At 36.6% G+C, this 57,671-nt stretch carries 47 protein-coding genes and 2 pseudogenes (2 of these 49 cut by a window edge); 28 read left to right on the top strand and 21 right to left on the bottom strand.

What is annotated here, in order from left to right; genetic code table 11:
• The 4 genes from RHP76_RS22575 to RHP76_RS22560 all read left to right on the top strand — a co-directional run.
• Positions 1 to 1,166: the 3' portion of a S8 family peptidase gene (locus tag RHP76_RS22575; protein ID WP_288442236.1), read on the top strand. 958 nt of this gene lie to the left of the window's left edge; the window shows 1,166 of its 2,124 coding nt (coding positions 959-2,124); the start codon falls outside the window, past its left edge; the stop codon is at positions 1,164 to 1,166.
• Positions 1,167 to 1,241: 75 nt separating this feature from the next.
• A complete protein-coding gene (locus tag RHP76_RS22570; protein ID WP_311229126.1) occupies positions 1,242 to 3,314 on the top strand; it encodes an alpha-ketoacid dehydrogenase subunit alpha/beta in 2,073 nt (690 codons plus the stop codon).
• Between the two features lie 207 nt (positions 3,315 to 3,521).
• A complete protein-coding gene (locus RHP76_RS22565) occupies positions 3,522 to 4,553 on the top strand; it encodes a bestrophin family protein (RefSeq protein ID WP_062671165.1) in 1,032 nt (343 codons plus the stop codon).
• Between the two features lie 200 nt (positions 4,554 to 4,753).
• Complete coding sequence (locus tag RHP76_RS22560; RefSeq protein WP_311229125.1) at positions 4,754 to 5,839, top strand: serine hydrolase domain-containing protein; 1,086 nt, start codon at positions 4,754 to 4,756, stop codon at positions 5,837 to 5,839.
• Positions 5,840 to 5,856: 17 nt separating this feature from the next.
• Here the strand turns inward: RHP76_RS22560 and RHP76_RS22555 are convergent, their stop codons facing one another.
• Entirely contained in the window at positions 5,857 to 6,315 is a 459-nt protein-coding gene (locus RHP76_RS22555) for an Lrp/AsnC family transcriptional regulator (protein ID WP_034695278.1), read from the bottom strand.
• Between the two features lie 157 nt (positions 6,316 to 6,472).
• On the opposite strand from RHP76_RS22555, the gene RHP76_RS22550 reads away from it, so the two are divergent.
• A complete protein-coding gene (locus tag RHP76_RS22550) occupies positions 6,473 to 7,702 on the top strand; it encodes an aminotransferase class I/II-fold pyridoxal phosphate-dependent enzyme (protein WP_062671169.1) in 1,230 nt (409 codons plus the stop codon).
• 192 nt (positions 7,703 to 7,894) lie between these two features.
• Here the strand turns inward: RHP76_RS22550 and RHP76_RS22545 are convergent, their stop codons facing one another.
• Positions 7,895 to 8,899 carry a glycosyltransferase family 2 protein gene (locus RHP76_RS22545; protein WP_311229124.1) on the bottom strand — a complete coding sequence of 335 codons (1,005 nt, stop codon included), beginning with the start codon at positions 8,897 to 8,899 and terminating at the stop codon, positions 7,895 to 7,897.
• Positions 8,900 to 9,107: 208 nt separating this feature from the next.
• Here RHP76_RS22545 and RHP76_RS22540 point away from each other — a divergent pair, with 208 nt between their 5' ends.
• Positions 9,108 to 10,121: an SDR family NAD(P)-dependent oxidoreductase gene (locus RHP76_RS22540; protein WP_288442229.1), complete on the top strand. Its 1,014-nt coding sequence runs from the start codon at positions 9,108 to 9,110 to the stop codon at positions 10,119 to 10,121.
• A gap of 39 nt (positions 10,122 to 10,160) precedes the next feature.
• Positions 10,161 to 10,967, top strand: a complete 807-nt coding sequence (locus tag RHP76_RS22535; protein WP_311229123.1) for a helix-turn-helix domain-containing protein — start codon at positions 10,161 to 10,163, stop codon at positions 10,965 to 10,967.
• 255 nt (positions 10,968 to 11,222) lie between these two features.
• Here the strand turns inward: RHP76_RS22535 and RHP76_RS22530 are convergent.
• The 6 genes and pseudogenes from RHP76_RS22530 to RHP76_RS22505 form a co-directional block, all read right to left on the bottom strand.
• Positions 11,223 to 11,375 (bottom strand): annotated as a pseudogene (locus RHP76_RS22530) (class I SAM-dependent RNA methyltransferase); the annotation flags it as partial.
• A gap of 44 nt (positions 11,376 to 11,419) precedes the next feature.
• Positions 11,420 to 11,884, bottom strand: coding sequence for a branched-chain amino acid ABC transporter substrate-binding protein (locus tag RHP76_RS22525; protein WP_311229122.1), 465 nt, complete (start codon positions 11,882 to 11,884; stop codon positions 11,420 to 11,422).
• Positions 11,885 to 11,935: 51 nt separating this feature from the next.
• Positions 11,936 to 12,241, bottom strand: coding sequence for a hypothetical protein (locus RHP76_RS22520; protein WP_311229121.1), 306 nt, complete (start codon positions 12,239 to 12,241; stop codon positions 11,936 to 11,938).
• Positions 12,242 to 12,256: 15 nt separating this feature from the next.
• Positions 12,257 to 14,131, bottom strand: coding sequence for a glycosyl hydrolase family 28-related protein (locus RHP76_RS22515; protein ID WP_311229120.1), 1,875 nt, complete (start codon positions 14,129 to 14,131; stop codon positions 12,257 to 12,259).
• A 25-nt stretch (positions 14,132 to 14,156) separates the two neighbouring features.
• Positions 14,157 to 16,391 carry a hypothetical protein gene (locus tag RHP76_RS22510; protein ID WP_311229119.1) on the bottom strand — a complete coding sequence of 745 codons (2,235 nt, stop codon included), beginning with the start codon at positions 16,389 to 16,391 and terminating at the stop codon, positions 14,157 to 14,159.
• A 1,288-nt stretch (positions 16,392 to 17,679) separates the two neighbouring features.
• Positions 17,680 to 17,952, bottom strand: coding sequence for a hypothetical protein (locus RHP76_RS22505; protein WP_311229118.1), 273 nt, complete (start codon positions 17,950 to 17,952; stop codon positions 17,680 to 17,682).
• A 118-nt stretch (positions 17,953 to 18,070) separates the two neighbouring features.
• Between RHP76_RS22505 and RHP76_RS22500 the strand changes: the two genes are divergently transcribed.
• Positions 18,071 to 18,895 carry a LexA family transcriptional regulator gene (locus RHP76_RS22500; protein ID WP_311229117.1) on the top strand — a complete coding sequence of 275 codons (825 nt, stop codon included), beginning with the start codon at positions 18,071 to 18,073 and terminating at the stop codon, positions 18,893 to 18,895.
• Between the two features lie 454 nt (positions 18,896 to 19,349).
• Here RHP76_RS22500 and RHP76_RS22495 read toward each other — a convergent pair whose 3' ends face one another.
• Positions 19,350 to 20,516: a THUMP domain-containing class I SAM-dependent RNA methyltransferase gene (locus tag RHP76_RS22495; RefSeq protein WP_062671180.1), complete on the bottom strand. Its 1,167-nt coding sequence runs from the start codon at positions 20,514 to 20,516 to the stop codon at positions 19,350 to 19,352.
• A 137-nt stretch (positions 20,517 to 20,653) separates the two neighbouring features.
• Between RHP76_RS22495 and RHP76_RS22490 the strand changes: the two genes are divergently transcribed.
• The 4 genes from RHP76_RS22490 to RHP76_RS22475 all read left to right on the top strand — a co-directional run bounded on the left by RHP76_RS22490 (position 20,654) and on the right by RHP76_RS22475 (position 26,789).
• On the top strand, positions 20,654 to 21,379 hold the full coding sequence (locus RHP76_RS22490) for a class I SAM-dependent DNA methyltransferase (protein WP_311229116.1): 726 nt from the start codon (positions 20,654 to 20,656) through the stop codon (positions 21,377 to 21,379).
• Positions 21,379 to 22,107, top strand: coding sequence for a ZIP family metal transporter (locus tag RHP76_RS22485; RefSeq protein ID WP_062671185.1), 729 nt, complete (start codon positions 21,379 to 21,381; stop codon positions 22,105 to 22,107). The genes RHP76_RS22490 and RHP76_RS22485 overlap by 1 nt, the downstream gene beginning before the upstream one ends.
• A 280-nt stretch (positions 22,108 to 22,387) precedes the next feature.
• Entirely contained in the window at positions 22,388 to 25,126 is a 2,739-nt protein-coding gene (locus RHP76_RS22480) for a SusC/RagA family TonB-linked outer membrane protein (RefSeq protein ID WP_311229115.1), read from the top strand.
• 10 nt (positions 25,127 to 25,136) lie between these two features.
• Positions 25,137 to 26,789 carry a RagB/SusD family nutrient uptake outer membrane protein gene (locus RHP76_RS22475; protein ID WP_311229114.1) on the top strand — a complete coding sequence of 551 codons (1,653 nt, stop codon included), beginning with the start codon at positions 25,137 to 25,139 and terminating at the stop codon, positions 26,787 to 26,789.
• Between the two features lie 101 nt (positions 26,790 to 26,890).
• Here the strand turns inward: RHP76_RS22475 and RHP76_RS22470 are convergent, their stop codons facing one another.
• The gene (locus tag RHP76_RS22470; RefSeq protein WP_238590577.1) at positions 26,891 to 28,276 is read right to left on the bottom strand and encodes an OmpP1/FadL family transporter; all 1,386 of its coding nucleotides are present in this window, start codon (positions 28,274 to 28,276) and stop codon (positions 26,891 to 26,893) included.
• Between the two features lie 54 nt (positions 28,277 to 28,330).
• The gene (locus RHP76_RS22465) at positions 28,331 to 29,428 is read right to left on the bottom strand and encodes a prolyl-tRNA synthetase (RefSeq protein WP_280212462.1); all 1,098 of its coding nucleotides are present in this window, start codon (positions 29,426 to 29,428) and stop codon (positions 28,331 to 28,333) included.
• Positions 29,429 to 29,572: 144 nt separating this feature from the next.
• On the opposite strand from RHP76_RS22465, the gene proS reads away from it, so the two are divergent.
• The 5 genes from proS (at position 29,573) to dnaJ (ending at position 36,027) form a co-directional block, all read left to right on the top strand.
• Positions 29,573 to 31,048 carry a proline--tRNA ligase gene (gene proS / locus RHP76_RS22460; RefSeq protein ID WP_062671604.1) on the top strand — a complete coding sequence of 492 codons (1,476 nt, stop codon included), beginning with the start codon at positions 29,573 to 29,575 and terminating at the stop codon, positions 31,046 to 31,048.
• Between the two features lie 118 nt (positions 31,049 to 31,166).
• Positions 31,167 to 32,492: a DUF937 domain-containing protein gene (locus RHP76_RS22455; protein WP_311229113.1), complete on the top strand. Its 1,326-nt coding sequence runs from the start codon at positions 31,167 to 31,169 to the stop codon at positions 32,490 to 32,492.
• A 113-nt stretch (positions 32,493 to 32,605) separates the two neighbouring features.
• On the top strand, positions 32,606 to 33,940 hold the full coding sequence (locus tag RHP76_RS22450) for an Nramp family divalent metal transporter (RefSeq protein WP_120233139.1): 1,335 nt from the start codon (positions 32,606 to 32,608) through the stop codon (positions 33,938 to 33,940).
• 327 nt (positions 33,941 to 34,267) lie between these two features.
• Complete coding sequence (locus tag RHP76_RS22445) at positions 34,268 to 34,807, top strand: nucleotide exchange factor GrpE (RefSeq protein WP_394360850.1); 540 nt, start codon at positions 34,268 to 34,270, stop codon at positions 34,805 to 34,807.
• A 101-nt stretch (positions 34,808 to 34,908) separates the two neighbouring features.
• A complete protein-coding gene (gene dnaJ, locus RHP76_RS22440) occupies positions 34,909 to 36,027 on the top strand; it encodes a molecular chaperone DnaJ (protein ID WP_062671200.1) in 1,119 nt (372 codons plus the stop codon).
• Between the two features lie 138 nt (positions 36,028 to 36,165).
• On the opposite strand, the gene RHP76_RS22435 is transcribed toward dnaJ, so the two are convergent.
• Positions 36,166 to 37,050 carry a DUF808 family protein gene (locus RHP76_RS22435; protein WP_062671202.1) on the bottom strand — a complete coding sequence of 295 codons (885 nt, stop codon included), beginning with the start codon at positions 37,048 to 37,050 and terminating at the stop codon, positions 36,166 to 36,168.
• A 95-nt stretch (positions 37,051 to 37,145) separates the two neighbouring features.
• Here RHP76_RS22435 and RHP76_RS22430 point away from each other — a divergent pair.
• The 4 genes and pseudogenes from RHP76_RS22430 to RHP76_RS22420 form a co-directional block, all read left to right on the top strand.
• Positions 37,146 to 37,511, top strand: a pseudogene (locus RHP76_RS22430) (tetratricopeptide repeat protein); the annotation flags it as partial.
• A gap of 109 nt (positions 37,512 to 37,620) precedes the next feature.
• The gene (locus tag RHP76_RS23510; protein ID WP_409193538.1) at positions 37,621 to 37,689 is read left to right on the top strand and encodes a hypothetical protein; all 69 of its coding nucleotides are present in this window, start codon (positions 37,621 to 37,623) and stop codon (positions 37,687 to 37,689) included.
• Positions 37,690 to 37,717: 28 nt separating this feature from the next.
• On the top strand, positions 37,718 to 39,109 hold the full coding sequence (locus RHP76_RS22425) for a serine hydrolase (RefSeq protein WP_311229111.1): 1,392 nt from the start codon (positions 37,718 to 37,720) through the stop codon (positions 39,107 to 39,109).
• A 50-nt stretch (positions 39,110 to 39,159) separates the two neighbouring features.
• Complete coding sequence (locus RHP76_RS22420) at positions 39,160 to 40,029, top strand: alpha/beta hydrolase (protein ID WP_311229110.1); 870 nt, start codon at positions 39,160 to 39,162, stop codon at positions 40,027 to 40,029.
• Between the two features lie 278 nt (positions 40,030 to 40,307).
• On the opposite strand, the gene RHP76_RS22415 is transcribed toward RHP76_RS22420, so the two are convergent.
• The 5 genes from RHP76_RS22415 to RHP76_RS22395 all read right to left on the bottom strand — a co-directional run bounded on the left by RHP76_RS22415 (position 40,308) and on the right by RHP76_RS22395 (position 45,365).
• Positions 40,308 to 41,006, bottom strand: a complete 699-nt coding sequence (locus RHP76_RS22415; protein WP_062671210.1) for a DedA family protein — start codon at positions 41,004 to 41,006, stop codon at positions 40,308 to 40,310.
• Between the two features lie 86 nt (positions 41,007 to 41,092).
• The gene (prfB, locus tag RHP76_RS22410) at positions 41,093 to 42,205 is read right to left on the bottom strand and encodes a peptide chain release factor 2 (protein ID WP_062671212.1); all 1,113 of its coding nucleotides are present in this window, start codon (positions 42,203 to 42,205) and stop codon (positions 41,093 to 41,095) included.
• 144 nt (positions 42,206 to 42,349) lie between these two features.
• A complete protein-coding gene (locus RHP76_RS22405; protein WP_147367630.1) occupies positions 42,350 to 42,841 on the bottom strand; it encodes a hypothetical protein in 492 nt (163 codons plus the stop codon).
• A 17-nt stretch (positions 42,842 to 42,858) separates the two neighbouring features.
• On the bottom strand, positions 42,859 to 43,962 hold the full coding sequence (locus tag RHP76_RS22400) for an NAD(P)/FAD-dependent oxidoreductase (RefSeq protein WP_120233135.1): 1,104 nt from the start codon (positions 43,960 to 43,962) through the stop codon (positions 42,859 to 42,861).
• 50 nt (positions 43,963 to 44,012) lie between these two features.
• A complete protein-coding gene (locus RHP76_RS22395; protein WP_120233134.1) occupies positions 44,013 to 45,365 on the bottom strand; it encodes an AAA family ATPase in 1,353 nt (450 codons plus the stop codon).
• A 116-nt stretch (positions 45,366 to 45,481) separates the two neighbouring features.
• On the opposite strand from RHP76_RS22395, the gene RHP76_RS22390 reads away from it, so the two are divergent.
• The 3 genes from RHP76_RS22390 (at position 45,482) to RHP76_RS22380 (ending at position 48,009) form a co-directional block, all read left to right on the top strand.
• Positions 45,482 to 46,384 carry an ABC transporter ATP-binding protein gene (locus tag RHP76_RS22390; protein WP_311229109.1) on the top strand — a complete coding sequence of 301 codons (903 nt, stop codon included), beginning with the start codon at positions 45,482 to 45,484 and terminating at the stop codon, positions 46,382 to 46,384.
• Positions 46,385 to 46,386: 2 nt separating this feature from the next.
• Positions 46,387 to 47,232: an ABC transporter permease gene (locus RHP76_RS22385; RefSeq protein ID WP_062671226.1), complete on the top strand. Its 846-nt coding sequence runs from the start codon at positions 46,387 to 46,389 to the stop codon at positions 47,230 to 47,232.
• A 126-nt stretch (positions 47,233 to 47,358) separates the two neighbouring features.
• On the top strand, positions 47,359 to 48,009 hold the full coding sequence (locus RHP76_RS22380) for a hypothetical protein (protein WP_311229108.1): 651 nt from the start codon (positions 47,359 to 47,361) through the stop codon (positions 48,007 to 48,009).
• A gap of 41 nt (positions 48,010 to 48,050) precedes the next feature.
• Here the strand turns inward: RHP76_RS22380 and msrB are convergent, their stop codons facing one another.
• From msrB to RHP76_RS22360, 4 genes are all read right to left on the bottom strand, one after another.
• Positions 48,051 to 49,148 carry a peptide-methionine (R)-S-oxide reductase MsrB gene (gene msrB / locus RHP76_RS22375; protein WP_277694361.1) on the bottom strand — a complete coding sequence of 366 codons (1,098 nt, stop codon included), beginning with the start codon at positions 49,146 to 49,148 and terminating at the stop codon, positions 48,051 to 48,053.
• A 17-nt stretch (positions 49,149 to 49,165) separates the two neighbouring features.
• Entirely contained in the window at positions 49,166 to 49,609 is a 444-nt protein-coding gene (locus RHP76_RS22370; RefSeq protein ID WP_062671229.1) for a DUF417 family protein, read from the bottom strand.
• 80 nt (positions 49,610 to 49,689) lie between these two features.
• A complete protein-coding gene (locus RHP76_RS22365) occupies positions 49,690 to 49,959 on the bottom strand; it encodes a hypothetical protein (protein ID WP_062671232.1) in 270 nt (89 codons plus the stop codon).
• Between the two features lie 6 nt (positions 49,960 to 49,965).
• On the bottom strand, positions 49,966 to 50,520 hold the full coding sequence (locus tag RHP76_RS22360; RefSeq protein ID WP_311229107.1) for a sigma-70 family RNA polymerase sigma factor: 555 nt from the start codon (positions 50,518 to 50,520) through the stop codon (positions 49,966 to 49,968).
• 254 nt (positions 50,521 to 50,774) lie between these two features.
• On the opposite strand from RHP76_RS22360, the gene alaS reads away from it, so the two are divergent.
• From alaS to RHP76_RS22340, 4 genes are all read left to right on the top strand, one after another.
• A complete protein-coding gene (alaS, locus tag RHP76_RS22355) occupies positions 50,775 to 53,378 on the top strand; it encodes an alanine--tRNA ligase (protein WP_311229106.1) in 2,604 nt (867 codons plus the stop codon).
• Between the two features lie 497 nt (positions 53,379 to 53,875).
• Positions 53,876 to 55,351 (top strand): PhoX family protein, encoded by a 1,476-nt coding sequence (locus RHP76_RS22350; protein ID WP_280212482.1) that lies wholly within the window; start codon positions 53,876 to 53,878, stop codon positions 55,349 to 55,351.
• Positions 55,352 to 55,416: 65 nt separating this feature from the next.
• Complete coding sequence (locus RHP76_RS22345) at positions 55,417 to 57,231, top strand: cytochrome-c peroxidase (RefSeq protein ID WP_311229105.1); 1,815 nt, start codon at positions 55,417 to 55,419, stop codon at positions 57,229 to 57,231.
• A gap of 305 nt (positions 57,232 to 57,536) precedes the next feature.
• A protein-coding gene (locus RHP76_RS22340; protein WP_311229104.1) for a hypothetical protein crosses the window boundary here: on the top strand, positions 57,537 to 57,671 show its start. The gene runs 2,193 nt beyond the window's last position; 135 of the gene's 2,328 nt are visible here — the first part of the coding sequence; the start codon lies at positions 57,537 to 57,539; the stop codon falls past the right edge of the window.

The raw sequence follows: 57,671 nt of genomic DNA, 5'->3' as shown, positions 1-57,671 counted from the left end.
CACAAGGTTATGACTGTATAGGTTATGGCTCATTGGCTAAAAATATTATTGTAGTTGGAGCAACAGATCCTATTACTACAAATAACAGTAGATACAGTGCTGCTACAGATGTTTTAAAGTCTGATTATAGTAGTGCAGGACCTAGAGATGATGGTGGTATTAAACCAGATATTTCCGCTCCGGGCACCGATGTCTGGATGGCATCTACTGCAGAAAATACAACAGGAAGTATAACCTGGCAGGTGAATAGTGGAACCTCAATGGCAGCTCCTCAGGTAGCCGGAATTATTGGACTTTGGATGCAGATTTATAAATCCCTGTTCAACAATGCTCAGCTTATAGCTTCTGCTTCAAAAACTTTAATGGTGCATTCAGCTCTTGAAGCTGGTCAGATAGGTCCAGATCCATGGTACGGATGGGGATACATTAATGCCAAAAAAGGTGCTGAACTTCTTGTAGGAAAATCCAACAACACCATCATATTTAATGATGAAACATTAAATAATGGTGCAGTTAATACCAAAACAGTTAAAGCATCCGGAACTGAACCTTTAAAAGTAACTATATCCTGGATTGATCCAGAGTATACCAACATTACGAATCAATGGGATAATCTATACAACAACAGAACCTCAAGATTAATTAATGATTTAGATGTAAAAATTATCAATACAACAAACAACACAACTTACCTTCCGTGGAAACTGGATGCCAATAACCCAATGTTGCCAGCAACAAAAGGAGATAATACAGTGGACAATGTTGAGCAGGTAGTTATTGATACTCCGACACCAGGAGCTGTTTACAGAATTGAAATTTCTCATAAAGGAACATTAAAGAATAACGCTTCTCCAAGTGTTACTTCTCCTCAAAACTACTCTGTTATCGTAACAGGATTTACTGAAGTATTGGGAACTAAAGAAACCGGATTCGCAATGGATGCTGTAACAGTAGCTCCAACTGTTGTAAAAGACTTTACCAATATATTAAAAGCGCCTAAAAAGGCTACTTTTAATGTTTATGATCTTTCAGGTAAAAAACTACAGACAGGTATCATTAACAATGATAAAGAAGCAGTAGATTTATCCACTTACACAAAAGGAATTTACATCATTGAAATAAAAACAGACAAAGATGTTATTTCTAAAAAAGTGATCAAGGAATAACCTATATCAACAAAGATTTTACACAAAATACTAACAGTTGTTAGTATTTTGTTTTTTTATGTATATTTGCTTCCTATGGAAAATGCACTTCACGAAAAAGTTTCTCAGGATATATTACTCAAAGCGTATAATCATATGATGCTGGCAAAAGCCATGGCAGACATCTACGAAGAAAACAGAAATGTATGCAAATACGTTCACAGTACTTCCAGAGGTCACGAAGCTATTCAGCTTGCAACAGCTTATCAACTAAAGAAAGAAGACTGGGTTTCTCCTTATTACAGAGACGAAAGTATTCTTTTAGGAATTGGTTTTGAACCTTATCAATTAATGCTTCAATTACTAGCCAAAGCTGATGATCCTTTTTCGGGAGGAAGATCATATTACTCACACCCTTCAAGTAGGGATGAAAACAAACCAAAAATTGTTCATCAGAGTTCTGCTACAGGAATGCAGACCATTCCTACGACAGGAGTAGCACAGGGTATCAAATACATTCAGGATTTCAACCTTCAGCAATTTGAAAATAATCCTGTTGTGGTTTGCAGCCTTGGAGACAATTCCGTTACAGAAGGTGAAGTAAGTGAAGCTTTACAATTTGCAGCTTTACACCAGCTTCCTATCATCTTCCTGGTTCAGGATAACGAATGGGGAATTTCCGTAACAAAAGACGAGGCAAGAACCTGTGACGCTTATGATTTCGTAGCTGGATTTACCGGATTAAGCAGAATGAGAGTAGATGGAACTGATTTTGTGGAAAGTTTCGAAGCTATGAAAAAAGCCGTAGATTTTGTTAGAACAGAAAGAAAGCCTCTTGTTGTCTGTGCCAAAACGGTATTGATCGGCCATCACACTTCAGGAGTAAGAAGAGAATTCTATAGAGACGAAGAAGATTTAACAAAACACAGAGCCAAAGATCCGGGAGAGATCCTTAGAAAACATTTACTGGAAACAGGTGTTGATGAAGATCTTTTAAAGCAAATCACTAAAAAGGCGCGTCTTGAAGCAGAAGAAGCTTTTGAAAAAGCTAAAAATGCAGAAGATCCAAAGCCTGAAAGCGTAATGCAGCACGTTTTCGCTCCTACTCCAATTATAGAGGAAACAGGAACTCGTGAACCTGCCAATGGAGAAAAGATTGTAATGGTAGATGCTGCCATCCACGCAATACAGGAATTGATGTGGAAACATCCGGAAGCACTTCTTTACGGACAGGATGTAGGGGAAAGAATTGGTGGAGTTTTTCGTGAAACAGTTACTTTAGGAAAAAAATTCGGTAGCAAGAGAGTATTCAATACAGCCATCCAGGAAGCTTATATCATTGGATCTACAGCAGGAATGAGTGCTGTTGGACTTAAGCCAATTGTTGAGGTCCAGTTTGCAGATTATATTTATCCGGGAATCAACCAGTTGATTACGGAAATTTCAAAATCAAATTATTTAAGTGGTGGAAAATTCCCTGTAAGCAATATCATCCGTGTTCCTATCGGAGCTTATGGAGGTGGTGGTCCTTACCACAGTGGAAGTGTTGAAAGTATCTTAGCCAATATCAAAGGAATCAAAATAGCATACCCAAGTAACGCTGCCGATTTTAAAGGATTATTAAAAGCAGCATATTATGATCCGAACCCTGTAGTAATGCTGGAACATAAAGGATTATACTGGAGTAAAGTTCCGGGAACTGAAGATGCTAAAACGATAGAACCTGCTGAAGATTATATTCTTCCATTCGGAAAAGGTAAAGTGATCATTGAAGCTGATAAAGATGAAACTGAAAAAGGCAGAACTTTATTAGTGGTTACTTACGGTATGGGAGTTTACTGGGCTAAAGAAGCAGCCAAAAGCTTCAATGGAAGAGTTGAAGTAATTGATTTAAGAACATTAATTCCTCTGGATGAAGAACTTGTTTTTGAAAGAGTAAAAGCGCACGGAAAATGTATCGTTCTTACAGAAGAGCAACTCAACAACTCTTTTGCAGAAGCTTTTGCGCATCGTATTTCTAAAAACTGCTTCAAGTATCTTGATGCTCCGGTAGAGACGATGGGATCACTGGATGTACCTGCTGTTCCGATCAATCTTGTGCTGGAAAAAGAGATGCTCCCAAATGCTGAAAAGCTCAGCAGTAAGATCGAAGAAATGCTGAAATATTAATTTTATATAAACTTAAAACCTCTAAAAATATTTAGAGGTTTTTTTATGCATTTTTTTCACTACTTTTATTTAAGATTATCAATCTCAATTCTAATCTATTATCAACCAAGAAAACACAATTATCCATTATCTGAGAGTTACTACAAAATACAATTAATCCCAGTTTGGTATTTATTTTGTCTATACACGCAAAACACATCCATTTTTATGATCACTACAAAATACGTCAATTATAAACAGGTTCTCAATTTATCGGGTTTTCATCTTATACTGATTTCAATCTGGTGTACTCTGATCGCTGTCCTGTTCTATTTTTTCAACTGGCAGTGGATGACGATTCCATGGGTTCCTGTAGCTTTAATTGGTACGGCAGAAGCATTCCTTGTAGGTTTTAAAAACAATCAGGCGTATGACAGACTTTGGGAAGCCAGAAAAATCTGGGGTGGAATTGTGAATTCCAGCCGTTCATTTGCCTCTATGGTATATGCCTTCGATACTAAAAATGAAGAAATTGGAGTTTTTGATCTTGAAGACCGTAAAAAAAGAATCGTCTACCGTCACATAGCATGGTTATATACTTTCCGGGAACAACTTTTGATTCCTACAGAATGGGAGCATATCAGCACAGAAAATAATAAATTCGGGAATATCAACCTGAGAAGAAACAGGTTAATAAAAGCCGGTTTTCCTGACTACGGAAGAGCTCCTATTTTCCTGCACAAATACCTTTCGGAAGAAGAATACGAACTCAAAAACGATTATAAAAACTTCGCCACCTATCTGGTTGCCCAACAGGCAAAAGATATCAATGAGCTGAAAAACATGAATGCTATCACAGATTTCAATCAGACACAGCTTCAGAACGCACTGAATGAATTCTACAATTTTCAGGGACAGGCAGAAAGAATCAAGAAATTTCCTTCTCCAAGACAGTTTGCCAGCACAGCCTTTGTTTTCAATATTCTCTTTATCATGCTTCTTCCACTAGGATTAGTGAATGAGTTTGCAAAGCTTGGCGACTGGGGAATCTGGACTTCTATTCCTTTCTGTATCATTATCGGATGGATTTATATCATTATGGAACTGGTAGGAGATTATTCTGAAAATCCTTTTGCAGGATTAATGTTTGATGTTCCGATGCTTTCAATCTGCAGAACGATTGAAATAGACCTTCTTCAGATGAGCGGAGAAACAGACCTTCCGGATCCTATTTCTTCTAAAAATGGAGTGTTGGTATAATTTCTTAGTTATCTTGAAGACCTAAACTTTATATCAAAATCATTGTAAAACTTTAAAATATTCTCTAAAAAGTATTCAAAAAGTTCATTGTTTTTCATAATTTAGAGGCATTGAAAGCATAAGCTATATTGATTCATCCGAATTGATTTAGCTTTTACTTTTTCCATCAACTAATAATTTTATCCTTCCTTTTGTAAACAATGAAATCCAACCAACTTCTGCAGGCTATCACAATGGTATGTCTTGCCTTATTCTCCCCTAAAGTGAAATCACAGGCAGCTTTCAACAAAGAGTTACCCAAAGAGTTTACGGACGGATTTACCAAAGAAATTAATGACAGCATTTCTTCTTTGGGATCTTTCATTGTTTCACAAAATAATAAGGTAATTTATGAGCAGTATTTCCATGGTGCCAATAAAGAAACTATTTTCAGTATAAAATCTGTTACCAAAAGTATCGTTTCTGTGCTGGCAGGTATCGCACAGGATAAAAACATACTTCCCAACCTCAATACTCCGGTTTTAAAAATTCTTCCGGAATACAATATATCGAGAAGCAGTTTCAAAAACATTTCCAATATTGAAGGAAAAGTAGCTCATGATTCCATCAGAAATACATTAACGTTAAAAAATCTATTAACCATGCAGGGTGGTTTTGACTGGGTTGAAAATTCAAAAATTTCAACAGCCATGTCATTTTCCGGTGATCCTGTAAAGTTTGTACTGGATCTTCCTTTTGAAGAATATCCGGGGACAGTCTTCAATTATAATAGTGGTGAAACCCATCTTTTCGGTACGGCATTAGCTAAAATCGTAAAGACTAATCTGAAACAGTTCGCTACAGAAAATCTTTTCAGGCCGTTAAAAATGAATACTCCACGATGGGATACAGACTCCATGAACAGGAATATTGCAGGTTCGGAAATGTTTATGAAACCTGAAGACATGCTGAGGTTTGGTACAATGATCCTGAACAACGGAAAATTTAGCGGCAAACAAATCGTCTCTTCAAAATGGATTCAGGAATCTACTTCTGAACAGGTACAACTCGATGCCTGGGATGTCATGCCGAATGCCAACGGTTACGGCTATTACTGGTGGCGAAGAAAAACCAATGGGCACCAGGCTTTCGTAGCAACCGGATATGGCGGACAGCTTATCTGTGTCATTCCTGATTTAAAAATGGTCATTGTAACCACTTGCTTTCTGAATGATAAAAATAAAGGCAGAACAGAGATTAAAAGACTCCATTATTTCATTGATAAAATAACCAAAGCAGACCAATAACTGAGTGGGAAATTTATCTATAATATGATTGCCGTCGTATTTTTCACTTCGGAAATCATAAAAGAACTGTGCGTACTTGCAATGTGTTGGAGCGTTGTAAGTTTCGTTAACATAAAACTGCGGTAATCTTCAATATCTTTCACTCCTATTTTAAGAATATAGTCATAATCTCCGCTTACGTGAAAGCATTCTGTTACTTCCTGAAGATCCATCACTTCCTTTTCAAACTGCAGTACAAATTCTTTTTTGTGCTGACTTAGTTTTACATGACACAACACGATAAAATTTTTCTTAACTTTACTCTTGTCCAGCAAGGCTACATATTTTGAAATAACACCTGCATTTTCAAGCTTTTTTACACGCTCATAAATTGCTGTAACAGACAATCCAAGCTTGCCGGACAGCTCTTTGGTGGTTTGCTTACAATCTTCCTGTAAAAAAAGTAACAGTTTCTTATCTGTTTCGTCAAGTTCCATAGATATTTTTTTGGTAAAAATTTAATAATATCGAAGATACTAAATGTTTTTTCTAAATAAACAATATTTTACAGTTTTATATTCTACAAATTCAATTTTATATTGTAATTATTAGGAAATTAATGCAAATTGGAACGATAAAATAAAAACAATATTTATGGAAAACTTTAACGCAGCCAATGAGATCCAGGATCTTCAGTATTTTGGTGAATTCGGGGGAGTGAATCCTTCTATCTCTGACAGCTCTACCTATACCTTCCTTTCCGCAAAGACAATGTTTGATACTTTCGAAGGAAATGCGGAAGGATGCTATCTGTATTCCAGACATTCATCGCCAATGAATCTTTATCTGGCGCAGGCTCTTGCCAAGATGGAAAACACAGAATCCGCCAACGTTACAGCATCCGGAATGGGAGCGATTACTTCTGTTTTGATGCAGGTGTGCAAAAGTGGAGATCATATTATTTCAAGCCGAACGATCTACGGAGGAACTTATGCTTTTCTTAAAAATTTCTTCCCTCAATTCAATGTAGCGACCACTTTTGTAGATATCAATAATTTTGAATCTATAGAAAAAGCTATCACTCCAGATACTAAAGTCATTTATTGCGAAAGTGTAAGCAATCCGCTGCTTGAAGTAGCAGACCTTAGAAAACTTTCCGAAATCTGTAAAAAACACAATCTGAAGCTGATTGTAGATAATACCTTCTCTCCTCTTTCTATCTCTCCGACATTATTCGGGGCTGATGTAGTAATTCACAGTTTGACAAAGTTCATCAACGGAAGCAGTGATACGGTAGGAGGAGTATATTGTGCAACTCAGTCATTTATTGATGACACCAAAAATGTAAATTCCGGTGCGTGTATGCTTCTTGGTCCAACGATGGACAGTTTAAGATCTTCAAGCATTTTAAAAAACCTGAGAACATTACACATCAGAATCAAACAGCACAGCCACAATGCCATGTATCTGGCTGAAAGATTTGAAAAAGATGGCTTAAAAGTATCTTATCCGGGCTTACCATCCCACAAAAACCATGAATTAATGAAAAGTATGATTCATGAAGAATACGGATACGGAGGATTACTGACTCTGGACGCCGGAACAACAGAAAAAGCAAACGAACTGATGGAACTGATGCAGACAGAAAATCTGGGGTATCTTGCCGTGAGTTTAGGATTCTATAAAACCCTATTCTCTTGCTCAGGAAAATCTACCTCATCTGAAATCCCTGAAGAAGAAAGAGCTTCCATAGGGATTTCGGACGGACTGATCAGATTCTCCATCGGTCTTGACCACGATATCAAAAGAACTTACCAAAAAATGAAGGAATGTATGTTGAAAGTAGGAGTTCTTAACCACCATGAAAACATTTCCATTTCCTAAATTTATTGTAAAAGGCTGTTTCATTTGCGAGAAACAGCCTTTTTTATTTATCTACTTACCTGTTTTGATATTGATTAACAAATGTTGTGTGTAATCTTTTATAGGTTTAGGCTAAAGCCATTGGAAGATTTTATTTGATGAATGGGCTAAAGCCCATTCCTATTAAAATTCGTTTATAAATAATTACTCCTGCTATTTCTTATAATAGTGATGCGGAAAAGCCTCCTCAGGCTTCATTCGGAAAACATTCAATAAAATCCATGATTTCAGGAAACCATACCCGTAAGAAAACATCTGAATATAGGTAGAAATAACTGCCATTCCGGCAATGCTGATATTTTTAGTCAACAATAAGGCATGAAACAGCACCAAAAAGGTATACAATCCGTAGAAAGCAAGGATAATTCCTCTGCCCATCACAAAATACTCCAGAAAGCCCATTATATATCCCAGCATAAATAAGGTAGGAAATGCAAAGGAAATCTTTACATAGTTCGGATGCCTCTGATTAAGAATCGGCCTTGCACAACCAAATTGGTAAACCTGCTTGGAGAATTTCCCAAAATCAACCCTACGCTTGTGATATACTGCGATATCATCAAAAAAAGCAGTGTTAAAGCCATTTTCCCAAAGAGTCATGGAAAGATCCGGATCCTCACCTATCCTCATTTCTGAAAATCCACCTACTTTTTCAAAAACAGTCTTTTTCACGCCCATATTAAAACTCCTTGGTTGAAATTTTGAAACAGCTTTCTTACTTCCTCTGATTCCTCCGGTTGTAAAAACAGAAGTCATAGAATACGAAATAGCCTTCTGCATCAGATTAAATCCTTTATGTGCTTTGTCAGCTCCTCCAAACGCATCACAAGGAATAGCCTGAATATCCTTTTTAATATGTTCGATATAATCTTTTTCAACGATGACATCACTGTCTACAAATACCAGCCATTCGTTAGCGGCTCTTGCTGCCCCATAATTTCTTGTCAGTCCGGGTCCTGAGTTATCTTTTCTGAAATATTTAATATCCAGGATTCCATCAAAATTTTCAATGGTAGGTTTCAGATCGATTAAAGAACCATCATCCACAATAATGATCTCAAACTCCTTATCTGTCTGCTGAGTAAGAGAGGTCAGCAACTCGAAAAGTTCATCTTTTCGGTTGTAAATGGCAACGACAATAGAAATAGTAGGCTTCAAATTGAAAATTTTTCAAAATTACTTATTCGCAGAACAACCTACAAACAGTTTAACAGCTTATTCAGATAAATTAACGATAGAGAATTTTATCTGCCTTACTACATGGAGATTACAAATGAAATTCTAAGCCAAGTCATTTGACATTTTAAACAAAATAAACACGAAAAATCCCTCCTAATTTTGCTATAGAAATTTAAACCAATAAAAAATGGAAACAATGATCAGCACATTACAACAACCTATTCAATCAGGTTTTGATGCATCTTCTACAGCTCAGGAAGTTATCAAAGGAATAGATCTTACAGGAAAAACAGTCATCATTACCGGTGGTTATGCAGGAATTGGACTTGAAACTACCAAAGTTCTTACTTCAGCCGGAGCGCATGTTATTATTCCCGCAAGAGATATCGAAAAAGCAGGAAAAAACCTTACAGGACTAGAAAATTTTGAACTTGAAAAAATGGATTTAATGGATCCTGCCTCTATTGATGCCTTTGCAGAAAGATTTATAGCGTCAGACAGAAGCCTGGATCTTCTCATTAATAATGCAGGAATCATGTGGGTACCACTCCGAAGAGACAGCAGAGGTTTTGAATCCCAACTGGCAACCAACTATTTTGGACAGTTTCATCTTACCTCAAAATTATGGCCCGCTCTGAAAAAAGCAAATGGTGCAAGGGTTATCAGCGTTTCTTCTTATGGGCACCAGATGGCTCCTTTTAATTTTGAAGATCCTAATTTTGAAAAAAGAGATTACGATACCCTTTCCGGATATGGACAATCTAAAACAGCTTGCAATCTGTTTGCTGTAGAACTCGATGAAAGAGGAAAAGAATTCAATATCAGAGCGTATTCACTTCATCCTGGTTCTGTATATGGAACTGATCTGGGCAGAGAAGAACCTGTTGAACTTTTTAAACAGCTTGGAACGCATGATGAAAATGGAAATATCAAACCCGAGGTGGAAGCACGATTAAAAACTATCCCACAAGGTGCTGCAACAACAGTCTGGTGTGCTGTAAGCCCTCAACTTAATGAAATAGGTGGAGTTTATTGCGAAAACTGTGATATTGCTGAAATAGACAAAGGACAAATTGAGCACAGATTTGATGAACCGGCAACCATTCGAGGAGTACAGCCCTACTCTGTTGATAAAAACAATGCTGAGCGTTTATGGAAATTAAGCGAAGAAATGCTGGGGTTTAAATTTGATACCAAATAACTGTTTTTTAAATACATTTGTAATGAAAAACTTTTGACAATGGATTTCCAGATACAATACCTCACTCCGGATATCAAAATTTCCAGTTATGACGACAAGCTGTTCAAAACGGAAACGGTTTTTGAATATCATATGCTGGTATGGTTCATATCAGGAGAAACGAAAATTATTCAGGCAGACAAAACCTATCTGTTCAAAGCAGGAGATATTTTTCTGATTCCTAGAAATCATCTTGCCACGATTATCAATTATCCCAAGGATGGGCTTCCACATAAAGCTGTAGTAATGCATCTTACCACAGAACGGCTGAAGAATTTTTATAGCTCTGTTGATTATGAAAGGAAAAACGGACATCGGGAATCCAGCATTTACAGTTTCAACAGCCATCCGCTTCTGAACAGCTGTCTTGCTTCCCTGATTCCTTACTTTGAGATTGAAGGCTCACTTCCTGAAAATATCGCTCATCTAAAAATCACTGAAGCCATCAGTATTTTAAGGGAAATTGATCCGGATATCGATACTTTACTTGCAGATTTTGAGGAACCGGGAAAAGTAGATCTGATTAACTTTATGGAGAAGAATTATATGTTTAATATGCCATTGGAACGATTCGGATATCTGACAGGAAGGAGTTTATCAACTTTTAACCGTGATTTCAGAAAGATTTTTCAAACAACTCCGCAGCGATGGCTTACTCAAAAACGTCTTGAACTTGCCTATTATCATTTATCAGAAAAGAATAAAAAACCTTCCGATGTTTTTCTGGAAGTAGGTTTTGAAGACCTTTCCCATTTTTCACATGCCTTTAAAAAACAGTATGGCTTTGCGCCTTCACTGGCTCGATAAACAAAACAGGTTGTACACATTCGTACAACCTGTTTTTTATTTTAATTACCACTGGAATATTATTTTGGTAAGCTATCCGGATCTTTTGAATCCTTCTTCTGAGATATTACATTATGATTTAAAGCTTTTCTTTCAGGTTGTGAAGAGGATTTTGAACGTGAGGATTTTGATCCAGAACCCAAGAGACCGAATAAATCAAAAACTACATCAAATATGTCAAAAAAATTCCAGGACATTAGTTTATTATTTTAAATCCTACTTATTCTCCTCCAACTTATATACTTTCTTCGTTCCTTCATACATTTCATATTGTAAAAATCTCGTTTCCACCTTTCCGTTGAAAAGTCTGATCTTTCTTGAAGGACGTCAATCGATTTTCTTCACTGTTTCAAGGTCTTGGAACATCAGCCGGCTATATGGTCAATATATTTTACTAAACCTGATTCGTTCTGTTATATAAACCATCCTGACTTAAAGTAAGCACACAATACTGCAGAAATAAAAAAAGTAATCACTGAACAACTGAAAAGAAGCAATTTGAACGGGGTTTTAAAGTAATAAAGTTCCAAAATATAGAGCACAAAAAACACTAACAGCGAAATACCGATTCCTATTAAAGAAGCTACTATTAAGGTTTGTGTATAATTTTGTACCGGTAAAGGATCTTTAAAAACCATAAAAAAACCAAATGCCGCTAATACCAAAGCTACAGCACTTACTTTCTCAGTAAAATATTTAGATCTTTTTGATTCCTTTTTTCTAGGTTTTTCATCATAATTAAGACTCTTTCTGTCAGAGGTTGAACTTAACGAGCCTGAGCCCGAGCTAAGCAACCCCAACGCGTCCACAACTATGCCTATATAATCGCGAAAACATAACATCCCCATTTTGAAAACATAACATCCAATTTTTATCAAATTAATGGTTTAAACACTATTTAAAAAGCCTTCCCGATCCAGGAAGGCTTTTTATTTTGGAATTTCAATGTTAATTATAATTTCACCATTTTCTAATCTAATAAATGATAACAATCTGCTAAAAGGAATTGTTTTTGGAGGTTGATTCTCATTGCCACGAATTATCAAATCGGCCCTTACATTTCCTTTCATTGTTTCTTCATAAGAATTATGGTGATATGTAAACAGTTTTGTTTCAAAGCTCCAATCTAATTCCCATTTTTTAAAATGTTGATGGATTAAATTGTGATTAGATCCTGTGTATAATATCTTTTCAGTTTGTTTTTTGGCGGTTCTCATATCTGATAAATTTCTCAAATATACGTTTTTTTCTTACGTATATTGAGCTATTTTGAACGCACCAACATTGTTAACACCTGTATTTATGTTAGGATTGTCAACAAGAGTAATACCGCCTGATTCCGTACGAATATTAGTTGGGAATGGGTTGAAGTGTGGAGCTGTAGAAAATCTGGTAGCACCGGATAAAACCAATCTTGAACCAATATTAATTATAGCATTTGAAATCGTTCCAGTACCGTTGCCGCCTTTACCCATCATACAATCACGGATCACTGAATTTCCTTTGCAATTATCAAACTTGTAAATGAATCCACCTCTGATACCTTCTGACCAGCAATTGTTAAAAGCAACATCAACCCCTTCACCTCCTGGAGAAAGCCCAATTGCATGCACACCTCCGGTAGTCTCATCACCTGATATTCCACTGTCTTCAAAGTTGCAAGAATTGAATACATAATTTGAACCCGCATTAAGTTCTACACACTTCTTTTTTGATTTGACAAAATAAAGTCTATCGTACTTAATTAAATTTGTAGCCATGGCTGAAGAGTTAGTAGCTTGCGCGTTTATGACTTGCAGCCCTATATCTCCCCCGTCAAAGTATATGTCTGAAATAGTATGATATAAGCATCCTTTTAATTTTATCCCTGCTAATGCATTGGTTAAAATCACACAATTACGTATTTGAAAATCAAAAGTGTTATTAATATATATGCCTCCTTCTGTTGTATTTCTTGCATCTATTATCAAGTTATTTATAAATCCCCTTCCTATCAGACCGTCAGGTAACATGATAATATATCTTGCTGTACTCCCAACATCGGTAGTAAGTACGGTATTTAAATTACTTGCGCCACAAAATTCTACACCTGGCTTTGATATAATTTCATTTACTTTAAAAACTCCACCTGGTAATTTAAGAGTGCGAGGATTTGGTTTCATATATTCAGACTCGATAGCTGCATTAATAATATCTGTATTCTGAACCGCTGTATTAGTTACTTTAACTCCTAAAGATGCTAAATCCAGTACACCTGAATATCCCGCACCCTTGTTTTCAATTGCCTTAATAACAGCATCTTCCTCAACAGGTAATGCAACCTTTGATCTTTTCTCAAGGATAGCACCATTCTTTGGCCTTGAATACTTATACCTAACATATTGCGGATCTACATTAATTTGCGCCACACCGTTGACTATAATACCACTCTTTAAGACATCGAAAGTATTATCTGCACGGTAACCCATCCACCATGATATTGTAGTCCCGAATTTGTCCATGTCTGGGCCTGTAATTCTAAGGCTCGAAATTCCTACCAAATTAGATGCATAAATATCACCATAAGCACCACTAGGTTGAACTTCCCCAACGCCGTTTTGATTTAATATAAATCCTACGTTTTCGTTTGAGGGAAAAGACATTGCTTGCCAAGGCCCGTCTCCTATTGGATTAACTAAACTCTTCAAGGCTATAAGCGTTTTATCCCATCTATCTGCAGCAGCTTTCATTGTTGATGCTTGTGTATCATCAGTAGGATTATATTTACTAGCTAAAGGAAAGGTTGGCATTGTTTTCTTTGATAAAGAAGGCACACCATTAGTAACTCTGATTATTATCTCTAAATAATCATTAAAATCCTGTTGGGTTATTGCTGGCAGTGCGTGTCCGTTTATAATATAAATGCCCGCTTCAATGGGATTAAAAGTATAGCTCCCTGTTATTGGGAAATTATATGATTTTGGGAGTTCTCCCAGATACGAAGTTCCAGCAACGGAGGTGAGCTTATCTTCAACCTGTGCTTTTGAATACGTAGTGCCAATTAAATTTAAATCTGGTCGGTCTACTGTTGCCGTATTTTTAGGGCTTACCGACTCTGTTACGTTAATTTGAACATTTACTGACATGGTTTTTGTTTTTATATTTTTTTTATTATCCTACTAAAATTCCTTTGATAAAATTGAGAGTCGTTCCTCCAATTGTTTTTGTTCCGGTAAATCCATCCTGCCATCCAACAGAGTCACTGTATACTCTGATACCTCCTTTTCTTATTCGCAGGGCTACGTTGTCACTTCCTTTATCTATAGAGATATAAATTCCTGTTTTTCCAAAAGAGGCAGTTTTCTCATTACGGATGTCAATACTGGCCTGTCCATTTCCGGAAGATAAGAGCATAGCCATTCCATTTTCCTGAGCAAATCCTTCCTGCTCTCCAAGCCATACATATCCCGCTTTAGAAATAATACCGTCCGTATAAACACTGAAACCTTTGTCTCCTGTTCCGAACCAGCCAGAATTTGCTGTAATTTTTCCAGTGAATTCTCCGTCAGTTGCTTTTACATAACCTTCAACGTGAGCATCACCTGCGTAAAACTTACCGTTTCTGTAGAACCTCACTTTTGCCTGATTTCGGTTTGCATATGTAGATCCTCCCCACAAAAAGACATCATTTACTGTGCCTTCTCCCGTAATACCTGCATTTGTTCCAGTTTCATAATTACCCAGAAGCACTGTTCCTGTAGCAATAATATTTCCATATATAGAAGTAGTCAGAAAGTTTGTTTTCTTTTCAACCTCTTCAATCTTCAGATCTGCATCATATTGAGACTGGCTGTAGTCAGTCGGCCTATTACCAAATTCCAATTTTGGCTTTTGCATTTGAACTTCCTCTCCGGATGGATTCTTTACAATTTTGATCTGAATATTTTTATACCTGTTTAAAAGGGTTTTAAATGACACCCAAACACGTTCTAAAAAGCCCTGTGTTTTAAATTCTTTTTGCGCTATCACTTCATAAGTATTTGTGTTGTTATTTTTTCCCATGACTACCAAAAGAGCATCAAAAATGCTTGTTGAAAGGCAGTCAACAGACATGGTAAATGGCAGTTCCTGATTAAGATATCTTTCCTTTTTCTCTATCATATCATAATACTCCCGCTCCTCTATAGTACCTACCAGAAGGTTTTCACCTCCAATGAAAATCTGATTGTTTATTTGTTCAAAAGCAATTGAATCATCCGCAAATTCAACATCAGCATGAATTTTTATTTTATCCTGTTGTATATCAATATAACTTCCACCGAATGGTGAGGAGATCTTACCGATTGATAATTCAGCCGGATTTATCATACCGAAACCATGAGTCATTTTTACCTGACGGAAACCTTCATTAACTGATGATAAAACACCAGCTTCAAAAAAGTAATAGTTTGGATCATTGTCTACTTTCAATTGTTCCTCCGTGATCACAACAGAGGCTATTGTGCCTTGTTTCTGTGCTTTTATGTAGATATAGTTAAACTTATCAGAGATACCAGTAATAATGTTCTCTGTTAAAAACCATTTTCTTGTACTGTTTTGTTGCAATCCAAAATGAACAACTTCTCCGGAAGTATGAGAAACAGATGTTAAGGTATTCTCAACAAAAAATTTCACATAAGGCATGGCAAAAGCTTGCATAGGACTACCAAGGGAAATTGATTTGGTTTCAATGGATAAAGGTTTTATATTTTCAGGATCAAAGTATCCCTCACCATCAAAAACCTTATCAAACATTTCACGAGCAAAATAATATGATTGCCTTGCCAGTTCTGTATTGAATTTAGTATTCTTAATAATTCCGGAAAGCGTATTGCTGTTATTGATCGCTGTTCTTACCACACCCGGTAATGAGCTGACTTCTGCCATATCAAACTGAACATCATATTTATTTTGCAGATCCTTTGTTACACCTGTCACTCTAATATTATCATCCAGTCCAAAAGCTGCATCAATAAAATGAACTGAAAAACCAACGGTAATATTGATATTATTGGCTTTAAAGTAAAGAGGATCTGACGTTACAAAGTATTGATTTCTGATGTGAGAGTTTTTATCCAGGTACTCCTGAGCAGCAATCTGTAATTTTGCTTCTGCATCATTAACATATGCTGGAGGCATCATGATATCAACTAAAATATACTTATCACCAACAGCAGGACGTATCATATCTGATGGAATCTCAAGTGTTTTCTCATCTTTATTGATAAGAAGCGTAAAGGTTTTTGTAGCAGAGTTGAATCCATACTCCCGGATCTCCAACGTATAGCCAGCTAATTGCCCCGTTTGAAAGATCACTTTTGCAGATACTCCTTTGATAAGTACCGTTGTATTTCCGTTGCCCTGCATGCTGAACAGCCATTTTAACAGCCTTGAAGTGATCCGTATGATCTTCTGTTTCAGAAAGACTCCACCCGATAATCTTTTCACTGTATACATCAAAAATGACATTGATTCGTAAAGAAGCTCCCATCTTATTTGACTTATTATCATCAAAATGTATCCAGTCAAGCTTTGTTCCGTCAATCGCCCAATAAATATTGGGAAACCATCCACTTTTGTCAATTGCCGTTTTATGTTGGAATTTGTTCTTATAAGCCTCTTTGCCGTGTCTTGCAAGTGTCCAGATTCTTTCCTGCTCTGGCTCATATAGCCATTTATAAGCGGCGGCCTCTGTAATTTCAGGGAAATTTCTTTCCTCTTTTACCTTGTTGTACTCACTAATGACCATCGGAATTGTAAGTTTCACAGGAAGACTATAATAAGCCAGTAGAAAATCAGCTACCTCACCTTTAATTTTAGCAGTATATTGATTACCCTCGTTTTTATGGATAAATATTTGGTATCCGTTTTTCAGATAATCATTGTACCTTATTCTGAGGTTTTTAGCTGCTGTTGGGAGGGTGTGATCAAATTTTTTCTGATCCAACTTATTAACAGCATCAGAAACGTTATCCCAGATCTTCATTTTGCGCTTCCCAAACATTTTGTTAGCTACTCCTTTATTATTAAATATGGTTTGAATAGCATTTAAAATGCAACAGTTCCACGTTCTTTGTCTCTGCTTCTCAGGGCTGATTGATTTTCCCTCAGGAGTTCTATGTTCAGAGTAGAATTGAGCTGCTTTTTTATCAAACTCTATATAAGGCTCAAGCAAGTTTATAACAGTAACATCTTCCGGCCTTCCAAGCTTTTCAATACAGATTTCCTGTAAATCCGGAGGAAGGTGATAAAAACTTAAAAGTGCCTCGTTTCCTGCTCCTTTTCCTTCACGGCTTCTTATTAACTGTCCTCTGTGACACTTTATATTATAATTCTTATAGCTCATTAATCCCCATTCTTCATACAAAAGACTGGCAGGGATAGAAAGTATATTGTTATGATATAAGTAAGTTTTCATTTTAATATTAATTGTACAGAAAGTGGGATTTGAACCCACTTTGTAAGTTTTAATCTTACCTGTTCCCTCTGAACATTTTTTCTGTGGTGGTTTATTTACCTGTATTTGATTTTTAGAATAAATCCAAAAAGCACATTATAAGTGGCCTTTTCCTTTTTTCCTGTACTTGAGTCCACAACATCTATAGTTGTATGATAAAACAGGTATTGCTGAAAAAATTTTCTAATCTTTTTCATGTTATTTCATTAAAAGTTCTTTTCTGTTATCAATTACCTGCTTTAGTGCTTCAGCAACTTCAAAATGATGTTTTTGAAATACTCTGAAAAATGCTTGTTTTGCTGACATGGCAGGAATTCCAACTATTTCCGCAACAAGTGACCAGTCTCCACGTCTTTTGTCTTTTAAAAGACTTTCTAAAACCTCTAAATGCTTTTCTTCATCCTCATTTTTAGGAGTGTAACAAAACCTTGCTTTAGTAGGTATTTTTACGGTTTTTACGGTTTGGCTCATTATTTATATATTTTTTTGTACTACTTTTGTCTCGTAAACAGTACAAATATCGAAACTTTTTTCGAATAACAAAATAAATTTCGAAACTTTTTTCGTATTAAATCGTAATACATTGAAAATGAGTACAATAAATTTTCGAATTAAGCAACTTGTTGACTATTTTGCCAGTGGTAACAACTCAGAATTTGGTAATTTGATAGGTGTGAATGAAGCTAATATTCGAAATTATATTAATGGAACTGAGCCAAAGTTCAGTATACTTGAGAAAATTGCAAAAAAATTCGAAATAAGTTTCGAGTGGTTACTTCTTGGAATAGAACCGATGATTCCCATTAAAGACATAGTAAAAATTTCGAATTCAAGAGTTTCATATGAAAACAAAATTCCTCAAGTAATTACAATTGATGCTCATAATACAGATAATATTGTACTTGTTCCGGGAAAGTTAAAAGCTGGCTATCTTGAAGGGTATAATGATCCAGAGTTTATAAAGACTTTACCTGCGTATAGAATGCCTGGATTGAATAATGGTGTTTTTAGAATGTTTGAAATGGAGGGGGACTCTATGTTCCCCACGATACCAAACAAAAGTTATGTTGTCGGCCAGTTTGTAGACAATTGGCTTACAGGGATAAAAGATAATCAGGTTTATGCAGTTATATCCAATGAGGTGAAAGATGGATTGTTAAAACGCTGTTTAAATAGAATTGACAAGTATAACAATCTCATTTGTAAATCTGACAATAGAAGAGAATATCCCACTCAAAACATTGATCCGGCCAGTATAAAGGAGATATGGGAAGTTAAGCTGCATCTTAATTTTAATCTACCAGATCCAGCAGACATTTATGATAGAATGAATGATATCGAGGCTGAATCACAGCAAATCAAAGAAGTTTTGCGTCAATTAGCTGAAAATCAAGGTTTTAATGTAAAATTATAGTGTTTTTTTTTGTCTTTACGCTACCATTATAAGCTATTTTTCAAGCCTTAAACCACCCTGTAAATACATAACAATTATTTTTAAAAAGCCGTTAAATCGCTTTTTTGTAGTTCTAAATGTAGTTCTTAGTGTAGTCTTAAGCGTTTTTTTTGTTTTTATACATTATTCTAAACAGATGTCTAAAAAATTACTTGTAATGCCTATGGATAGGAAACTGTAGTTAATTTATTAATTACACTTTTGTTCAACTTTAAAGCGTATTTAAATTTGGTTAAAATGGCATTTAAATAGTATTTTTTGGATATTATGTGTAGATACAAAAAAAGAGCCTTTTCAAGCCCTTTTCCTTTATTTATAGGCATTTACAGCCCTTTTTATTTATTAAATTTTTGCCCTTTTTGTTTTATGGGGGGTACCTAATAGATCTAATAACATCAGTTTATTATTTTAAATCCTACTTATTCTCCTCCAACTTATGTACTTTCTTCGTTCCTTCATACATCTCATATTGTAAAAATCTCGTTTCCAGCTTTCCGTTGAAAAGTTTGATCTTTCTTGAAGGACGTAAACCGATTTTCTTCACTGCTTCAAGATCGGAAGAGATCAGCCAAGCCAGTGTATTTGGGTAATGCGTTTTAAAAGTATCTCCGATTTTCTTGTAAAAATCATCATCATTAATAGAAATTCTCTCATCGTATGGAGGATTGAATACCATTAATAATGGAAAAAGTTCTTTTTTAGAATCAAAGAAGTTCTGTTTTTTAATCTCAATAACATCATCCATTTCTGCAGCCTCTACATTCATTCTTGCAGCATTCAGCATTCTTGCATCAATATCATATCCAACAATTTTTCCATCAAATTGCCTTACTCTGTTAATTCTGAATTCTTTAATTTTTGCAAATAAGTCTGCATCATAGTTATTCCAGTTCTGGAATCCGAATCTCTTTCTGAAAATCTGAGCCGGAAGGTCCATCGCAATCATTGCTGCTTCAATTAATAATGTTCCGGAACCACACATAGGATCAAGGAAATTTCCTTTTCCATCCCAGCCTGCCAGCTGAAGCATTCCGCTTGCCAAGACTTCGTTGATAGGAGCCTCTCCCTGTTCTCTTCTGTATCCTCTTTTAAACAAAGGATCTCCTGAAGAATCCATTGAAATCATTACCAATTCTCTGTCTATGTGAAGATGGAATTTGATATCCGGATTTCTCGTTTCTACATTAGGACGTCTTTTAAATTTTTCCTGGAAATAATCCACAATAGCATCCTTCATTTTCAAAGTCACAAACTGAGAATGCTTGAAGGTTTCAGAGTTTACAGTGGCATCAATAGAGAAAGACTGGTCAACATCCATAAAATTCTCCCATTCAAATTTAAACAATCTATCATAAAACTGATGCTGATTAAAAGCTTTGAATTCATGAATCGGCACCAGAATTTTCAATGCTGTTCTCGCAGAGTAATTGATTTTATAAAGAAAACCAAGATCTCCTTCACAGTTTACCGCTCTGTTTTTAATTTCAACATTTCTTCCACCCAATTTTTTGATTTCTTCTGCCAGAATCTGCTCCAATCCGAAGAATGTTTTTATCTGTATTTTAATATTTTCTGTATCCATAAGTTTGAATTAAAAGATTTAAAGCTTTAAAAATTAAAAGATTAACTATTCAACTTCTTGTCCAATTGAATTTTTCAATCTCTTAATGTTGTAAAATACTTTGCTTTTAACCGCACAAATTTAGTTATTTTTGCATTATGGAATGGTTTGAATCTTGGTTTGATACCCCTTATTATCATTTGCTTTATAGCAACAGAGACTATACTGAAGCAGAAAACTTCATTACAAAGCTCACAGCGGACCTTCAGTTGCCGCCTCAGTCGAAAATCATAGATCTTGCCTGTGGAAAGGGAAGACACTCTGTTTTCCTTAATAAATTAGGGTATGATGTTTTGGGACTTGATCTTTCAAGACAAAGTATTGAATCCGACAAACAGTACGAAAATCAAACTTTACTTTTTGAAGTTCATGATATGAGAAATCCTATTGATGCAGATCCAATGGATGCTGTATTCAATTTATTTACAAGTTTTGGGTATTTTGACAATGAAAGCGATGATAAAAAAGTATTCCAATCAGTTTACAATGCTTTAAAACCAGGAGGATATTTTGTTCTGGACTATCTGAATGAGGAATTTGTAAGAACTACCTTAGTTCCTGAAACAACGATCACGAGAGGGAATATTGAGTTCAGAATCCTAAAGAAAATCGAAGGCAGACACGTCATCAAAGACATCCGTTTTGAAGCCGATGGTAAACCGTTTCATTTCTTTGAGAAAGTAAAACTTCATACTCTGGAAGCCATTCATGCCTATGCTTCTGAATGTGGGTTTGAAAGAATAAAAATCTGGGGAGATTATCAGCTGAATGAATTTAAGAAAGAAAATTCCCCGCGATGCATCAATTTATTTAAGAAAAAATAATGACAACAGTACTTTTACTGATTTTAAGTGTCGTAACAGGAGTATTTCTGGGAAAACACTTTGGTAAAAAAGAGAAACTGGCTAAAAATCTACTGATATTAAGTGCCGGTTTTTTGATTACAATCTGTCTTAATGAAGTGTTTCCGCAGGTTTATACCTCTTCCGGAAGCAGTAGTCTTGGGATATTCGTAATCGCGGGAGTTCTGCTGCAGATGATCCTGGAAGCTCTTACCAAAGGTTTTGAACACGGGCACTTCCATCATCATAGCGAACACAATATTCTTCCTGTTGCTTTAATGGTAGGATTATTTATCCATGCTTTTATTGAGGGGATTCCTTTAGCTAACGAGCAACACGAAATGTCGCCTTATCTTTGGGGAATTGTATTTCATAATCTCCCTATTTCATTTATTCTGGGAGCATTTTTATTTAACAGAAAGGGAGAATCTAAAAGTTCTTCATCTTATCCTTCTATTCTCATTGTAGCCTTATTTGCATTGGCTTCTCCAATGGGAATGTTATTGGGTAATTATTTCAATCCAAATCTTCAGCCTTATTTTCTGGCGATCGTAGGCGGAATTTTCCTCCATATTTCATCCGTAATTATTTTTGAAAGTAATAAAAATCACAATATTGATTGGGTAAAAATCGGGCTGGTTGTTTTAGGAGTTTCACTTGCATTGATGATGCATGTTTTCCATCAACATCCCACTGCTCATTCTCATTAAATATAAAAAAAGCTCTGAAATCCAGAGCTTTTTTTATTATATTTCTAGTAATGATCCACGTTTTTCATGATCATTATCCTTAATCTATACTCATTCCTCTTTAGACTCATCAGTTAAAATTTGTTTTTTTAAAAATATTTTACACGAAAGAATAAATAAAAATTAAATATTTACACTTTAAAACAAAATAAAACACAATGTTTAACATTTTTTAACATACACATAACACCTATACATTGTTTTTTGTACATTAGCGACATTACCATCATCTAAAAATTGTATGAAAAAACAAAAGAAATTAACGACATCAGTCTGTTTTTTTTTAATGACAGGTTTTATAGCAGCCCAGACCACAAAGAAAACAGATACTTTAGAAGAAAAAAAAATTGATGACATTGTAATTATCGGCTACAAGGCACAGAAAAGATCCAGCCTTACAGCTGCCGTTTCTGTTATTTCTGACAAAAAACTTCAGGATTCCAATACCCCAAGCGTATCCGGTCTTCTGCAGGGAAAAGCCGCCGGAGTTCAAATCTTACCCGGTGGAGGTTCTGCAGGTTCTGTAGCCACTGTAAAAATCAGGGGTACTTCTACTATCAATGGTCCCAGTTCTGCCCTTTGGGTGGTGGATGGCGTAGTAATGCCCTATGCTCCCAATCTGGATCCCAATCAGATAGAAAGCATCAACATCTTAAAAGATGCCGCTTCAACAGCCTTATATGGCTCTAAAGCAGCAAATGGTATTGTACAGGTGTTTACCAAATCAGGAAATTCAGGGAAAGGAATATTAAGTGCATCTCTTAATAATTCTTTTAATGTGTTTAACAACGGGCGCTTCAAGCCTATGAACGGAACGCAGTTGTATGATTATTTCACCTCATTAAAAGGAGCACCTGAAATCCCTAAAACCCTTAGAAACGATGGCTACAACTGGCTGAAAGGCGGTACACAAACAGGAGTTGTACAAAATTACACTATTGATTTCAGAGGTGGCTCAGACCATTCCAAAACCTATATTTCAGGAAATTATTATAATGAAACCGGAACAATAAAAGGAGATGAATACAACAGGCTATCATTCAGAATCAATCATGAACAGACTATAAAGCCTTGGTTGATATTGAAACCGAAAGTCAGTTTATCATACACCACGGGAAAAGATACTCAGGCTTCCCTTTATCAGATGTACCTTAATATGCCATGGGACAACCCCAGAGATGCCAATGGAAATCTGATCCGGGTGGATGAGGATTATGCAGATTGGTACGGAAGGGATAAAAGCAGTTACCTTTATGACCTTCAATGGAACTATGGCAAAAGTAATCAGCTGGATCTCATAGGAAATCTGGATGCTGAAGTCAGATTTACTGATTATCTTAAATTCATTACCACTAACAATGTTACCTACAAAAACTATGATGACATGTACTATACCGATCCCAGATCGATCAGTGGAACAAGTAATAAAGGGGAATTAACAGAAAACTATCAAAAAGACATCAGCAAATTTTTCAACCAGATGCTGAGATTTGACAAAGATTTTGGAAATCATAACATCAACGCATTAGCTGCATATGAATATACCGACAGATTCTATAAGTCATCAAGAGCTGGTGTTTATGGCGTAGTACCCGGTACAGATATTTTTAATACCGGTGCTTCTACAGGACAAAAGCCAACAGGAAGAAAGTTTGACCGCGCTTATAATGCATTCCTGTTTAACACAGAATATGTATATGATAAAAAATATTTTATCCAAGGGTCTTTAAGAAGCGAATCGTCTTCTGCATTCGGTGCCAACAACAGAAACGGCTTATTTTATGCGTATAGTGTGGGATGTAATATCCATAAAGAAAATTTCTTCAAAATAAAACCTGTTAACGAATGGAAATTACGGGCAAGCAGAGGACTTGTGGGAAATACACCCAGTCCGGATTACGGATGGCAAGACCTATATAGACTTACAGAAAAATATGATGGACAAATAGGAGCAACATGGTATCAGCTCGGAAACCCTGCGTTAACCTGGGAATCAATCTATCAGAATAATATCGGTACCGATATCAAGGCATTTAATAACAGACTTACTTTAAATATTGATTATTTTAATAATAAAACAAAAAACCTGCTGATGCTTGTCCCTCTGCCATCATTGACTGGAGTTGACAGACAGTACGTGAATATCGGTGACGTCAGAAACAAAGGCTGGGAGTTCAATGTAAATTATTCCATTATCCGCTCAGAAGATATCAACTGGGATCTGGGGTTCAATATCAGCACCTATAAAAACAATGTCCTTTCAACCCGTAATAACGGCACACAGGTCTTGGACAATTATCATGTAGCTATACAAGGATATGACGTTAACTCTTTCTATATGAGAAAGTGGCTGGGTGTAAATCCGGAAAATGGTGAAGCACAATGGGAGATCATTAATCCGGATGGAAGCAGAAGTGCGACCTCAAAATACAACCTGGCTACCGTACAAGTGGTAGGAGCTGCCACACCAGATTATTACGGCTCTGTAAGTACTAATCTGAACATCAAAAATTTCTATCTTGCCGCAAATCTTTATTTCTCTCAGGGTGGGCAAGTATATAACTCGTACAGAGAATTATTTGATTCAGACGGTGCCTATCCGTATTACAACCAGATGGTTTTAAAAGATGGATGGACAAGATGGGAAAAGCCGGGAGATATCGCAACCCATCCGGCTGCTGTATACAACAATAATTCATTAACAAATAAGCCTTCATCACGGTATCTTGAGGATGCCAGCTTTGTCAAGTTAAGATCCTTGAGAATAGGATATAATTTACCTGCATCTCTAACAGAAAAGATGAAAATAAAATCAGTGAATATTTATATTATGGGTGAAAATTTATTTACCATCACCAAATTCTCCGGAGTGGATCCTGAAGTTGGTAATGCAGATAACCAAAGCGTCTATTCTGGCAATGCAGGAGCTATCTACCCTATTCCGAGAAGATTTTCCCTAGGCTTAAACTTTTCTTTTTAAAAAAATAATTATGAAAAAAATACTTATTCCCATTCTCATAGTATCATTAACGGCATGTAACATAGACCGTTCACCGTATGATTCAAAGGAGTCTGATATTATCCTTGCAGATGCAACCGGACTCAAAACCATAACGCTGGGAAATTATGCATTGCTTAAAGGAGATGCGGATGGCGGTGGTTTTTACAACAACCTGTACAGGATCAGCGAATATGGTGGTGATAATATTGATATCAGCGGAACTACCACCGATTCATTTTTTTATTATTATAATTATAAAAGCATTAAAAACAATGCCCGCACCAATACGATCTGGAACTCGGGATACAAAGCTATTATCGGATGTAACAGAGTGATATCAAAGGTTACGGAAGGAAAAGACACAGAAACAGATCAGCTCATAGGCGAAAATTATTTTTTAAGAGCTTATGTATACTTTTCTATGGTCAATGTATTTGGAAGACCCTATAATCAGGGGACAGGTAATCCCGGAGTACCCTTAAAACTATCTGACGATGTCAACGATTTGCCTGCCAGAGCCACTGTGGGAGAGATATACAATCAAGTGGTAAACGACCTTCTGAAAGCAGAAAAACTGATGACCCTGGACAAAAACAATATATATGCATCCAAAGAAGCAGCACAGGCTTTACTTTCCAGAGTCTACTTATACATGGAAAATAATGATAAAGCGATTGAATATGCAAATAAAGTCATCAATTCCGGGAAGTATACTCTTCTGTCTAAAGCAGAATTGCCTGCTTATGCTACCAAAACTCCTGAATCCAATACCGAAACTATTTTTGCATTTAAATACAATAAAGATGGAGACTATAGTGATGGCTGGTATACTATAGGCTCAATGTATGCTACCATACAGAATGTGGGCTGGGGTGAAATGTATGCTTCTTCCTCTTATCTTGACCTGATCAATCAGAATCCTCAGGATGCAAGGCTGAAGTTTATTTCTCCCAAATACAGCAGTCCGGCGGTTCCGGTTGCATATTGGGTACAAAAAGGAACCAACTCATCCGGTGCCACCACCTACAGTTATCAATTTCAAAAGACTTTCCAGCAGAATGGAAATACTTACTTCACCATGAATAATATCAATTATCAGGTACAATCTGAGGCAGCACCCAATAAAACAAACTATTATTTTGTTAACGCAAACGGTGGAAAAACTTATGTTTACTTAGATAATGATATGGATAAAAGAAACGGATATCCTAAATTTTATGTTTTAAAATGTTCCTTACAAGAGGGAGTTCCGCAACTGTGGTCTCCTGTTGTTATAAGACTGGCAGAAATATACATGAACAGAGCCGAAGCCTATTCGAAAAAAGGAAATACTGCTTCAGCACTCGCAGACATAAACATTATCAGAACAAGAGCAGGAATACCTGTATATAATTCAGTCCCTGCAGGGCAGACTATTCTGGACGTTGTTCTACAGGAAAGAAGGTTGGAAATGGCTTTTGAAGGACATAGAAGATACGATGTCTTCAGAAACAAACTGGATCTCGACAGACAATATCCCGGAACTCATTTAAGTGGAAATAATGCTTTTTATACAGTACCTTATACCCATAACAGAGTGGTAGAATATATTCCCGAGCAGCAGATCCAGATCCAGCCAAATCTGGTGCAGAATCCGGATTAAGAATGATACGGAAATCAACAGCATTCAAAAATTTCAAATCAACAAAAAAGAGGCTGTCCTAAATATAGGCAGCCTCTCTTTATATATTTTGATATCTTAACTTAGAATTTCCATCCAACCGTAAGGAAGAAATTATTTCTGTTGTTTTTCACCTCACTTGCCGCATATGCTTCACTTGCGAAGATATTTTTAGCAGAATAATAAGATGAATCAGAATTACCATCCATATATCCTCTCATAAAAGGATTAGTATACTTAGATGAGATATTCTGATAAGATGCATCTACATAGAATGATTTGAAATCATACCCGATACCAAAAGAAAGGGTATTTCTGTCACTTAGCATCATATTGCTGTACGATTGATCTCCTACAGTACCTGCATCATTAAATCTGCTGATCGTAAGGGCATCAAAAGGAGTTGACTGGTAGGCGTAACCTCCTCTCAACCTGAACTGCTGTACTCTGTACTCAGCTCCCACTCTTACTTCTGAAAGATTCTTGTAGTTTTCTTTGAAGAAATCATTTAATTCTCTTTCTGCACCTCCATATACTTTATAATCAGGTTTTGTAAGTCCAAGAGTATAGTCTACGTTCAATGAGAAGTTTTTACTTGCTACAAACGCAGCACTCACCGTTGCTTTAAGAGGTGAAGTGAACTTTCTGTTTTCAGCTCCAATATCGTCTCCATAAACAGGATCATTATAGAAATAATAATTTCTGTCTATTGTCCAGAATGTAGGAGTTTCAAGAGAGGCTCCGACTCTGAAGTTAGGACTCAACTTTCCAATCACCCCTAATGAAGCAGAAAAACCTGAAGATCTTTCTGAGTACGGAGTATCCTGCTTACTGAATGCTTCTGTAGAACCATTGGCAATGTTTCGGTACAACAAAGTATCATACTGATCCAATGAAGCATTGAAAAAGTTGAAACCTGCTCCTAAATATAAATTATGATTATAGTTGGCACCAACTCCAAAACTCATCTTTGACAAGTTACCGTATCTTTCATACATATGCCCCGCTAATGCAGCATCCTTGGTAATATCATCCTTATCAAAAGCATAAACGATCTTATTATTTCCTGGTGACTGGATTACATTGTCCAAAGTCTGATTAGAAAAATTAATACCAATGTTGATAAACTTCCATCCGGTTTCTGTCATCAAAGGAAAAGCAATTACACCTCCTGCATTCCCAAGGTCTCCTCTGGTTTTGCTATAATCTATTGTAGATCCTCCTAAAGTACTTTTGTTTTTATTTCCTAAAATAGATAAAGTTCCTGAAACCTCGCCTGAAATAGCTACTCCTAAACCTGCCGGGTTCGTAAGCAAAGAGTTTGCATCACCACCTAGCGCACCATTAGCTCCAGCCATCGCATTAAACTTAGCTGATCCCACCATAGGAGTACTTGAATAAACCTCTACCGTATTTCTTATGACAGAAACATCCTGAGCCTGTGCATAAAATGCAGCAGAAATACTCATTAATACTAAAGATTTTTTTAACATTATTTTTTAATAGTTTATTAATTTGAAAAATTATCTGAAGCCACCTCTGCCTCCGCCGCCGGATCTCATTCCGCCACCTCCTGAAGAACCGCCTCTAAAGCCTCCTCCTCCGGAGTTGAAGCCACCACTCGATCTGAAACCTCCTGAATCATTAGATCTGAAGCCTCCGTTATTATTGTTATATCTTGGTTGTGGTTGCTGATAATTGTAATTAGGTCTTGTTTGCGGCGCAGAGTTACGGAATCCACCATTAGACTGTGTATTTCTGAAACCTCCGGAATTACCGTTTCTAAAACCTCCGGAATTGCCATCTCTGAAACCGCCATTACTGTTTCTGAAGCCTCCGTTTGAGTTGGTATCTCTGAAACCACCATTATTATTAGTGTTTCTGAAACCTGAATTATTTGTATTCGTTCTGTAAACTGCGTTGGCTACCCCTGTATTCTGGAATCCACCTCCACTGATACCGCTTCTTCTGTAAACAGGTCTGTTGTAGTAGCCACCACCCCAGTAACCACCTCCGTAACCCCAGTAAGGATTTCCGTAGTATCCGCCCCAGAATGGATCATAATATCCGCCATATCCGTATCCCCAGTATGGACTTCCCCATCCGTAAGAGCCTCCCCAGCCCCATCCGAATGATCCGCCCCAACCCCAGGACATACTAGCACCCCAGCCCCAGCCACGGTTCATACCCCAACCCCAATACGGGCTGTAACCACCATACCATCCCCAAGGAGATCCCCATCCCCATGAGTTGTCATAATAGTTGGTCTGAGAACCTGCATAAAGTCCCCAATCCGAGTCTGTAGCGTTGGAATTCCAATTGGTATTGGTACCACTCCAGTCATTATATCTGTTTTGTTGCTCTCTGGAATTCGCCTGTGCATTTTGAATTACATTGGAATCCTGATAGTAATCATAGTATTCTCCTACTCTGTTTCCGCTATCATTGATGATAACTCCTTCAGGTAGCGTATCCTTATTGGGGTCGTAATACACCCCGTCTGTCTCGCTATACCCTCCCATCTGAGCACCACAAGACACAAGTAATAATCCGCCCGATATAGCCAATATCCCTTTGGATCTTAGCAGACCAAGCAAATTTTTATGTATATTTCTTTTCATGATAACGTAAAAATTTTTAATTTAAATTATATTTGCAATCTGTACCAAAAATGTACCAAAATACTGGTAAAAAAATCTATCAAAAATAGATTTTTATTTTTAGATAACAATAATGTACAAAAGTTAAAAAAATTTAAAAAAATAATGGCAAAATTAACCTCAAGAAGCGAAGATTACAGCAAATGGTATAATGAGCTGGTTGTAAAAGCTGATTTAGCTGAAAACTCAGGCGTGCGTGGATGTATGGTGATCAAACCGTATGGCTATGCGATCTGGGAAAAAATGCGTGATGAAATGGATAAAAAATTCAAAGAAACAGGTCACGTTAACGCATACTTCCCGCTTTTTGTGCCCAAGAGCTTGTTTGAGGCTGAGGAAAAAAATGCAGAAGGTTTTGCAAAAGAATGTGCTGTTGTTACCCACTACAGGTTAAAAACCGATCCGGACAACCCTTCCAAACTGATTGTAGATCCGGATGCAAAACTTGAAGAAGAACTTATTGTTCGTCCTACTTCAGAAGCAATTATCTGGAATACCTATAAAAACTGGATTCAGTCTTACAGAGACTTACCGATACTAATCAACCAATGGGCCAATGTTGTTCGTTGGGAAATGAGAACACGTCTTTTCCTGAGAACAGCAGAATTCTTATGGCAGGAAGGGCACACCGCTCACGCTACAAAAGATGAAGCTATTGAAGAAGCAGAAAAGATGAATAAAGTATATGCAGATTTTGCAGAAAACTTTATGGCTATTCCTGTAATTCAAGGGTTAAAAACGCCTTCTGAAAGATTTGCAGGAGCTGATGAGACTTATTGTATTGAAGCATTAATGCAGGATGGAAAAGCTTTACAGGCTGGAACATCTCACTTCTTAGGTCAGAATTTTGCAAAAGCATTTGACGTAAAATTCACCAACAAAGAAGGAAAAATCGAACATGCATGGGCAACATCATGGGGAACATCTACCCGTCTGATGGGAGCTTTAATTATGACGCACTCTGATGATTTCGGATTGGTATTGCCTCCTACCCTTGCGCCGATTCAGGTGGTGATTGTTCCTATCTTTAAAGGAGAAGAGCAACTGGAACAAATCAGTGAAGTGGCTTTAGATATTCAGGCTAAACTGAGAGCAAAAGGAATTTCTGTTAAGTTTGACAATGATACTCAGAACAAACCAGGATGGAAATTTGCAGAATATGAATTGAAAGGAGTTCCTGTAAGAATCGCTATGGGACCAAGAGACCTTGAAAATAAGTCTGTAGAAATTGCGAGAAGAGATAATCTGACTAAAGAAGTTCGTTCTATTGAAGGAATTGATTCTTATATCGAAGATTTATTGAAAACGATTCAGCAGGATATTTATAATAAAGCATTTGAATTCAGAAAAAATAATATCACGAAAGTGGATACTTATGAAGAATTCAAAAAAGTTCTGGAAGAGAAGGGAGGATTTATTTATGCACACTGGGATGGAACGGCTGAAGAAGAGGAACAAATCAAGGATGAAACGAAGGCTACAATAAGATGTATTCCTTTGGATAATGACGTAGAAGAAGGAATTTCTTTGATTTCAGGAAAACCATCTAAAAGACGTGTATTATTTGCAAAAGCTTATTAAAAATTTTAATGATTTAGAAAAAAATCATTAATTTTTAAAGAAATATTCAAAAAAAAGTGACATTTGGACGGATTTTTGTTTAAATTTATCTCAACATTAATCAAAAAAATTTATTATTATGTCTTTAAATGTCATTGATTTAATTAAAGGACAATTAGGTCCCGCATTGGTTTCGCAGGCTGCATCGCAGTTTGGAGAAAGTGAATCTGGTATTTCTAAAGCAATTGGCGGATTATTACCTGCTGTAGTAGGTGGATTAGCCAATAATGCAGATAAACCTGGCGTTGTGGATGCTATTACACAAGCCTCTTCAAGTGGAATTTTAGGAAATTTATTAGGCGGTTCGTCGAGCAGTCCTGTTATTTCAAACTTATTATCTTCTATTTTTGGAGATAAAGTAGGTGCATTAGTTAATTCTATTGCCAGTTTTTCAGGTGTCAGCAATACCTCTGCAGGTTCTTTGTTAAACCTGGTGACTGGAGCTACAGTAGGCACTATTGGAAAATATGCAGCAGACAATAATCTGGGTGCTTCAGGTATTTCCAGCTTACTGCATGATCAGAAAGGCATTATTTCTTCTTTATTGCCTGCAGGTCTTTCTTTGGCTTCCTTTGGATTAGGAGCTGAAAATTGGTTTGGCCAGGCAAAAGAAACGGTTTCTTCAGTAACATCTACTGCTAAAGATAACATCGCTGAAGGTGTAGCTACAGCAAGAGAAAATGTTTCAGAAGGAGCAAGAGAAGTAAGAGAAAGATTTGAAAATAATAACAATAATAATCAAGGCGGAGGTTCAATCTGGAAATGGTTGCTTCCGCTTTTATTATTGATCGCTGCTGCTTATTTCTTATGGAAGCAGTGTGAGAAAAAACAAACCACTACAACCACTACTACAACATCTGATTCTACTGCAACCAGCACAACTACGGATACTGCTGCTACAACAGTAACACCTGCTCCTGCAACAGCTAAAACAGATGAAGATATTGATCTTAATGGAGTGATGTTAAAAGGTTACAAAGGAGGAATGGAAGATCAGATGATTACATTCCTGAAATCCGGAAACTACAAAAATGCAGCTGATGATGCAGCATTGAAAGATAAGTGGTACGACTTCGATCACGTCAATTTCAAAATGGGAAGTGCTACTGAACTTGAAGCAGGTTCACAAGGGCAATTGGATAACTTAGTGGCTATCCTTAAAGCTTTCCCTGATGCAAAAATCAAAATTGGAGGTTATACAGACAAAACCGGAAACGAAGCCAACAATGTAAAACTATCAAAAGCCAGAGCTGAATACATCAAGGCTGCTTTAGTAAAAGCAGGAGTTGGTGCTCAGGTTTTAGAAGCTGAAGGCTATGGAAGTAAATTTGCTAAAGTAGATGCAAAAGCTTCTGATGCTGAAAGAGCTGCCGATAGAAAAATGGCTGTAAGATTTGCAAAATAATCTTTAGAGTCAATAAAAATTAGGTCCCGGGAAGCAATTTCCGGGATTTTTTTATGCCATGATTTTTCTGTTTACATTTATTTAATTAAATTTGTTAGTCATTTCTAACATTCATGAATTTCAATATAAAAAACGCTTGGCGAAAAGATAAAACAAACCATTCCTTATCAGAGGTTTATTCATCAATCAAAGTCCCTAAAAATGCAACTTTCTGGAGGAAATATCTTGCATTTGCAGGACCAGGTCTGATGATTGCCGTAGGTTACATGGATCCAGGAAATTGGGCCACAGATATTGCCGGGGGAGCTCAATTCGGTTATACACTCCTTTCGGTCATCCTTATTTCCAATATCTTTGCAATGGTTTTACAGCACTTATCCGTAAAACTTGGTGTTGTTGCAGAAAGAGATCTTGCTCAGGCCTGTAGAGACCACTTCAATCCTACCACTAATTTTATTCTCTGGGTATTCTGTGAAATAGCCATTGCCGCCTGTGATCTCGCTGAGGTCATCGGTTCAGCCATTGCATTAAACCTGTTATTCCATATCCCGCTGACTTGGGGGATTGTCATTACAACAGTGGACGTTTTAATCATTCTTTTACTTCAGTCCAAAGGTTTCCGATGGATAGAGAGTATTGTAGGAGGGCTTATCTTCATTATTCTAGCCTGTTTTGTATATGAAATCATCATTTCGCAGCCTGCTTTTAATGAGATTCTGGGAGGTTTGGTTCCGCAAAAGGAAATTATTCAGAACCCTGCCATGCTTTATATAGCAATCGGGATTTTAGGAGCTACCGTAATGCCACACAATCTGTATCTGCACAGCAGTATTGTACAGACCAGAGATTATACCCGTGATACCGAAGGAAAAAAAGAAGCCATAAAGTTTGCCACCATAGACAGTACCGTTTCATTAATGCTGGCATTTTTCATCAATGCAGCAATTCTTATTCTGGCTGCTGCTACATTCCATACTACAGGAAACGAGCATGTGGCGGATATTCATGATGCCTATAAAATGTTAACCCCTATTCTGGGAGCTTCTATGGCCAGTATTGCATTTGCCATTGCTTTATTAGCATCCGGGCAAAATTCAACATTAACTGGAACTCTTGCCGGACAGATCGTCATGGAAGGCTTCCTGAATATCAGATTAAAACCATGGCTGAGACGATTGATCACCAGACTTATTGCTGTAATTCCGGCACTTATTGTTGCCATTCTTTACGGAGAACAGGGAACAACTGAATTATTGGTTTTAAGCCAGGTAATTCTTTCCATGCAGCTTAGTTTTGCAGTTGTTCCATTGGTGATGTTTACCAATGACAAAGCTAAAATGGGAGAATTTGTCAATAAACCATTCCTGAAAGTCTGTGTATGGATAATTTCCATCATTATCATTGTTCTAAATCTGTACCTTTTGTACCAGACGTTTACGGGAGAATAGAAAATATAACTATAGTTTTAAAATTGACTATTGGACATTCTTTAGTGAATAGTCAATGGTCAATTTTTGCTTCGCAAAGTCAATTATTAATCCTACCCTACAACAAATTCACAAGCGAAGCGGATTGACATCTTCACCATTGATTAGTGAATGGTTAATGGTCAATTTTTGCTTTGCAAAGTCAATTATTAAACCTATACTACTCAAAATTCACAAGCGAAGCGCATTGACATCTTCACGATTCGCCATTACTCCCTTTTTCTGCCTTAATGTCCAGATTTTAGATTTGGCAGGCTCTTTGTCAAACAATCAGTAAATAAATATTGAATTATGGAAAACCAGGATATTAACGAAGAAAGCATCAATAATCAGGAAGAAAACAATGTTCAGAATGACGCAACGTCTCAGGACAATGTGACAGTTACTCCTTCTCCAGAGGAACTTTTGGCAGAAGAGAAAGACCGTTACATCAGATTGTATGCTGAATTCGAAAACTATAAAAAAAGAACAAGCAAAGAGAAGATCGAATTCTTCCAGTATGCCAACCAGGAAATGATGGTTTCAATGTTAGGAGTTTTGGATGATTTTGAAAGAGCTTTAAAAGAAATCGCTAAAAATGGAAATCCGGCTGACCTGCAAGGTGTGGAACTTATCTATCAGAAATTCAAGAACAAACTTACCGAAAAAGGACTAAAAACAATGGAAGTAAAGGCTGGTGACAGCTTTAATGTTGATTTCCATGAAGCGATTACTCAAATCCCTGCTCCATCGGAAGATTTGAAAGGAAAAATCGTAGACGTTATTGAAACAGGATATACTTTAAATGATAAAGTGATCCGTTTTGCAAAAGTAGTAACAGGAAATTAAAATTCATAAATGATAAATGGTGAGTGATAATTGATGAATGTTTCACTTATTAGCTTTACAATATCTTTTATCATTTATCAACAATCAATTATAAAGTTGTCATGTCAAAAAGAGATTATTACGAGGTTCTTGAGATCAGCAAATCTGCATCGGCCGACGAAATAAAGAAAGCATACCGTAAAATGGCCATCAAATTTCACCCGGATAAAAATCCGGGAGATAAAGAGGCTGAAGAAAAATTTAAAGAAGCTGCTGAAGCTTACGAAGTTCTGAGCGACGATCAGAAACGTGCAAGATACGACCAGTTCGGACATGCCGGAATGGGTGGAAATGGTGGTTTCGGAGGCGGAGGCTTCGGAGGCGGAATGAACATGGAAGATATTTTCAGCCAGTTTGGAGATATTTTCGGTGGTGGTTTCGGAGGATTCGGTGGTGGCGGTGGAGGCCGTCAGCAGGTGAAAGGTTCTAATTTAAGAATCAGAATCAAGCTGAACCTTGAGGAAATGGTAAATGGTACTCAGAAAACCATCAAAGTAAAGAAAATGAAGATGGCGGAAGGTGCCACTTCAAAAACATGTCCTACCTGTAACGGTTCCGGTGTTCAGTTAAAAGTAATGAATACCATGTTTGGTCAAATGCAGACTCAAACTACATGTAGTACTTGTCAGGGAATTGGAAAAGTTGCTGACAAAATTCCTGCAGGAGCCAATGCACAGGGACTTATCAAAGATGAAGAGGAAATCGCAATCAACATTCCGGCAGGAGCAAGAGACGGTATCCAGCTTAATGTAAGAGGAAAAGGTAATGATGCTCCATTTGGAGGTGTTCCGGGAGATCTATTGGTGATCATTGAAGAGGAAGTAGATCAAACGATCAAGAGAGAAGGTGATAATCTTCACCAGGAATTATATGTTTCATTTGCTGAAGCTGCTTTAGGAACGAAGAAAGAAATTCCTACCGTAGGCGGAAAAGTAAAAATTACCGTTGATCCGGGAACTCAATCCGGAAAAATCTTGAGATTAGCAGGAAAAGGGCTTCCAAGTATCGACAGCTATGGTAAAGGAGACATGTTCATCCACATCAATGTCTGGACTCCACAGAAGCTTACCAAGGACCAGAAAGAATTCTTTGAAAAGCAGATGTCCAGCGGAGAAATGGTTGCAGAACCATCCGGAAAAGAAAAAACTTTTTTTGATAAAGTAAAAGATTTATTCAATTAATATAGAAAAAGAGACTTTTTACAGGTCTCTTTTTTGTTTAACGTTCAAAGTTTTATATTCAAAGTTTAAATCTAATCATAAAAAATCCTGCACTCTCTCGAGCACAGGATTTTTTGGTTATTTAATTCTAATTCTGTTTTATTTTTTTGTTGCCAGGGAATAGATTCCTTTTCCTAAAGTGAAGACAGCAACCGCTGCCAATCCGCCAGCAACTCCAAGTGTAAGCTCTTTCAAAACATCCGGCCAGGTTGGTAATATGCCATGGAAAAATTCAATCCTATGAAGAAAAATTCCACCAGCAACCATTATTAAAGCAATTGTTCCTACGACTCCTAATATTTTAATAACAATAGGTAAAGCCTTCACTAATAGATGTCCAAGCCCTCCGAAAAAGCCTTTATCCTTACTTTTCTTTATTAATTTAAACCCAGCATCATCCATTCTTACGATCAAAGCTACAATTCCATACACTCCAACAGTAGCAATAAATGCAACCAGACTTGTTACTAAAATCTGCGTAATGAAAGGATGACTTTCTTCCAATACGGTTCCTAAAGCAATAATAACGATCTCGATGGATAAAATAAAATCAGTTGTAATTGCCGATTTTACTTTCTCTTTTTCAATTTCTTCAGAACTTTTTTCGTCTTCTTCAATTTCCTCTATAACTTCATGCCCCTTTTTGTCACGGTGAAAAAGAAATTCTATTACTTTTTCAACGCCTTCAAAGGCCAGATAGAATCCTCCAAGGATCAATACATAATTAATAGCCGGAGCATATAACCAATTAAGTAAAAAAACGATAGGAAGAATAATCAGTTTATTGATAAATGATCCTTTGGTAATTGCCCATAAAACGGGAATTTCCCTTGAGGAAAGAAAGCCAGTGGCTTTTTCTGCATTTACAGCCAGGTCGTCTCCTAAAATTCCTGCTGTCTTTTGGGTAGCAACCTTACTGGTAACCGCTACATCATCCATCAATGCTGCAATATCATCCAAAATTGCAAAAAAGCCTGATGCCATATTTTAATAATTTTTTAATCTTTGTTAAGTTCAGCAAAAATAATTATTTAATTCCGTTTTTGGATTCATAATCTAACAATTATTTTGAAAATTATATGAACCTTTCAACAATCCTTCACTTTCAATATTTTATATCTTTGTTTAAAATCTATTGGATGAATAAAAACTGGGAAAATCAATTACAAAGAATATGGCTAAAACTTGGAACCATAAACAGTGAAGAGTTTATTGAGCAAATTAAAGATCATGTAGAATTACTTACAGAAAAGGATTCCCAGGCTATTGCTGATTTTGAAAGAGCCTGTGCTTTTGATTCCACCGGGCATGAAAAGGAAGCAGAACCTTTGTACAGATCAGCATTAGAAAAAGGATTAACTGGCTTACGAAGAAGAAGAGCAAGAATTCAGCTCGCAAGCACCTTAAGAAATAATGGAAAAATAGAAGAAAGTATCCATATTTTAAGGGAGGAAAAAGCCCACTATTCTGATGAACTGGATGATGCGGTAGATTCTTTTTTTAGCACTGTCCCTTTCTTCAGCAGAAGAATACAAAGAAGCACTGTCTTTAATATTGAAAGCTCTTTCCAAACATTTGCCCAGGTACAATAATTCTTTGAGCCGCTACGCTGAAAACCTGTAATTTTAACCGTTTTTTAAATCTGATCCCTATGCAACGTCAATTTCATATTTTAGCTTTAGGATGTATGTGTTGTTTGTTCAGTGCATTCTACTCTACTCTGAAAGCTCAGACGGAAAATCATCTCAACACTATTAATCACGAAAGCAAGAAAGAAGAAATAGACCACATTATAAAAGCATTTGCAGCAATTAATAAATTTAATGGAACTGCTTTGATCCATTATCAGAATAAAAACATTATTGAAAGATCATACGGCTGGCAGGATGCAGAAAAAAAGATCCCCAATCAGGACAAAAGTGTGTATCAGATTGCTTCTTTAACCAAATCTTTCACAGCTCTGGTCATTGTAAAGCTAAGCGAGGAAGGAAAACTTTCTTTTAAAGATCCTGTCTCAAAGTTTATTCCCGATTATCCAAGAGGAAATGAAATTACGATCGAACATCTCCTTACCCACACTTCCGGAATTTATGAAGTATTGCGAAATAAAGAGTATTTCAATCTTCTTCACACCGGAAAATCTATACCAAAAGATAAAGAACTTTCTTTTTTTAAAAATGAACCATTGGATTTTAAACCCGGAACTCAGTTTTCTTATACCAATTCAGGGTATATCATATTGGGACTTATCATTGAAAAGATAACAGAACTTTCTTATGAAGATGCTGTAAGAAAATTCATCCTAAATCCTCTGAAGATGGCTCACACCGGTTTTAACTACCTTGCACTGAAAAGCCCGTACAAAACCGTTCCCTATTCTTATATTTCAAACACAAAACAGGAAAAAACACAAGTCTGGAATTCTACACTAACCGGTCCTGCAGGACAAATCTACAGTACCGTTGAAGATCTGTACAATTACTATATTGGATTGAGAGATTATAAAATTGTTTCCAAAGAGGCATTTAAAAAAGCAACCACTCCTTTTTTGAGCGGCTACGGTTATGGTTGGTTTATTGATGATCTTTACGGAAAAAAACTCATTAATCACGGCGGAAATATAGAGGGTTCCACAAGTTATTTTGCGATGCTTCCGGAGGATGATCTCTGCATTATCCTTCTGAACAATATCACAAGTAAAAAACTGGAGAAAGCAGGTAATACTATTTTAGCGGCTCTTTTACATCAGCCTTACACTCTTCCACAACCAAAGAAAGAAGTAACACTAAGTGCTGATATTCTTAAAAAATATGTTGGAGATTACCAGCTTTCAGATGATAGCATTATCCATATTCTCTACGAAAACGGGCAGCTTTTTATGCAGAACAATAAAGATCCTAAGGTCAGAATTTCAGCTGAAAAAGAAGATGCATTTTTCCTTCAGGATGATGACACTGAGATTTCTTTCATTTTCAAAGAAGGTGAAAAAGGAGTTATTACCATCAAAAAAGGATTGTCATCAAAAACAGCAGAAAAGCTTTAATTAGACCTTGTTTGCTTCATAATTAATAGAATTTTTCGTAAATTTAAGTAATGAAAAAACTCATTCTCCGGTATCATTTTTTCGTCATGGGATGCGTTGGTTTCCTTCTGCAGTCATGTAATACTAAATTCAGAGTTTGGGTAGGTCCTGGCGGACAACAGAAGATTTACAATCTGAAATATGGGGAACATAAAAGACAGAAAATGGATGTTTTTCTTCCCAAAGATTATTCTGAAAATTCTCCTGTTGTACTTATCGTTCATGGTGGGGCCTGGACTTTGGGTAAAAAAGAGCATATGATCCAGGTTCAGAAAATGCTTTTTCAAAACAACATTCCGAGTATCAATATGAATTACAGGTTTGTTTCTACCAAAGAAAAGATCACTTATAAACAACAGCTTGAAGATATTGGGCTTGCCATTGAAAAATTCAACTCTTTAGCAGAAAAAGCAGAGCTTCAACCCAACAATTACATTCTTCTGGGAGAAAGTGCCGGTGGCCATCTAGCCTTACTTTATGGTTACCAGCATCCTGAACAAATAAAAAAAATAATCTCCTTAAGCGGACCAACAGATTTTTACAGCTCTGAATATCTTAAATCTTTTTATTCAAAATATACCTCTCCTACTTTTCAAAAGGTAGTAGGGACTAAGTTTGACCGGAAAAACGTTTCTGAAGCTTTTAAGGAAGCCAGCCCTATTGCTAATATTACAGATGTTCCGACCATGTTATTTCAGGGAAATAATGATGTACTGGTAAATCAACACCAGGGAATTGCGATGGACTCTGTGCTTACCAAGATGAACGTTCCACACAAATTTATTTTTATGAAAGGAGCCGGGCATGCACCCAGATTTTTCAGTAAAAGAAAAAGAGACAGCATTATCTATCCTAATATTCTGGAATGGATTAAAAAGTAAAGGTGTCTAAGAGAATTTTTTTGATTATTAAACGCAAAGGATAATAATTACAACACATCATTGTAAAAAAGCAAAGAAGTCGTGACTTTGTCACTGATGAAGCTCACGAATATATATCCATACGCTTAGAAAGAATCAATTTCATTGATTCCTACCTTTGCTCTCTCAAAATAATACTCAATACAAATTAATCTTTGCGTTTAAAAAATTTATTGATAAGCAATAAAAAAGCCATCTCATGATTGAGACGGCTCTATATTTTTGATTGAATTCTTTATCTATTCAAAGTCCTGATCTTCATATTTTTTTGAAAGGTCTTCTTTTTTTCCGAAAACAAACTTGAAGATGACCGGAAGTGTCGTTACCAATACAATGACGATAATGATATATTCCAGTTTCTGTTTTAGATTGATTCCAAACTGGTCCATGAAAAGTTTATCCAGATAATGCCCTGCAAAGATCAAAATGAATGACCATAATACAGCTCCAATAATATTATCTCTTAAAAACTCTTTTTTATCCATTTTGACAATACCTGCCACAATGGGTGTAAAAGTTCTTACAACCGGTAAGAATCTTGCCATAATAACAGCTAATGCACCATGTTTTTCAAAGAAATCGTGGGCCTGATAAAGGTATTTCTTCTTAAAAAGCATTGAGTCCGGTCTTTTATATAAAGCAGGACCTGCTTTTCTCCCGAAATAATATCCAACTTCATTTCCAATAACAGCAGCAAGAGCTACACCAGAAGCTAATATTGTAGTATCTAGGAAATCGCTCCCTGTAGAGCCAAAAGTCTCTTTGATGATTTCAACAGCATAAATTCCCGAAACGAAAAGTAGTGAATCTCCAGGTAGAAAAAATCCTACAAAAAGACCTGTTTCAGCAAAAACAATAAACAAAATCAGCCAAAACCCTCCCATTTTTATATAAAACTCCGGGTTTAATAAATCCTTCCAGCTATTGAAATCTTCCATAAATATCGATGAACAACAAAAGTAAGTCTAAAATGTCTGAAACAAAAATTAATTATAAGATTTTAACTAAAATTCAAACATGATTTTTATAAGTCCAGATCATCATCGGAAACTGCCGTTCCATCGGCCATTAAGAATGCTTTCAGGAATGGGGTAATATTTCCGTTCATTACGGCATCCACATCTGAAGTTTCATGACCGGAACGTACATCTTTTACCAGTTTGTATGGATGCATGACGTAGTTTCTGATCTGGCTTCCCCACTCAATCTTCATTTTATTGGCTTCAATCTCATTTCTGGCTTTCATACGCTCTTCCAGTTCCATTTCGTAAAGTCTTGAACGAAGGAGCTGCATGGCCTTTTCTTTATTCTGAAGCTGAGAACGGGATTCTGAGTTTTCAATGATAATTCCTGTAGGAGCGTGGCGAAGACGTACAGCCGTTTCCACCTTGTTTACGTTCTGTCCTCCGGCTCCGGAAGCTCTCATGGTTTCAAAGCTGATATCGGCAGGATTGATGTTGATTTCAATGGTATCATCCACCAAAGGATAAACATATACCGAAACAAAACTGGTATGGCGTTTCGCATTACTGTCAAAAGGAGAAATCCTTACCAAACGGTGTACTCCGTTTTCACCTCTTAAATATCCAAAAGCAAATTCGCCTTCAATTTCAAGGGTAACAGTCTTCACACCTGCTACATCTCCTTCCTGGAAGTTAAGTTCACGGATTTTATAGCCTTGTTTTTCTGCCCACATGGTATACATTCTCATCAGCATAGCTGCCCAGTCACAACTTTCTGTTCCTCCTGCTCCTGCTGTAATCTGAAGTACTGCAGAAAGTTCGTCCCCTTCATTGGAAAGCATATTTTTGAATTCCAGGTCCTCAATTTTTTCCACCAATTGCGGGAAAGTCTCATCCAGTTCTTTTTCAGAATCCGGATCTTCTTTAGCAAAATCAGCCAAAACCTGTAAATCTTCAAACTGTGTCTGAATTTCGTCATAGCTTTCTACCCATTTTTTCTTGGAACGAAGCTGTTTTAGAAATGCTTCAGCAGTTTTTGGATTATCCCAAAATTCGGGTGCCGCAGTTTTTTCATCATCATTGGCTATTTCAATCTTCTTTTTTTCAATCTGAAGGTATCTGTGTAAGTCTTCAATTCTGGATTGAACTTCTTTTATCTGGTCGTTGTTAATCACGAATGTTTCTTTTTTGCAAAAATAAGGAATTCTTTTAGAGTGGAGAGGTTCGGGGTTTTAGTTTTCGGGGTTCGGGATTCGAGTTTTTCGAATACTTGATTTTTTTGGAAATTTAATAGAGGTTCAGGATCTGATTTAGGAGAACTATTCCTTGATAATTTCAGCGTCAAAGCTTCTTCTAAGATATTCTTTTGCTTGTTTACTTTCCGATTTGAACCCTGCCATAGTTAAAGCGTAGACAAACAAGAGCATACCCAGAGGAAGAAAAAGTTCTACTGATATTTCTTTTTCCCTTATAGTTTTTATAGAGACACCTATGAAGAAAATCAGGGCAAATGAGCACCAGACTATTAAGAAAAAGAAGACAAAAGCATGTAATGACATGGTCACCTGTATTTGGGTTCCATTATTTTCATTTTGAATTTTACCGTTGATCTGAGGAAGAAAAGAGTTTCTGTATTGTATCACTCTGCTTATTTCAAAGCTATTATTATAGATAGATCCTTCATATTCTTTGATATAATTTTTCCCCAAACCAAATTTTTTAGGTTCTACAAAACCAGAAAGTCTTGTTAAAACTTCCTTTTCAGACAAATTTGTTTTGTAAATAATACGTTCAAAGGGTAAGTATTTCATGTTTCCCAACGTTGTAATTATATCATTTCTGCCACCATTTCACCTATCTTCGGGGCCAGGGCCACTCCCATTCCGGAAAGTCTTACCGCGCAAAACTGTCTTTCTGAAAGCTGTTTTACAATGGGCGATTTTTCTTCACCCATAGCCATGATTCCTGACCAGCGGAGGGCAATTTTAAAATCTTTATGAGGAAGTATGACTTCTTTTAAAAAATTTTCTAAATGATTCTGCAGAAATTCTGTCGTTTCAAAAGCCGTTGTTTCTTCTGTCTTAAAATCCTGATTTCTTCCGCCACCCAGCAATATCCGGTTTCCTATATTTCTGAAATAATAATAGCCTTCATCATAATGAAAAGTACCTTTAAGTTTTAAACCGTCTACTGGTTCTGTCAGGAGAACCTGTCCGCGGGCAGGAATGATATTCTCTTTTTCCAGAAATTTTGAAGTGAATGCATTGGTACAATAAATAAGCTGGTCGGCGATTACAGAAAGATCTGTTGAAAGCTGCACCTCAACTTTGTCCATTTCTTCAATATTTTGAACTTCCGTTCCAAATAAAAACTCAATTTTCAGTTCGTGGCATTTCTCCAGTAGTTTCTGTACTAACTTTCCGGAGTGAAGACCTCCTTCACAAGGATTTTCAATCAGGAATTCAGATTTTCCAAGTCCGAATTCCTTTATTTTATTCTGTTTTAAAGTATAAGTCTGATCCAGTCCGGTTATTGTTTTCAGTTTTTTATTTACAGCATCAATCTGGGTTAAAGGCTCTTCAGTGTTTACAATTTCATATCCTCCATTCAGTTCAAAATCAATTTCATCATGTTTAAAATAATGCTGGATTTTCTGAAGTCCGTTAAATCTCATTGTAACAAGCTCCAGTGTTTTTTCCCAGCCCATTTTCTCAGAATCGGCAATCACTTCGGTAAGACTTCCAAAGCAGGCAAACCCGGCATTTCTTGTGGAAGCACCCAATGGAATGGTATTCCGTTCAATAATAAGAACAGATTTTTCAGGATACTTCTCCTTTATGGATATAGCTGTCCAAAGCCCGGAAAACCCCGCACCAATAATGATGATATCTCTTTTTCTGTAGAATGTATCCAATTCCCAAATACTGTTCATAAATAATGAGTAATTAGGTAATGAGTAATTTTTATAAAACCTTAAACAGTTTATCCTTTATCTCCTTCTTCATTATGCTGGAATCCGATTGCTCTTTGCGGCTCTTCGACAACTCTGTAAGTTTCCAGTTCATTTTTCAGAGCCTGAATCCTAAACCTGAAGTCATCAAAATTATTGATAATGGCATCCGCTAGAAATCGTGCTACCTGATCAAGATATTCTTCAGTAAGTTTTGACCCGGCATCCCTCAGCGCACTCTCCAAAAGTTTCTGATCAATTTTCAGCTTTTCGTTTCTGGTTCTCTGATAAAGATTTTTAATTCTTTTCTTTAAACTTTGGGTAAAGTCTATCAGCATAGTGTTACTGAAGGCTTTCATCTTTGAAGAGATTTCATGCCAGAAAGGAACCTTATCAGCTTTGTTATTTTTAAGTATTTTGTAGAGTAAAGAATCTTCTTCCAATCCTCTGGTCATGGCATAAAGAATGATTTCCGAGCGCTCAGAAGCATTGGGAGGAAAAATAGGAATCAACACATCAAATCTTCCGGGTGCCAGAATTTCCTCATCAATTTCAGCCACAGAATTAGCTGACCCTACCATTAAAACACCTTCTTTTTCAAATTTTCCAATGTAATGCAGAATCAGCTCCTGAGCCTCAAGATTGCAGGAAGCAATGTCTGTTTCCGCCCTTCTCTGCATCATAATTTCATCGAAATCATCCATAAAAAGAAGCATTTTGTTTTCCTTCATCATACTCACCAGGAAATCACTGAAATTGATCTCATTTCCATCAATCAGCGAAGTTCCCAAATAATGTTTTTTGACTTCTTTAAACTGATAACCGATGATTTCAGCAATTTTATTGGCCCAGAATATCTTTCCGCTTCCCGGAGGTCCGTACAGAATAATCCCTGCAGGTTTGTTGATGCCCCAGTCTTTGATCTGCTGCGGATTCAGGAAGGGTTCCAGAACAGTGGATGTATAAAAGAAAAGGTCTCTGTACCCTATAAAATCTCTTTGCTGAAGGCTGGTTTTATGCCCAAAATAATCGTAGACAAACTGATAATTCCCTCCAAGTTTGTTATCAATTCCATAGCTTGATATGGAGGATTTGAAAAAACCATTATCGAAAATATTGAGATTATTGTCTTTAATCACCTTTTCCACCTTATCTTTTGGCTGCTTAATGACTTCGGCAATCTGCTCCAACGTTTTATTTTTATCAAGATCTTTTTCATATAACCTCAAAAAATCTACATTCTCACGGGCAAATTTTTCAAAATCTTCTTTTACGTCAAAATTTGTACTGACACAGTCTACCAGTTCAAGATCAAAATCCTGGATAAACTGTTTTATGGCTTCTGCAGATACATTTAATTCTTCTGCCAGTTCAATTAGCTTCATAACTGTTGATTAATTCTATCAAATTTAATGTATTTGTCCATAAATTAATATTGATTTATGATAATTCTGTAACATTCTCTAATTTATATAGACTACTACTATGTAAAACAAATTACATGGAAAAGATTTTATCAGTAAAAAATTTGACGAAAAAATTCAAAAGAGTTGTGGTGAACAATATTTCTTTTGATGTCGAAAGAGGAAATGTTTATGGCCTTTTGGGTCCGAACGGAAGCGGAAAATCCACTACTTTCGGGATGCTGCTTTCAACCATCAATCCCACCAGCGGAGACTGGTTCTGGTTTGGAAAAAAAGGAACTGATCCTGACACCTTAAAAAAGATCGGAGCAATTATCGAACAGCCTAACTTTTATCCTTATTTAAGCGCAGAAACCAACCTTAAGATTGTCGCTGAAATTAAGCAAGCACCCTATTCAAGGATTGACGAAGTGCTGAAGACCGTTAATCTGTATGAAAGGAGAAAAGATACTTTCAAAACTTTTTCTTTGGGAATGAAACAGCGTCTTGCCATAGCTTCAGCGATGCTCAACAATCCTGAAGTGATGATATTGGATGAACCGACCAACGGACTGGATCCTGAAGGAATCATTCAGATCAGAGAAATCATCAGCAATATTGCCAAACAGGGAATCACCATTATCATTGCAAGCCATCTTCTGGATGAAATTGAGAAAATCTGCAGCCACGTGATTGTATTAAAAGAAGGAAATTCCATCTACTGTGGAAGAGTGGATGAAATGACTTCCAATAATGGATATTTTGAACTGAAAGCTGATAATAACACATTGCTGTTAAATGCTTTGAATGAACTTCAATGGTTCTCTTCCATTCATCAGGAAGGTGATCTTATCAAAGCCCAGATCCGTGATGATGCTTCTGTTTCAGCTTCGGCAATGAATCAGAAACTGGCAGAGAAAGGAATCTATCTTTCCCACTTGACCAAGAAAAAACTGTCTCTTGAATCTCAATTCCTTGAACTTGTAAAAAACACTAATTAATCATGATCAAATTATTAAAACTGGAATACTACAAAAACCTGAACTATCAACCGTTTAAGGTTTTCACTATACTCTATTTCGCCATTCTTATTGCGCTGCTTTTCATAGGATTGGTTGACTTTGATATTTTTGGAGGAACCATTAACTTAAAAGAACAGGGGATTTACAATTTCCCGGAAATCTGGAATTTCACCACATGGATTGTTGCCTTACTGAAAATTTTCCTGGGACTGATAATTGTTTTCTCTATTTCACAGGAATTCAGTAACCGGATGTTCAAGCAGAATACCATTGATGGATTGAGCAGAAAGGAATTCATCACTTCAAAATTACTGACAATAAGTATTTTCACTATTGTTTCAACAGCCATTGTATTGGGTATTACTTTGTTTCTGGGATATCAATATTCGAAGACAACGGAATCTACAAAGGTTTTTGCTGAGATGTTCTTTATTGGAAATTACCTGGTAAAACTATTTACGTTCTTCTGTTTCTTAATGTTCCTTTCTATTTTACTGAGGAAATCTGTGTTTGTATTTCTTGCTCTCTTTATTTTCTGGATTGGTGAGGGAATTTTAAAGGCTCTTGAAGTCTATTCAAAAGTAAAAGGAATGCAGGGGCCCCAAAGAAATGAGGTTCTTCAGAATGATTTTTTCATCTCGCATCTTTTACCGCTGGAAAGTATGTCTAACCTTATTCCCAATCCGATGATCAGATTGGATATGGCAAAAATGATGGGATTAAAATATGAATTCCACTACCCTACGGAAAGCCTTATCGCCTGTCTGGTATGGTGTGCTATTTTTATATTCGGATCGTACTGGATTCTGAGAAAAAGAGATTGGTAGATGGTAATATCTGGAATTTAAAGATTTAAAAATTACAATATTTAAAGATTATTTTTTAAGTGGTTCGTTTTCGGATCACTTTTTTTTTGGCTTAAAATTTTCATTCGGTACTATCAAAAACCAGCCATGAAAAAAATATACTACTTTCCAGGATTGATCAGCGCCTTGCTGATTCCTGTTTTGTTTTGGTATTATGGAAGCCAAAAGTCTGAAGATATTAACGTTTCTGTGATAGATATTGGACTTCCTGCCAAAGAAAGAGAAGGGAGTAAAAATACATTTGAAAGTTTTGAAACTTATAGAAACTGGGATTACAAAAAAATAAAAATAGTCCCCGGTACTGCCAAAGAAAATTCAAAATCATATGTTTCTGAACTGAAAAAGCTTCAGGAAAGAAATGAGAAAGAGTCTGGTATTGAGTTTATTTTAGATCAAAATAATAGCTATGGTGATTTTGTCTCTGTTTTGAATGATCTGGCGATTGCCAAACAGGAACAGTATGCCGTTGATCTGGAGAAAACAGGACATATTTTTGCGGTTTATAGCTATATTGATCCTAAGGTGCAATATCCTGAATATGAATGTTTGCTTTGTAATGATACTATAGATTGGGGGCCAGCAGAAACTATAAATGCTTTTGAATCTACCCGCTATGGGCAGATCTTTAACCTGTTTACAACCGCTTCCAAAGAAGCTTCCTACATTATTTTCGGGTTTCTTATATTTCTGAATATGTCCATGTTCAGCATTAAAGAAAGATTTCAATTACATCATTAATTCAAAATAAAAAGGCTGCCATTGGCAGCCTTCCTTTCATATTACTTTTTATCTAACAACGGAAGATATTTTCCGTATCCTTTGCTTTCCATTTCCGCTTTCGGAATAAATTTCAGCGAAGCACTGTTGATACAGTAACGAAGTCCTCCTTTATCCTGTGGTCCGTCTGTGAAAACGTGTCCTAAATGGGCATCACCGGTTTTACTTCTTACTTCTACTCTGTCCATACCATGGGAACGATCCAGTTTTTCATCAATCAAACCTTTGGTAATCGGTTTGGAGAAACTTGGCCATCCACATCCGGATTCAAATTTATCGGTAGAAACAAACAAAGGTTCTCCTGTGGTAATATCTACATAAATTCCTTCACGGGTTTCGTTCCAGTATTCGTTCTGGAAAGGTCTTTCGGTGCCGTTTTCCTGGGTAACATTATATTGTTCTGCTGTCAGTTTTTCTTTTAAAACTTTTTTATCCTGCTTTTGATAAGCCGGTTTTGGAAGCGGGTTGGCTTTTTTGGCCATTTCAAAAAGTCCCGGTTCAATATGGCAGTAACCGCCTGGATTTTTATCCAGATAATCCTGATGATAGTCTTCCGCTCTGTAGAAATTTTTCAATGGAATAGTTTCTACGACTACGGGTTTATTATAATTCTTTGCCAGCTTCTGAACTTCATCTTTTACCACCGCTTCATCCGTTTTATCAGTGAAATAAATTCCTGTTCTGTACTGGTTTCCTCTGTCATTTCCCTGCTGATCCTTGCTTGTAGGATCAATAGTTTTAAAATACAGATCAATCAATAGTTTCAGATCTACCTGTTCAGGATCATATTTTACTTTTACGGTTTCTGCGAAACCTGTTGTATGGCTTACGACTTCTTCATAAGTAGGATTTTTGGTATTACCGTTGGCATAACCAACTTCTGTTCCTACCACGCCACGAATTTGTTGAAAAAAATGTTCTGTTCCCCAGAAACATCCACCTGCAAAATAAATCTCTCTAACGTTTTTGTTATCCATAATTTTCTCATTTTCTTTTTTTACTTCCACTACATCAGGCCTGTTCTTTTTGAAGAGCCCGGATCCCGCAGCAAAAACTGCTATCCCCAGAATGATTCCGAGTACAATTAATATATTTTTCATTTTTACCTTTTTATTCATTACTTATTATTTTGAACGATCATGAATCCAAATCCTAAAAGCATAAGGTCTTTTAAAATAAAGAAATCCGTCACAGGAACTCCGTCCACTATTTTCCATATTCCCGGTGTTGTAAACAAATAGCTTAATGTCACCAGAAAGGTTACGATCATTCCTATCCCTGCATACTTTTTCAATACAGCAAATTTCGCACTAAATATCAGGAGTAAGGCAATGATAATTTCTATCGCTCCGATAAGATTTGACACTGTCTGGACGCTTATAATTTTATATACGAAAAAAGTTAAGAAATGGTTTTCTACCAAAGGTTTTATTGCAGCTGCTTCTGTGGGAGTGAATTTGAAGATACCAATCCACAGTAAAATAAGTGCTGCTCCGAAAAGCGAAATATAATACCCGATTCGGGTTAATTGATTTTTAGATTCCTGTACTGTTCCGACCATATTTTTAAGATTTTAAATGAATACTTTATTGTTTTCAAAAGTATAGTCGGTGCTATTTTAAAATCCTGACAGAAATTATCCTAAAAATTTAATTTATCGATCATTTTATTTTTAAAGTCCTGAATTTCAGAATCATTAATTTCAGTTTCTTTTTCAGAAAAAGTCTTTTTAAAAGCTTTATCCAGAAGAGCCAGCTTTTCATTGTACATCCTGCACCATTTACAGATCATCAGGTGCATACTGAGCATCCTGTTTTCTCTGGCAGAAATAGATTGGGCATTCCTTTTTTCCATCAGTAAAGTAGCTTCACTGCACGGTAAAAATAATATATGTAGTATTCTTCGTATCATGATTTCTTATGATTTTGAAAACCAGTTAAACTCCAGACATCCTCTGAGCTGCATGCGGCTTCTCTGCAAAATCTTCCATAGATTTGTCGTGGAAACATTCAATTCCTGACTTACTTCCGGTGCTTTTTTTTCTTCGATATAATACATTTTCAACAGAATCTTCCATTTGGAGGGCAATTCCTCAATGCACTCTTCAAGTGTTTTATTAAAATCCTTGTTGTCTAAAAGCTCATCCCCTTCTCCTGATACATTCCAGTCATTTAAAACATCATTATTTTTCCATGATCCGGTTTCATCAAAAAAATGATCAAGTCGGATATTGGGTTCCGATTTGTATTTTTTCCGGTAAAAATCGGCCACTTTTCTATTCAGAATAGCCATCAGCCACGTAAGCGCATTACTTTTCCCTTCAAAAGAATCATAAGCAGAATAAGCTGCAAGAAAAACTTCCTGAACCACATCCTGTGCATCTTCTTTATTCGAAAGTACATACAGTGCCCGTTTCAAAAGCGGCCCTGAATACTGTTCTATCCAGCTTTTCAGCTCTTCATCTTTTGTCATTGAAAGTGTTTTGCCTTATCTAAGATCATAGCGAAGGTAGTAAGTTAAGCCGGAAAATGCAAAACAAGATAGATTATTACAAATTATAGCCGTCTCAAACCTCGCAGGTTTTGAAAACCCGTGAGGTTTAGGACACATCCATATCCAAAGCCGGGCACCATTCAAAACATAGCATAAAATTATTACAAATCGCTTAAAAATAGTAAATTTGCATCTTATCAAAATTTGATACTAAAAAAAGCAAAAGCAATACTATGACATCACAAGAGATACGTCAAAAATTTTTAGATTATTTTAAAAGTAAGGAGCATTTAATCGTTCCTTCAGCTCCTATTGTGCTGAAAGACGACCCTACCCTTATGTTTTCCAACTCCGGAATGACGCAGTTCAAGGATTTTTTCCTTGGCTACAAAACCCCTACCGCCCCTAGAATTGCCGATACACAGAAATGTCTGAGAGTTTCAGGGAAGCACAATGACCTGGATGATGTAGGAAGAGATACTTACCACCACACTATGTTTGAAATGTTGGGAAACTGGTCTTTCGGGGATTACTTCAAAAAAGAGGCTATTGCTTTTGCCTGGGAATTACTGACTGAAGTATACGGAATTCCAAAAGAAAATTTATACGTTACCATTTTTGAAGGTGATGCTTCAGAAAATCTGGACAGAGACCAGGACGCTTACGATTTCTGGAAATCTCATATTTCAGAAGACAGAATCATCAACGGAAATAAAAAAGATAACTTCTGGGAAATGGGTGAAAGCGGACCATGCGGACCGTGTTCGGAAATCCATATTGACCTGAGAACTCCTGAAGAAAAAGCAGCAGTTCCGGGAATTTCCCTTGTGAATCAGGACCACCCGCAGGTTGTGGAAGTATGGAACCTGGTTTTCATGGAATTCAACAGAAAGGCAGATAAATCTTTAGAGAAGCTTCCTGCTCAGCACGTAGATACGGGAATGGGCTTTGAGCGTCTTTGTATGGCACTTCAAGGGAAGTCTTCCAACTATGATACGGATGTTTTCACTCCGCTTATTGCTAAAGTTGAGGAACTTTCAGGTAAAAAATATACCGGAATTTTACAAGACGAAAAAGATATTGCCATCCGTGTTGTGGTAGACCACATCAGAGCAGTTTCTTTTGCTATTGCAGACGGACAATTGCCTTCCAACGGAGGTGCGGGATATGTTATCAGAAGAATTTTAAGAAGAGGAATTTCTTATTCTTACCGATTCCTGGATATGAAAGAGCCTTTCCTTTACAAACTGGTAGCTGTACTGCAGGAACAGATGGGAACCTTCTTCCCGGAAATCGAAAAACAGGGAAAACTTGTTGCTGAAGTGATCAAAAGTGAAGAAGATTCTTTCTTAAAAACTATTGAAAACGGTCTGATCAGAGTAGAAAAACTGATCCAGCAGACTATTGCCAATAATCAGAAGGTATTACCAAGTGAAGAAGTTTTTGAACTGTATGATACTTATGGTTTCCCTGATGATTTAACAAGAATTATTGCAGAAGAAAAAGGATTAACAATTGATGAAGCTGGTTTCAAAGCTGAAATGGAGAAACAGAAGCTTCGTTCAAAAGCTGATTCTGCCCAGAAAGTTTACGACTGGGTTACTTTGGAGGAAAGAGATGAAAACTTTGTAGGATACGATCAAATTGAATCCGAAACCTATATCACAAGATACAGAAAGGTAGAAAATAAAGACGGAGAATTTTACCAGGTGGTATTAAGCAGCTCTCCTTTCTATCCTGAAGGAGGTGGACAGGTTGGAGACAAAGGTGTTCTTGAGAATGCGGTTGAAAGCTTTGAAGTGTTGGAAACCAAAAAAGAAAACGGACTAATCATTTCATTGATCAACGGGCTTCCTAAAGATGCCGGTGCTGTTTTCTATGCTAAAGTAAACGCTTCCGAAAGAAAAAATTCTCAGGCTAACCACTCTGTAACTCACCTTCTGCACGAGGCTTTAAGAGAGGTGTTAGGAACTCACGTAGAACAGAAAGGTTCTTATGTTGGTCCTGATTATCTTCGTTTCGACTTCTCTCATTTCAACAAAATGACTGAGGAAGAATTAGCACTTATTGAAGAAAAAGTAAATAAAAAGATCAAAGAAAGTATTGCTTTACAGGAGTTCAGAAATATTCCGATTCAGGAAGCTCTGGATAAAGGAGCAATGGCTTTATTTGGTGAAAAATATGGTGACAGTGTGAGAATGATCCAGTTTGGAAGTTCAAAAGAACTTTGCGGGGGAACTCACGTAAAAAACACCAGCGAAATCGGCCATTTTAAAATCACTTCCGAAGGTTCTGCTGCTGCAGGAATCAGAAGAATTGAGGCTATTTCGGGAGACAAATCTGAGGAGTATTTCAACAATCTTGAAAAACAGATCACTGAACTTTCTCAGTTATTAAAGTCTAAAGATGTGGTAAGATCGATCGAAAAACTGATCGAAGAAAATACTTCATTGAAGGCTGAAGTAGATGCTCTTAAAAAGGAAAAAGCAAAAGGAGAAATCGGAGAATGGAAGAATTCATATGAGCAGAAAGGCAACAAACAGCTTTTAGTAAAGAAAACTTCTCTGGATGCAGGTTCTGTAAAAGACATCGTTTTCCAGCTGAAGAGAGAAATCCCGACTTCAGTAACGATTATTCTTTCTGATGCAGATGGAAAACCAATGATTACCGTTGGAGTTTCTGATGATCTTGCTGCTGATTACCAGGCTGGAGCTATCGTAAAAGACCTTGCTAAAGAAATTCAAGGTGGCGGTGGTGGAAACCCTGGCTTTGCAACAGCTGGTGGTAAAAACCTCGAAGGGTTAGAAAACGCATACCAAAAAGCTTTGAATATCTAAAATAGAAACCTCTATTATAAATTTTAACTCCGGCTGTCTCAAAATTGAGACAGCCGGAGTTGTTTTTAGTGCATATCATATTATTTTAACACAAAGTTTTTTCTATATTACTTTATATTTCAAGTGGCAAAGAATGGAATCAACTTCATTGATTCTGACTAAGCGTGTGTACTATTCTTACTTCTCGCAGATGAAAAAAATTTTGAAAAATTACATAAGCCGGATATAACGCTCATGCTATCATCAATATTTTCGTCCGCAAATGCCTTTTCGATCGAAAAAAGCAGGAAATAAAACTTTTGCGTACTCTGCGCTATACCATACTATTCTTTATTCCTAAGATTTCATCACAGTCTTTTTTATTTATACCCGTTCTAATTATTGATCTTATCTTAACAAACCATTACTTAATCTTAAACTATTTGTTTTATCTTTTTAAAACTCAGTTAATACAAGACCTTTAGTTTTGCCATAATCGAAATTCAAAAAATATAATTATGAAAATAAACAAAACTATTGGAGCGCTGGTCTTTGCTTCTCTTATATTTCAAGGCTGCAATGATGACAACGGTAACTCGGACACTCCTGTCAATGATAAAATCAAACTTGAAAATTTTTCTAAAGAACCCGCTTTCGTTTATGGAATGAAAGATTTTGAAAATTTAAATATAACCACCCTTATTTCCAGTTCTGACGTTCTTCCAGGTTCTCCCGATTTCGTTTTCGGAGGCCAGCCGGACGGAATGGGTCTTATGAAAGATCCAAACTCAGACGGTTACCTGATGATCACCAACCACGAGATCAAACAATCGGTATCAAGAGTCTATTTAGACAAAACTTTTAAGCCTGTAAAAGGAGAATATATCTTAAACGGAACCGGAGGAATGACAAGATTATGCTCCGCTACATTGGCAACCCCGGAAATTCATGGTTTCAGTGCATTCCTTACCGCCGGAGAATCAGGTGAAGAAAGTATGGTACATGCTTTAAACCCTTTGGCACCAGTGTCTCAGGCAACTGATAAATCAAGGGTAAAACCGGCATTAGGAAAGGCTTCTATGGAAAATGCAGTTCCGCTTCCTAAAGATGTTTCTAACGGAAAAACCTATATCATCATTGGTGAAGACCAGTCTTATTCTTCTTCTCACCAGTCTGCAGGACAGTTGATTATGTATGTAGCAGATACACAGGGAGATCTTGATAACGGTAAGTTGTATTCTTTAAAAAGAACCAACAGCAACTATACTGAAACGGATATGACGAAAGGAAGCAGCTACGACGTAGAGTTCGTAGAAATTCCTAACGCTAAAAACCTTACCGGAGCTCAAATCAACCAGAAAAATATTGACAATAATGCGATCCGTTTTTCAAGAGTGGAAGATGTAGATTACAGAAAAGGAGCTGGAAAAGGAAGAGAAATCTACTTTACTGCAACCGGAGAATCTTCTGACGGTGTTAATCCAAAGGCAGGATTAACCATGTGGGGAAGAGTCTACAAGCTTGTTCTGAACGCCAATAATATGCTGACAGGAAAACTGGAAGTGGTGGCTGAAGGTGATTCTAATCCGGGAAATAATCTGATCAATCCTGACAACTTATGTGTAACTGAAAACTTTGTATACATCCAGGAAGACGGAGATTCTTATTACAAAAATGCCAATCACGATTCTTATATCTGGCAGCTAAATATTGCCACCAAACAATACAAACCGTGGCTGAATATGAGGCACAACAGAGGTGACTCTGCATGGCAGACAGCATACAACCAATCCGGAGATCTGCAGAAGTACGGATCATGGGAGTTCGGGGCAATGGTTGATATTTCAGACATCATCGGAATCCCTAATACCTTCTCTGTGAATATCCATTCTCATACATGGCAACTGGATAAATTCAAAAATCCTGACGGTTCCGGAATCAACGCCAACAAAGAAGGCGGACAAATTGTTATCATCAGAAACGTAGAAAAATAGTTTTAATTCCTTCATATCCAATTAAAGTATCAATAGAAAATCTCTGTTGATACTTTTTCATACCTATGAATAAGCATTCAAAATACCCGATACTCCTTTTTCTTTACTGTGCAGCAGCGCTTTTTACCCTTTATTACTGTAAAAACGATAAGCAGCAGCCGATATACGAAGATCTTGGTTCTGTCAAAAACAGGATTATCAAAACCAATGTTGATTTCGAAAAGCAAATTAACGGACTGAAAACTCTGGTTACTAAAAACGCTGATGAAAAGCTTCTTCAGAAAAAATTTCAGGATATCCGAAAAACCTACAAAACAATGGAATGGGCGGTAGAATACTTCCTGCCCCACTCCGCAAGGTTTATCAACGGTCCTGCCCTTCCTGAAATAGAGATGGACGAACATACGGAAATAGAACCCGAAGGGCTTCAGGTTTTGGAAGAAATGTTGTATCCATATGATAAAGGAAATAAAGAAGAAGTAATCCGGATGCTTAATAAGCTCATCAATAAAAGCAATACCATAGAAACCAACTTTCAGGTTATTACTATCAGTAAAGATCAGGTTTTTGATGCCTTAAGACAGGAAGCTTTCAGAATTTCCAGCCTGGGAATTTCAGGTTTTGACACACCCGTTTCAGGAGTATTTTTAGAGGAAATGCCATCTTCTCTGCAAGGAATAAAAGAAACTTTGGAACAGATCTCCACTGATCGTTCGAAAAATAAAGCCTTAAAAAGTCTTGTGGCAGAGATCAGTTCAGCCATTAATGTACTGAAGAAAAACCCCGACAAAAACACATTTGATTATGTCAATTTCATTCCGGATCATCTGAATAGAATCACAGCTCTGATGCTTGATTTTAAAAAGCAGGAGAACATTCCTGATGTTGACGTAACGACCGCTTTAAACAAAAATGCAGCTACATTCTTTAGTAAAAATGCTTTTAATCCTAATGCTTTCACTCCCGGAAAAGAATACGCTTACTCTGAAGAAAAGGCAGCTCTTGGACATCAGCTTTTTAATGATAAAATATTATCCAACAGCAATAACCGAAGCTGTGCAACATGCCATATTCCAGAGAAAGCATTTACAGACGGTCTAGCCAGAGCAATGTCCCTTGAAAATTCAGAACTGGCGAGAAATACACCTTCACTCAACTATGCAGGATATCAGCATGGCCAGTTTTGGGATATGAGAAAGGATGATCTGGAAGGACAAAGCTCAGATGTGATCTCCAATAAAGAAGAAATGCACGGTGACCTGAATATCATTCTTGCCAAAATCAATCATGATAAAAATTATCAGGCCGCATTCAAAAAAATTTATCACTCCCAAAAAACTGAAGTATGGCAGCTTCAGAATGTATTGGCGAGCTATATTCGTTCGCTCGCAAAATTCAATTCAGATTTTGATGAATATATGAGAGGAAATAAATCAGCGATGACAGACAATCAAAAGCGTGGTTTCAATCTTTTTGTGGGAAAAGCCCAGTGTGCCATCTGTCATTTCCTTCCTTTATTCAATGGTACAGTGCCTCCGAATTTCAAAAAAACTGAGCAGGAAATATTGGGTGTAGCAGTAAATGCAGAGAATAAAACATTTGATGCCGATCCGGGAAGAGGAAAATTTCATGAAACAGTTCCTTCTTTGCAGCATTCTTTCAAAACACCAACTCTCCGAAACATTCAAAAAACAGCTCCTTATATGCACAACGGAGGGTACAAAACATTGAAAGAAGTGATGAATTTTTACAACAAAGGTGGTGGAAAAGCTTTTGGATTTAAAGTGGAAAATCAGACTCTTTCTGATGATCCGTTACAACTTACTGATAAAGAAACAGATGATATCATTGAATTCATGAAAGCGCTCAATGATCAATAAAAGACGATTCTAAAACACAAAACAACGAAAAACCACAAAACTCCTGAATCTTAATTGCTAAGGAGTTTTTTTATTTGAAAATTCCTTTAAAATACAGAAAGACTATCTGATCATTTTTTCATTTGTCTTTGTCTTTACAAAGTCCATGAAAACATTAGATTAAATCAATGTTATACTCTGTTAAAAACTTTTCTACAAGAATAAATATCATTATTTTTGACGTAGTTTTTTACATGAAAAGGGGTTTACTGTTACTATTTTTTCTGATCTGCTTTTTGGGGTATTCACAATCAAAAATTAAGGTTGTGGATGACGCCAGTCAAAAGCCTGTCTATAAAGCAAAGGTATCCTGTGACAATACAGTTATCGGATACACCAATGAACAGGGTATTCTGGAGTTTAAAACAGGATGTAAAAATATTGATATTGATGCAGATTCT

The organism is Chryseobacterium sp. SG20098 (genome assembly GCF_031844745.1).
Taxonomy (GTDB): domain Bacteria; phylum Bacteroidota; class Bacteroidia; order Flavobacteriales; family Weeksellaceae; genus Chryseobacterium; species Chryseobacterium cucumeris.
Note: the sequence above shows the minus strand (reverse complement) of the source record. Positions and strands in the feature narration are given on the sequence as shown.

Bases quoted from the DNA above. Each gene is read 5' to 3' on its own strand.
- RHP76_RS22570 (WP_311229126.1), top strand. From the start codon at position 1,242: ATGGAAAATGCACTTCACGAAAAAGTTTCTCAGGATATATTACTCAAA.
- RHP76_RS22565 (WP_062671165.1), top strand. From the start codon at position 3,522: ATGATCACTACAAAATACGTCAATTATAAACAGGTTCTCAATTTATCG.
- RHP76_RS22560 (WP_311229125.1), top strand. From the start codon at position 4,754: ATGAAATCCAACCAACTTCTGCAGGCTATCACAATGGTATGTCTTGCC.
- RHP76_RS22555 (WP_034695278.1), bottom strand. From the start codon at position 6,315: ATGGAACTTGACGAAACAGATAAGAAACTGTTACTTTTTTTACAGGAA.
- RHP76_RS22550 (WP_062671169.1), top strand. From the start codon at position 6,473: ATGGAAAACTTTAACGCAGCCAATGAGATCCAGGATCTTCAGTATTTT.
- RHP76_RS22540 (WP_288442229.1), top strand. From the start codon at position 9,108: ATGGAAACAATGATCAGCACATTACAACAACCTATTCAATCAGGTTTT.
- RHP76_RS22535 (WP_311229123.1), top strand. From the start codon at position 10,161: ATGGATTTCCAGATACAATACCTCACTCCGGATATCAAAATTTCCAGT.
- RHP76_RS22515 (WP_311229120.1), bottom strand. From the start codon at position 14,131: ATGTCAGTAAATGTTCAAATTAACGTAACAGAGTCGGTAAGCCCTAAA.
- RHP76_RS22510 (WP_311229119.1), bottom strand. From the start codon at position 16,391: ATGCAGGGCAACGGAAATACAACGGTACTTATCAAAGGAGTATCTGCA.
- RHP76_RS22505 (WP_311229118.1), bottom strand. From the start codon at position 17,952: ATGAGCCAAACCGTAAAAACCGTAAAAATACCTACTAAAGCAAGGTTT.
- RHP76_RS22500 (WP_311229117.1), top strand. From the start codon at position 18,071: ATGAGTACAATAAATTTTCGAATTAAGCAACTTGTTGACTATTTTGCC.
- RHP76_RS22495 (WP_062671180.1), bottom strand. From the start codon at position 20,516: ATGGATACAGAAAATATTAAAATACAGATAAAAACATTCTTCGGATTG.
- RHP76_RS22490 (WP_311229116.1), top strand. From the start codon at position 20,654: ATGGAATGGTTTGAATCTTGGTTTGATACCCCTTATTATCATTTGCTT.
- RHP76_RS22485 (WP_062671185.1), top strand. From the start codon at position 21,379: ATGACAACAGTACTTTTACTGATTTTAAGTGTCGTAACAGGAGTATTT.
- RHP76_RS22480 (WP_311229115.1), top strand. From the start codon at position 22,388: ATGAAAAAACAAAAGAAATTAACGACATCAGTCTGTTTTTTTTTAATG.
- RHP76_RS22475 (WP_311229114.1), top strand. From the start codon at position 25,137: ATGAAAAAAATACTTATTCCCATTCTCATAGTATCATTAACGGCATGT.
- RHP76_RS22470 (WP_238590577.1), bottom strand. From the start codon at position 28,276: ATGAGTATTTCTGCTGCATTTTATGCACAGGCTCAGGATGTTTCTGTC.
- RHP76_RS22465 (WP_280212462.1), bottom strand. From the start codon at position 29,428: ATGAAAAGAAATATACATAAAAATTTGCTTGGTCTGCTAAGATCCAAA.
- proS (WP_062671604.1), top strand. From the start codon at position 29,573: ATGGCAAAATTAACCTCAAGAAGCGAAGATTACAGCAAATGGTATAAT.
- RHP76_RS22455 (WP_311229113.1), top strand. From the start codon at position 31,167: ATGTCTTTAAATGTCATTGATTTAATTAAAGGACAATTAGGTCCCGCA.
- RHP76_RS22450 (WP_120233139.1), top strand. From the start codon at position 32,606: ATGAATTTCAATATAAAAAACGCTTGGCGAAAAGATAAAACAAACCAT.
- dnaJ (WP_062671200.1), top strand. From the start codon at position 34,909: ATGTCAAAAAGAGATTATTACGAGGTTCTTGAGATCAGCAAATCTGCA.
- RHP76_RS22435 (WP_062671202.1), bottom strand. From the start codon at position 37,050: ATGGCATCAGGCTTTTTTGCAATTTTGGATGATATTGCAGCATTGATG.
- RHP76_RS22425 (WP_311229111.1), top strand. From the start codon at position 37,718: ATGCAACGTCAATTTCATATTTTAGCTTTAGGATGTATGTGTTGTTTG.
- RHP76_RS22420 (WP_311229110.1), top strand. From the start codon at position 39,160: ATGAAAAAACTCATTCTCCGGTATCATTTTTTCGTCATGGGATGCGTT.
- RHP76_RS22415 (WP_062671210.1), bottom strand. From the start codon at position 41,006: ATGGAAGATTTCAATAGCTGGAAGGATTTATTAAACCCGGAGTTTTAT.
- RHP76_RS22405 (WP_147367630.1), bottom strand. From the start codon at position 42,841: ATGAAATACTTACCCTTTGAACGTATTATTTACAAAACAAATTTGTCT.
- RHP76_RS22400 (WP_120233135.1), bottom strand. From the start codon at position 43,962: ATGAACAGTATTTGGGAATTGGATACATTCTACAGAAAAAGAGATATC.
- RHP76_RS22395 (WP_120233134.1), bottom strand. From the start codon at position 45,365: ATGAAGCTAATTGAACTGGCAGAAGAATTAAATGTATCTGCAGAAGCC.
- RHP76_RS22390 (WP_311229109.1), top strand. From the start codon at position 45,482: ATGGAAAAGATTTTATCAGTAAAAAATTTGACGAAAAAATTCAAAAGA.
- RHP76_RS22385 (WP_062671226.1), top strand. From the start codon at position 46,387: ATGATCAAATTATTAAAACTGGAATACTACAAAAACCTGAACTATCAA.
- RHP76_RS22380 (WP_311229108.1), top strand. From the start codon at position 47,359: ATGAAAAAAATATACTACTTTCCAGGATTGATCAGCGCCTTGCTGATT.
- msrB (WP_277694361.1), bottom strand. From the start codon at position 49,148: ATGAAAAATATATTAATTGTACTCGGAATCATTCTGGGGATAGCAGTT.
- RHP76_RS22370 (WP_062671229.1), bottom strand. From the start codon at position 49,609: ATGGTCGGAACAGTACAGGAATCTAAAAATCAATTAACCCGAATCGGG.
- RHP76_RS22365 (WP_062671232.1), bottom strand. From the start codon at position 49,959: ATGATACGAAGAATACTACATATATTATTTTTACCGTGCAGTGAAGCT.
- RHP76_RS22360 (WP_311229107.1), bottom strand. From the start codon at position 50,520: ATGACAAAAGATGAAGAGCTGAAAAGCTGGATAGAACAGTATTCAGGG.
- alaS (WP_311229106.1), top strand. From the start codon at position 50,775: ATGACATCACAAGAGATACGTCAAAAATTTTTAGATTATTTTAAAAGT.
- RHP76_RS22350 (WP_280212482.1), top strand. From the start codon at position 53,876: ATGAAAATAAACAAAACTATTGGAGCGCTGGTCTTTGCTTCTCTTATA.
- RHP76_RS22345 (WP_311229105.1), top strand. From the start codon at position 55,417: ATGAATAAGCATTCAAAATACCCGATACTCCTTTTTCTTTACTGTGCA.